Below are 57,671 nucleotides of genomic sequence, written 5' to 3' on the forward strand. Positions count from 1 at the left end.
CGCCCGGCCCATACGGGAGTGCGGAGGACGGCCCACGACCGTGCGCTCCGCACCCCTCTCTACATCATCATGCTCCTAGAGCCGACTAACGCCGACGCTACGCCTCGGGGTTCGCGGCGCCGCCGCTCCCGGGCTCCGCCGCCTCCTCCTCGGCCACATCGATCTCGGCCGCATCGACGTCCTCGTCGTCGGCTTCGGCGTTGCGGGCGATCGCCACGACGTGGTTGCCCTTGTCGAGGTTCATCAGCCGGACGCCCATGGTGGCACGCCCCGACTGCTTGATCTCCGAGCTGCGGGTGCGGATCACGCCGCCGTTGGAGGTGATCGCGAAGACCTCGTCCTCCTCCGGCGAGACCATCAGCGCGCCGACCAGCTTGCCGCGCGCCTCGACGACCTTGGCCGTGAGAACGCCCTTGCCGCCGCGGTTCTGGGTCGGGTACTGGTCGGACGGGGTCCGCTTGGCGTAGCCGCCCTGCGTGGCCACCAGAACGTCGGCGGGGCCGTCGCTCTCCCGGATGACGTCCATGCTCAGCAGGTAGTCGCCCTCCAGGAAGCGCATCCCGATGACGCCGCTGGTGGCGCGCCCCATCGGGCGCAGCGACTCGTCCGAGGCGGAGAACCGGATGGCCTGGGCGTCGCTGCTGATCAGCAGCAGGTCGTCGGTCGGGAAGACCAACCGGGCCGCGATCAGCTCGTCGTCCTCGCGCAGGTTGATCGCGATGATGCCGGCCGAGCGCGCGGAGTCGAAGTCCTCCAGGCGCGACTTCTTCACCAGGCCGTTGCGCGTCGCCAGCACCAGGTACGGGGCGGCGTCGTAGTCGCGCAACGCCATGACCTGAGCGATTTCCTCGTCGGGTTGGAACTCCATGAGGTTGGCGACGTGCTGGCCGCGGGCGTCGCGGGCCGCCTCCGGCAGCTCGTAGGCCTTCGTGCGGTACACCCGGCCCTTGTTCGTGAAGAACAGGATCCAGTTGTGCGTGGTCGTCACGAAGAAGTGCTGGACGATGTCGTCCTGCTTGAGCTGGGCGCCGCGCACGCCCTTGCCGCCGCGCTTCTGTGCCCGGTAGTTGTCCAGCCGGGTCCGCTTGGCGTACCCGCCGCGGCTGATGGTGACGACGACGTCCTCTTCGGCGATGAAGTCCTCCATACGCATGTCGCCCTCGAACGGGACGATGTGCGTACGGCGCTCGTCGCCGTACTTCTCCACGATCTCGCGCAGTTCGGAGGCGACGATGCTGCGCTGCCGCTCCGGCGAGCCGAGGATGTCGTTGTAGTCCTCGATCTGCGCCATCAGCTCGTCGTACTCGTCGGTGAGCGCCTGGGCCTCCAGCGCGGCGAGCTTGCGCAGCTGCATGTCGAGGATCGCCCGTGCTTGGACGTCGTCGATCTCCAGCAGCTCGATGAGGCCGGTCTTGGCCTCGTCGGCCGAGGCGCTGGCCCGGATGAGCGCGATGACCTCGTCGATGCGCGCGATCGCCTTGAGCAGCGCGCGCAGGATGTGCGCCCGCTCCTCGGCCTTGCGCAGCAGGTAGCGGGTGCGCCGGACGATGACCTCGATCTGGTGCTCGACCCACAGCCGGATGAGCTGGTCCAGGCGGAGCGTCCGGGGCACGCCCTCGACGAGGGCGAGCATGTTGGCGCCGAACGTGTCCTGCAGCTGAGTCTGCTTGTACAGGTTGTTCAGCACGACCTTGGCGACCGCGTCGCGCTTGAGGACGATGACGAGCCGCTGGCCGGTGCGGCCGCTGCTCTCGTCCTTCACGTCGGCGATGCCGGTGATCTTGCCGTCCTTGACGAGCTCGGCGATCTTCAGCGCCAGGTTGTCCGGGTTGACCTGGTAGGGCAGCTCGGTGACGACGAGGGTCTGGCGCCCGCGCGCGTCCTCCTCGACCTCGACCACGGCGCGCATGGTGATGGAGCCGCGTCCGGTGCGGTAGGCCTCCTCGATGCCGCGGCGGCCCACGATCAGCCCGCGGGTGGGGAAGTCGGGGCCCTTGATCCGCTCGATCAGCGCTTCGAGGAGTTCCTCGTCGGAGGCCTCCGGGTGGCTCAGGTACCAGTCGACGCCGGCGGCGACCTCGCGCAGGTTGTGCGGCGGGATGTTGGTGGCCATGCCGACCGCGATGCCCGCGGAGCCGTTGACCAACAGGTTGGGGAAGCGCGCCGGCAGCACCACGGGCTCGCTGGAGCGGCCGTCGTAGTTGGGCCGGAAGTCGACGGTCTCCTTGTCGATGTCCCGCAGCATCTCCATGGCCAGCGGCGCGAGCTTGCACTCGGTGTAGCGCATGGCCGCCGCGGGGTCGTTGCCCGGAGAGCCGAAGTTGCCGTTGGGGTCGACCAGCGGCATCCGCATGGACCACGATTGGGCGAGCCGCACCAGGGTGTCGTAGATGGCGCTGTCGCCGTGCGGGTGGTAGTTGCCCATCACGTCGCCGACGACGCGGGCGCACTTGAAGTAGCCGCGGTCCGGCCGGTAGCCGCCGTCGTACATCGCGTACAGGACGCGCTGGTGCACCGGTTTCAGGCCGTCGCGGACGTCGGGCAGCGCGCGGCCGACGATCACCGACATCGCGTAGTCGAGGTAGCTGCGCTGCATCTCGACCTGGATGTCGACGGGCTCTACCCGGTGGGCCACCACCGCGCCGGCCTCGTCTGGGGCTTCGGGAGTGTTCGCATCCGCCACGGGATCAAATGTTCCTTTACTGGTGGAGTCTGTTCTTCCGCACTACCGCACGAAACGAACGCGAGGTCAGATGTCGAGGAAGCGCACGTCACGGGCGTTGCGCTGGATGAAGGAGCGCCGGGATTCGACGTCCTCGCCCATGAGCACGCTGAACATCTCGTCGGCCTGCGCGGCGTCGTCGAGCGTCACCTGGAGCAGCACGCGCCGCGCCGGGTCCATGGTGGTGTCCCACAACTCGTTGGCGTTCATCTCGCCGAGGCCCTTGAAGCGCTGCACGAGGTCGCGCGGGCGCGGGTCCTTCTTGCCCGCCGCGACGCCCGCGGCGATGAGCTCGTCGCGCTCCCGGTCGGAGAAGGCGTAGTCGGCGTCGGCACCGCGCTGGTCCCACTTGATCTTGTAGAGCGGGGGCTGGGCGATGTACACGTAGCCGGCCTCGATGAGCGGCTTCATGAACCGGAACAGCAGGGTCAGCAGAAGCGTGCGGATGTGCTGGCCGTCGACGTCGGCGTCGGCCATCAGGATGACCTTGTGGTACCGCAGCTTCTCGATGTCGAACTCGTCGTGGACCCCGGTGCCCATGGCGGTGATGATCGCCTGGACCTCGTTGTTCTTCAGGATCCGGTCGATGCGCGACTTCTCGACGTTGAGGATCTTGCCGCGGATCGGCAGGATCGCCTGGTAGTGCGGGTCCCGGCCGCCCTTGGCGGAGCCGCCCGCGGAGTCACCCTCGACGATGTAGACCTCGGACATCTCCGGGTCGGTCGACTGGCAGTCCGACAGCTTGCCGGGCAGCGAGGTCGACTCCAGCAGCGTCTTTCGCCGGGTGAGGTCGCGCGCCTGGCGGGCGGCGACCCGGGCACGGGCGGCCTGGTTGGCCTTGGTGACGATGTCCTTGGCCTCGCCGGGGTTGCGCTCGAACCAGTCGCGCAGGTGCTCGTTGGCCACGCGCTGCACGAACGACTTGGCCTCGGTGTTGCCGAGCTTGGTCTTGGTCTGTCCCTCGAACTGGGGGTCGGCCAGCTTCACCGAGATGATCGCGGTCAGGCCCTCGCGGATGTCGTCGCCGGTGAGGTTGTCCTCCTTCTCCCGCAGCAGCTTCTGGTCGCGGGCGTACCGGTTGACGATGGAGGTGAGCGCCGAGCGGAACCCCTCCTCGTGGGTGCCGCCCTCGGCCGTGTTGATGGTGTTGGCGAAGGTGTGCACCGAAGAGGTGTAGGACTGGTTCCACTGCATGGCGATCTCGACCGAGATCCCCTCGCCCTCCTCCTCGAAGGAGATGATCGAGGCGTGGGACGGCTCCTTGCTGGCGTTGATGTGCCGGACGAAGTCGGCCAGGCCGTTCTCGTAGTGGTAGGTGTGGACGACCGGGGCGTCGCCGGTGAACTCCGGGCGCTCGTCGCGGATGGTGATGGACAGCCCCTTGTTCAGGAAGGCCGTCTCCTGCATCCGCCGCGCGAGCGTCTCGAAGTTGTAGGTGGTGGTCTCGAAGATCGAGCTGTCGGCCCAGAAGGTGATCTGGGTGCCGCTCTCCCCGGTCTCGCCGTCCTTGCGGAGGTCGCCCGTGGGGTGGGTGAGCTCATACTCCTGGCGCCAGATGTGTCCGTCCTTGCGGACCTCCACCTCCAGCCGGGTGGACAGGGCGTTGACGACCGAGACGCCGACACCGTGCAGACCACCGGAGACCGCATAGGCCTTGTCGTCGAACTTGCCGCCGGCGTGGAGGGTGGTGAGGACCACCTCGACCGCCGGACGCTTCTCCACCGGGTGCGGGTCGACCGGGATGCCGCGGCCGTTGTCGGCGACGCGGACGCCGCCGTCGGCCATCAGGGTGACCTCGATCGCGTTGGCGTGGCCGGCGAGGGCTTCGTCCACCGAGTTGTCGACCACTTCGTAGACCAAGTGGTGCAGACCCCGCTCACCGGTGGAACCGATGTACATGCCGGGGCGTTTACGTACCGCCTCAAGCCCTTCGAGAACTGTGATCGCTGAAGCGTCGTAGGCCAAGTGGAAACACCCTCCTGCTAGGGACGCGTTGGGGACGGTCGGAGCGTGGACACGGTGGCCCCGGGGAGAGGCACGCCGACAGACAGCCCCACGCCGGACACCGCTCACAAGCCCCAGATCCGGCCACCCACTCTTGGGGCGAGCTTTACCGGCGGAAGCGTCCGAAGAACTCCCCCCATGATACCCCGCACACGACAGGAAAGTGGCACCCACGGCGCTGTGCCGCTCCACAACGAACGAACGGGACGGGACCCGAGTCCCCACACGCGGGAGGCCCCGTGATCAGTTCCGCGACGCGTTCAGTGGCCGTTGCGGAGCCGACCCCGTCCGCGGCCCGGCCCCTGCACCCTGATGGTGTGGACCGTCCCGTCGCCGAGCTCCTCGTTGAGGCGGCGCAGGAGGTCGCGGGCCATGGCCCGGGCGTTCGCGGCCATCGTCGCGGAGTCCGCCGCGATCACCAGCTCGCCCCCCTCATAGGAGACCGGCCGCAGGTGCTGGGCGTTGAACTCGCCGACGATCTCCGCCCACCGGCCGAACACCCCGCCGATCGCGACCTGCTCCTGCCAGCCGTGCTCGACCAGCCACGCGCGCACGGCCTCGCCGAAGAGCTGCGGCTCGTTGCGCGACCGGACACGGGCGCGGCGGGTACGCCGCGGCCGCCCGTCGGGGGAGGCACCGCGCTCCTTGGCTGCGGCCCTCGCCGCAGCCAGCGCCTGGCGGGCGAGATCGGCACCGCTCAGCGCGCCGCCTCCCCCCGCTTCCTCCACAGGCTGTGGACGCTCCGGCTCACTCACGGGTCACCTCCCCCTCGTGCACCCGGAACCGGGCACCCTGCAGCTCGTCGGGGATGTCCGCGGCCACGGCGGCGCTGACGAGCACCTGCTCGGCGTGGCGGACGTGCTCGGCCAGGCGGCGGCGACGCTCGGAGTCGAGCTCGGCGAAGACGTCGTCGAGGATGAGGACCGGGTCGTCGCCGTCCGCGCGCAGCAGTTCGAAGGCCGACAGCCGCAGCGCCAGCGCGTACGACCACGACTCCCCCTGGCTCGCGTACCCCTTGGCCGGCAGGTCGTCGAGGTTGAGCAGCAGGTCGTCGCGGTGCGGGCCGACCAGGCTGACGCCGCGCTGCAGCTCGGAGCCGCGGGCCTCGGCCAGGGCCGCCCGCAGCAGGTCGGCCAGGCGGTCGCGGTCCGCGGGAAGGTGCGGGTCGTCGGGCGCCGCAGAGCACCGGTACTGCAGTACCGGTGGGCCGCCCGAGGTGGTCAGCTCACCGTAGGCCTTGGCGGCCAGCGGCTGCAGCTCGGCGACCAGGGCCAGCCGCGCCGCGAGCAGCTCGGCGCCGGCCTCGGCCAGGTGGTCGTTCCACACGTCGAGGGTGGACAGGTCCGGCTCGGTGCGCTGCTTGAAGTACCTGGCCGACGCCGATTTGAGCAGGGCGTTGCGCTGCTTGAGCACGCGCTCGTAGTCGGAGCGCACCCCGGCGAACCGCGGCGCGCGGGCGACCAGGAGCTCGTCGAGGAAGCGGCGGCGCTCGCCCGGGTCGCCCTTGACCAGGGCAAGGTCCTCGGGGGCGAACAGGACGGTGCGCAGCACACCCAGGACGTCGCGGGGGCGGGTGGCGGGGGAGCGGTTGAGCCGGGCCCGGTTGGCGCGGCCTGGGTTGATCTCCAGGTCGATGACGGCCTGGCGGTCGTCCTTGACCACGGCGGCCCGGACGATGGCGCGCTCGGCCCCCTTGCGGACCAGGGGCGCGTCGGTGGCCACCCGGTGGCTGCCGAGGGTGGCGACGTAGCCGATGGCCTCGACGAGGTTGGTCTTGCCCTGGCCGTTGGGGCCGACGAAGGTCGTGATACCCGGGCCGAGCTCCAGGTGGGCGGCCTCGTAGGAGCGGTAGTCGGCCAGTTGCAGGTGCGAAACGTACATCCGGCCTCTTTCTCCTCGTCCGTTCCATTCGCCCCATACCCTCGTGTTTCCCGTGGGACACGAGGGCGACCGGGAGGGAAAACCTACCGCCCGCCGACGTCCGGGCGGACGGGTGGGGCGCCGACGCACGGCGGAGCGGCGCCCCTCGGGCGGTGGTCGATGACGAGGCTAGGAGCGGGGGGTGCGCACGGGGTCGTCGGTGGTCTTGGTCACCGCGTGGCCGCCGAACTGGTTGCGGAGCGCCGCGATGACCTTCATCGCCGGGCTGTCCTCCTGGCGCGAGGCGAAGCGGGCGAACAGCGCCGCACTGATGACCGGGGCCGGCACCGCGTGGTCGACGGCGGCCTGGACGGTCCACCGGCCCTCGCCGGAGTCCTGGGCGTAGCCGCGCAGGTCGTCCAGGCCGGGGTCCTCCTCCAGCGCGCGGACCAGCAGGTCCAGCAGCCAGGATCGCACCACGGTGCCCTCGCGCCAGCTGTCGAAGGTGCCCGGGACGTCGTCCACGATGTCGGAGGCGGCCATGAGCTCGTAGCCCTCGGCGAAGGCCTGCATCATGCCGTACTCGATGCCGTTGTGCACCATCTTGACGAAGTGGCCGGCGCCCACGCCGCCCGCGTGCACGAAACCGCCGCCGGAGTCGGGGACGAGAGCGTCGAAGATCGGCTTGGCGCACTCGACGTCCTCGACGGAGCCGCCGACCATGATGCCGTAGCCGTTCTCCCGGCCCCACACACCGCCGCTCACACCGGCGTCGATGTAGGAGATGCCGGCCTGCTTGAGGGAGTCGGCACGCCTGCGGTCGTCCACATAGTGGGAGTTGCCGCCCTCGATGATGAGGTCACCGGCGGCCAGCAGGGTGGACAGCTGCTCGATGGCCTCTGCGGTCGGCTCGCCCGCCGGGACCATCAGCCAGACCGTGCGGGGCGCCTCCAGGCGCTCGACCAGCTCGGCGAGGCTGGCGACATCGCGCTGCTCGGGGTTGAAGTCGAAGCCGACGACGTCGTGCCCCTTGTCGCGGAGCCGCGCCGCCATGTTGCCGCCCATCTTGCCGAGGCCGACCATGCCGAGTTGCATTTGCGTGATCCCCCTGAACCACCTGTGGATAAGTCGCTAAGTCGCCGTATCCGCCCGCCGACAGGTCAGCTGGACAGCCGCACCGGCATGATCAGGTACCGGTAGTCGGAGGCGGCCGCGTCATCGGCCGGCTTGCCGGTGATGATCGCGGGCTTGGTCGACGTCGTGAACTGCAGCCGGGCGACGTCGGAGTCGATGGCGTTCAGGCCGTCGATGAGGTAGGCCGAGTTGAACGCGATCTGGATGTCCCCGCCCTCCAGCACGGCGTCCAGGACTTCCACAGCCTGTGCCTCGTCGCCGGTGCCGGCCTCCAGGACCAGGCGGCCCTCGGTGAAGTCCAGCCGCAGGGGGGTGTTGCGCTCGGCGACCAGCGAGACGCGCTTGACGGCTTCCAGGAACTCCGACTTCTGCACCTCGGCAACGGTGTCGAAGGAGTCCGGCAGCAGCGCGCGGTACTTGGGGAACTCCCCGTCGAGCAGGCGGGTGGTGGTGCGGCGGCCGCCGCCCTCGAAGCCGATCATGCCCTCGCCGGTGTCGGCTCCGGACAGCGCGATCGACACCTCGGCGCCGCTGGTGAGCGACTTGGCGGTGTCGTGGAGGGTCTTGGCGGGGACGAGCGCGACCGCGGACAGCTCGGGGTTCTCCGGCTTCCAGGTGAGCTCGCGGACGGCGAGGCGGTAGCGGTCGGTAGAGGCGAGCGTGATGGTCTCGCCCTCGATCTCCACCCGGATGCCGGTGAGCATCGGCAGGGTGTCGTCGCGGCCGGCGGCGACGGCGACCTGGCTGACGGCGGCGGCGAACGCGTCGCTGCCGACCGCGCCGGTGAGGCCCGGCATCTCCGGCAGCGTCGGGTAGTCCTCCACCGGCAGGGTGAGCAGGGTGAACTTGGCGCTGCCGCAGGCCACCACGACCTTGGCGCCGTCGGTGCTGATCTCCACAGTCTGTGGAGGAAGGTTGCGGGTGATCTCGGCGAGGAGGCGGCCGGAGACCAGGACGGTGCCCGGCTCCTCGATGTCGACCTCCACCGACACCTGGGCGGAGACCTCGTAGTCGAAGGAGGACAGCTTGAGCCGCTGTCCGCTCCCGCCCTCGCTCGCGTCCAGCAGCATGCCCGCGAGAACGGGCACCGACGGCCGGACCGGCAGGCTGCGGGCGGTCCAGGCGACTGCGTCGGCCAGTACGTCGCGTTCGACCCGGAACTTCACCATCCGACTCGCTTTCCTCAGATCACCTAGGGGAGCCCCCTGTGGAGAAGCACGCCAGGAGGGGACGGCTTCACACGGTACCCGTAGTCGACCGTCCTCGGTGCCCGCAACGCCTCAAGTGGGCCGACCGGTCGGGGCTGCGGCCGGAGGACGTCGGGCCGGGGCGGGCTTGTCCACAGATCTGGGGGAAACCTGATTGAGAAGCCACGTGAGTTCTCTAGGAAGGCGTCGTAGTAATAGGGGCTGTGGATACTGTGGATAAGCACTGTCTCCGCAGGTGAACGGCGATTTTTTATCCACCGCGCCTGTGGGCGGAGCCTGGGGACAACTCGGCGTTCTGTGGACGGGGATCGGCGCTCCACACGTTGTCCACGGGTTATCCACCGCTTATCCACCGGTTATCCACGGGCTGCCCACAAGGTCCGGGGATCGGTCGTCCCATGGTCGGTCGCGTTACCCACAGTCCGCCCACAGGTCGCCCACAGGACAGGGGCTGTTGTCCCCAGGGTTATCCACGGGTTATCCACAGAAAGCGGCCCAGTTCTGGGGATAATCGGCGCGGTTCACCCGCGCGAAGCCGGGGAAATCGGGGTCAGATGTTGCGCGACTGCTGCTTGATCCGGTTGGTGAGCTCGGTGACCTGGTTGTAGATGGAGCGCCGCTCGGCCATGAGCGACCGGATCTTGCGGTCGGCGTGCATGACCGTGGTGTGGTCACGGCCGCCGAACTGCTGGCCGATCTTGGGCAGGGACAGGTCGGTGAGCTCGCGGCAGAGGTACATCGCGATCTGCCGGGCGGTCACCAGGACCCGGGAGCGCGACGTGCCGCACAGGTCCTCCACGCTGGTGCCGAAGTAGTCGGCGATCTCGGCCTTGATGGCCGCCGCCGTGATCTCCGGTCCCTCGTCGTCGGGGATGAGGTCCTTGAGCACGATGCCGGTCAGGTGCAGGTCGACCGACTGCCGGTTGAGGCTGGCGAAGGCGGTCACCCGGATGAGCGCGCCCTCCAGTTCGCGGATATTGGTGGAGATCTTGCTGGCGATGAACTCCAGGACCTCCGGTGGGGCGGCCAGCCGCTCCTGGGCGGCCTTCTTGCGCAGGATGGCGATGCGCGTCTCCAGCTCCGGCGGCTGGACGTCGGTGATCAGGCCCCACTCGAACCGGTTGCGCAGCCGGTCCTCCAGCGTGACCAGCTGCTTGGGGGGCCGGTCGCTGGAGATGACGATCTGCTTGTCGGAATTGTGCAGGGTGTTGAAGGTGTGGAAGAACTCCTCCTGGGTCTGCTCCTTGTTCTCCAGGAACTGGATGTCGTCGACCAGGAGGACGTCGATGTCGCGGTAGCGGCGGCGGAAGCCGTCGGCCTTGCCGTCGCGGATCGAGTTGATGAACTCGTTGGTGAACTCCTCCGAGCTCACGTAGCGCACCCGGGCACCGTCGTACAGGCGCTGGGTGTAGTGGCCGATCGCGTGCAGCAGGTGTGTCTTGCCCAGTCCGGACCCACCGTAGATGAACAGCGGGTTGTAGGCCTTGGCCGGCGCCTCGGCCACGGCGACCGCGGCCGCGTGCGCGAAGCGGTTGCTCGACCCGATGACGAAGGTGTCGAAGGTGTACTTCGGGTTGAGCCGGGCGAGCTCGCCCGAACTCTGCGGCTGGGTGTCGCCATCGACCTCGCCCCCGGGGACCTCGTGCCCCGGGGGGCCGGGAGGAAGGGCCGGCTCCGGTGCGCTGTCGGCGGACGTGGGCGGCGCGACCGGTGTCTCCCAGCGGTTCGGCGCCAGGAGGTCCTCTCCCCGGTCGTAGTGGTGGACGGGGCCCTGCTGCCCCGAGGGCTGTGGATAACCGGCGGGGTCGTGCGGGGACGGCGGCGCGTGGTGGGCGGCGGGCGGCTCGGGGAAAGGGGGCGGCGGCGTGGAGGCGGGGCGCGCGAACGGCCCGCCGGGGAGCGGTTCCTGGGGGTGGGGAGGGAGCGGCTCCTGGACCGGCGGCGCGGCCGGGACGTCGCGGGGCACGGCCGGGGGTGTGGGCGGCGCCGGCTGCACGGCGGTCGGGTCGACGGTGACCGCGACCCGGATCTCGCGGCCCAGCGCGGCGGAGAGTGCCTGGCTGATGGCCGGGCGCAGGCGCGTCTCCAGGATCTCCTTGGCGAACTCGTTGGGTGCGGCCAGCAGCGCGGTGTCCTCGATGAGCCCGAGTGGCCGGGTCTGCGGGAGCCACGCCCGCTGCTGTGGGGGAAGCGTGCTGTTGTCGAGGCTGTCCAGCACGCTCGACCACACCATTGGGAGGTTGACCTGTGCCTCAGACACGGTGACCTGCCACGGTTCGTCCCCTTTTCGCCTGGTCTTCTGCTTGTCCTGACACACCCGGGCGCGACCGCCCCGGACGCACCATTGTCCCCGCTGCTCGGACCCGTGCGGGACGGGGACGCCGACTCCGTCGCCAAGGGTGGCCTGTGGGTAACCAGGGGGCCGACTGTGGATTGGCTGTGTACGGCCGGCGCCACGTTCACGGTGCGGATTCTCCGCCTGCCGGGCGGGCTTCCACAGCTTTCGGCAGGCATCCACAGGTTGTGCACAGCTTCGTACACAGCCTCTCAGAAGCCCGACGGTGTCGGCGACTTATCCACAAACCGCAGTTCAAGCGGAGAGCAGGTTGGGGGTAAGGGGAGTGAATCCACAGGTCGGGGCGCGGAGCGCGGTGGGTTTTCCACCTTCCACGTTATCCACAGCAGCGCGTGGTTTGGGGGAAGTCCACCGGCTGTGGAGAAGAGGTTGTCCACAGACCCGGATTTCTGTGGACAGAGCGGCCGCGTGGGGCGGGGTGCGTGCCCGTGCCCCGGGCGACCCCCGGCGGGCGCCGGGTAGGCTGGACGGGGTCCGGGGGCGCGTCGTCCCTGGTGGTGTGCTGTCGCCGATTTGACCGGTGCGGGCGCAACCCGTATCTTCTTTATGCTTGAGTCGCTATCTGTCTGTGACCCGTGCTCTCGTCTGCACAGGTACAGCCGTGGCGGCGCGAGCGGGCGATGTTCTTCAACAGCACTCGAACGTCCCCGCGACGTCGACCAAGCCTAGACATCTCGGCCCCGCCCGCGGGGTCGTAAGCCCGTAGTACTTCCTTAGACGCCCCTGGAGTCCAGCTGTGAGCAAGCGTACGTTTCAGCCGAACAACCGGCGCCGCGCGAAGGTCCATGGTTTCCGCCTGCGTATGCGCACTCGCGCCGGCCGCGCGATCATCGCCTCGCGCCGGAACAAGGGGCGCGCGCGGCTGACCGTGAGCCACTAGGCGCCACGAGTCGATCGACGACCGTCAAGGACCGGTCTGCCCGCCCGGCAGCCGGTCCTCTTCGTGTGTTCAAGGACCGAATCGATGTTGTCGCCCCGAAACCGCATGCGGCACAGCGCCGAGTTCGGCCTTGTCATGCGCAAGGGAAGGCGTGCCGGGCGCCCCGCGCTCGGGCTCGTCTACCTCGCCTCCCCGCCCGGCGCCACCGAGACGGACCGGCCCCCGCGGGTGGGGTTCGTCGTCAGTAAGGCGGTCGGCGGGGCGGTCGTCCGCAAGCGGGTGCAGCGGCGACTGCGCCACCTGATGCGGGATCGGGTCGGCCATCTGGCCGGGGGTAGCCTGCTAGTAGTGCGGGCCAAACCCTTGGCCGCGTCCCTTGGATACGACGCCCTCGCCGCACAGCTCGACAGCGCACTGAACGCGGTGACGCGTCCCCGGGAGAAGCGGGTTCATGACCGACGGTAGACCTGATTTCGCGGCGCGACTGCTGACCGTGCCCATACGGGGCTATCAGCGGTTCATCAGTCCGTTGTTCCCTCCGGTCTGTCGCTTCTATCCGTCCTGCAGCGCCTATGCGGTCGAGGCGCTGCAGGAGCACGGCGCGGCGCGAGGCCTCTGGCTGACCGTCCGCAGAATCGGCCGCTGCCACCCCTTCCACCCGGGCGGGCTCGATCCCGTTCCTCCGGGGCGGAGCGCGCGTGTCCACGAGGCGGACGACGCGGGTCGCGGGACCGGCGGTGACGTGGAACCCGGCTCAACGGGCCTGTAGCAACCGAAGGAAAAGGGAGTTGGCCGGTGCTGGACTGGCTTTACAACATCGTCGGCTGGGTGCTGATCCAGATCCACGCGGGTTTGACGTTCATCGGGCTGAACCCCGATAGCGGCTTGGCGTGGGGTCTTGCGATCGTTCTGCTCACCGTGCTGATGCGCGTGATCATGGTTCCGCTGTTCGTGAAGCAGATGCACACGCAGCGGAAGATGCAGGACATGCAGCCGCAGATGATGAAGGTGCGGGAGCGCTACAAGCACGACAAGCAGCGCCAGCAGCAAGAGATGATGAAGCTCTACCAGGAGAGCGGCACCAACCCGGTCATGGGCTGCCTCCCGTTGCTGCTGCAGATGCCGGTCTTCTTCGCCCTGTTCAACGTGCTGCGGAACGTCGCCGAAGGCAACGCGCGTTACGGCTTCACCGAGGAGCTCGTGCACAGCGCCCAGGGCGCCATGATCTTCCATGCGCCGCTGGCCGCGCAGTTCACCAGCTCCGCCGCTGACCTTCAGCAGTACGGGGCCGACCCCGTGATGGCGAAGATCGTCATCGCCATCGCGTGTGTCGTCATGGGTACCACGACCTTCCTCACCATGCGGCAGAGCATCCAGCGGAGTGCGGCGCAGATGCCGGACAACCCGATGATGCAGACGCAGAAGATCATGATGTACCTGGCGCCGGCGTTCGGCCTCTTCGGTCTCGCCATGCCGATCGGTGTGTTGATCTACTGGGTCACCTCGAACGTGTGGACCATGGGACAGCAGCACTTCCTCTACAAGAAGCACCCCGCGACCACTCCCGCGACGGCCGGGGCCGGCGGTAGCTCGAACGGTTCCGCGAAGGGCCTGTTCGGGAAGCGCACGGAGTCCGAGCCCGAGCCGGTCGAACAGCCTAAGATCGAGCGTAAGCAGCCGAAGAAGAAGTCGCGGGCGAAGCGTGGCGGCGGGAACCCGCGGAAGTAGGGTCAGCGACGGTATCGGTGGCGCGTAGGCGGAACAGGCCCTGGACACGCGCGGCCGGCCGACCGGGATGTGAAGGAGACAGCTCGCTTTGAGCAACAGCAACAGCACCACGGCCGAAGCGGAGGAGATCCGCGGCAGTGTCGCGGTAGCGGACGCCCCCGAGCAGGATGACGTCGAGCCCGAGGTCGACATCGAGGCGCTGGAGCGCGAGGGCGACATCGCGGCGGACTACATCGAGGGTCTGCTGGACATCGCGGACTTCGACGGTGACATCGACATGGACGTCGAGGGTGACCGAGCGATGGTCTCCGTCGTGGGTGCGACCCTCGACGAGCTCATCGGCGACAAGGGCGAGGTCCTTGAGGCCATGCAGGAGCTGACGCGGCTGGCGGTGCATCGCAGCACGGGAAGCCGCAGCCGTCTGATGCTGGACATCGGCGGCTACCGGGAGGGGCGCCGCAGGGCGCTCGCCCGTATCGGTGCCGAAGCCGCCGATGAGGTCAAGCGGACCGGCGAGGTCAAGCCGCTGGCGCCGATGACCCCCTTCGAGCGCAAGGTGGTGCACGACGCCGTCGCCGAGGCGGGTCTGCACAGCGAGTCGGAGGGTGAGGAGCCCAACCGGTACGTGGTCATCCACCCTGTGGATTAGTCGACTTCGGCGGCGTACGCCGAGGTTTCACGTGAAACTCCAGCGCCCTCCACGCGTAGGATCGTGGGGGGCGCTTCTCTGTGCCTGATCCCCGGACTTTCCGATGTCCGCCGTCCACGGCGGCAGGTCGACATCTCTCTATCTCGACCTGACGATCTACCGATGAAGAGACCAAGGTGATGACTCATGACCTCGGGTGCTGACACTGCGCCGCCGGAGAGGGCGAGTGCTCTGTTCGGTGGCGCCCTGCCTGTGGTCACGCGTTACGCGGAACTGCTCGCGGACGCCGGGGTAGAGCGCGGGCTGATCGGCCCGCGCGAGGTGCCCCGGCTCTGGGAGCGGCACTTGATGAACTGCGCGGTGGTCGAGGAGGTGATTCCGCAGGGGGCAGAGGTCATCGACATCGGTTCCGGTGCGGGGCTGCCCGGGGTCGTCCTCGGGATCCTCCGCCCGGATCTGCGGATCGTCCTCCTCGAACCGTTGCTGCGCCGCACGGTCTTCCTGCGCGAGTGCGTGGAGCTGCTGGGCCTGGAGAACGTGACGGTGCGGCGGGGGCGTGCGGAAGAGGCCAAGGGAGAGCTGCAGGCCGATGTGGTCACGGCCCGCGCCGTGGCTCCGCTCGCCCGGTTGGGGGGCTGGGCACTGCCCCTGCTGCGGCCGGGGGGTAGTCTGCTCGCACTCAAGGGAGAGCAGGCCGAGGCCGAACTCGAAGAGTCTCGCGCCGAATTGATGAAGCAACGCCCCTGCGTCGCCGATGTTATTCGGGTGGGGAGCGGTAAAGTCGATCCCGCTACCACGGTCGTTCGTGTCACTGTCACGTCCAAGGGCGACCAAGTCACTCCGTCCAGGCGGCAACGCGCGCCGGGCGGTAGGAATAAGCGCGGACGGAAGAGGTGAACTCATTCGTGCCCCACAACCAGTCCGACGGCACCCATGTTTCACGTGAAACACAGCACTGGGCTGACCATCCGTCGTTGACCGTGGATGTTTCACGTGAAACCGGGGTGGACATCATGGCGCCTTCGGCGCCCGTTGACGTGGAGCTCGACACGCCAATAGCGCGTGCTGCCCGCGCCGCGATGTCGGTGCGTGGCCATGTCGACGACGGTTGGCCCCGCCCGGAGCGCTGCCGCATCATGAGTGTGGCCAACCAGAAGGGCGGCGTGGGGAAGACGACGACGACCGTCAACATCGCGGCCTCGCTGGCGATGCACGGCAACCGTGTGCTCGTCGTCGACCTCGACCCCCAGGGGAACGCCTCCACCGCGTTGGGGATGGAGAGAGGGGCCGACTCGCGGTCCATCTACCACTGCCTGGTGGAGGACGAGGAGATCCGGAACCTGGCGCGCCCGGTTCCCAACATCGACAACCTCTGGTGCGTCCCGGCCACCATCGACCTGGCGGGCGCGGAGATCGAGCTGGTGTCCCTGGTCGCCCGGGAATCCCGGCTGAAGCGTGCGTTCGCGGCGTACGACACCGGCGAGCTGGACTACATCCTCATCGACTGCCCGCCGTCCCTCGGGCTCCTCACCGTGAACGCGATGGTGGCCTGCGACGAGGTGATGATCCCGATTCAGTGCGAGTACTACGCGCTGGAGGGTCTCGGGCAGCTGCTGCGCAACGTGGAACTCGTGAAGTCCCACCTCAACCCCGGGCTGGACATCTCCACGTTCGTGCTCACGATGTACGACGGCCGCACCCGCCTGGCGTCACAGGTTGCGGATGAAGTGCGCGGCCACTTCGGAGATCTGGTACTCAAGACGTTGGTGCCCCGGAGCGTCCGGGTCTCGGAAGCGCCGAGCTACGGCCAGTCCGTGATGACCTACGACCCGGGCTCCACCGGTGCTGTGGCCTACATGGAGGCGGCCAAGGAGATCGCCTACCGGGCGAGGACGAGCGCCGGAAACTGATCATGGGACGTGAAGGGAGACGTCGGTGAGCCAGCAGCGGCGCGGTCTGGGCAAGGGGCTGGGCGCCCTCATTCCACAGGGGCCTGCGGTTCCCCCCAGCACCACCTCGAACGGTTCGGGGCCCGAGCGGTCCCCCGAACTCGTCGGCGGCACCTACCTGGTGGAGATCGACGTCACGTCGGTCCGACCGAACCCGCGTCAGCCGCGGCAGCACTTCGATGAGGAGGCCCTGGAGGAGCTGAGGGCGTCCATCGCCGAGGTGGGTCTGCTGCAGCCGGTGGTGGTCCGCAAACTGGGGGCGGACCGTTACGAGCTCATCATGGGCGAGCGGCGCTGGCGAGCCAGCAAGGAGGCGGGGCTCGACCGGATCCCCGCGATCGTGCGCGAGACGGGCGACGACGACCTGCTGCGCGACGCGTTGCTGGAGAACCTGCACCGCCAGCAGCTCAACCCCCTGGAGGAGGCGGCCGCTTACCAGCAGCTGCTCGACGACTTCGGCGCCACCCACGACGAACTCGCCAAGCGCATCGGGCGGTCGCGCCCGCACATCACCAACACGCTGCGCCTGCTCAACCTCTCGCCGTCGGTCCAGCGGCGGGTGGCGGCCGGGGTGCTGAGCGCCGGGCACGCTCGGGCGCTGCTGTCGGTGGAGGAGTCCGAGACTCAGGACCGGCTGGCGCGCCGCATCGTCGAGGAGGGGTTGTCGGTCCGGGCACTGGAAGAGCTCATCGCACTGCGCGAGACCGGCGACGACCAGGCCTCCCGGCGCCGCTCCCCGGTCGGCAAGGAGCCGCAGCCGGAGATGGAGGAGTGGTCGCGCCGCCTTTCCGACGCCTTCGACACCCGGGTGAAGGTCAATATGGGCCGCAGCAAGGGCAAGATCGTCGTGGAGTTCGCGACGATGGAGGACCTTGAGCGCATCATCGGCGCGATGGCACCCGAGGCGACGGAGCGCTGAGGCGACCCGTCGCCAACTCGCCACATCGACAAATCGCTGCATCGGCCCGTATCGGCTCGCGGCGTGCAGCACCGGATCCATGGCTCCCGCCCGTCCGGCCCGCGCTGACGGACCGGACACGTGAAACGGCCCCCGAGGAACTCGGGGGCCGTTTCACGTGAAACATCGTTGGGAGGCGGGGCCGCCTCCCGGCGCCAGGAGCCTACATGACCTCCTGGAGCTCCTCGACCAGCTTGCGCTTGGCCTTGGCGCCCATGATCTGCTTGACGACCTCGCCACCCTTGAAGACGTTCATGGTCGGGATACGCATGATGCCGTAGTCGCGGGCCACGTTCGGGTTCTGGTCGACGTTGAGCTTGACGATGGTGAGCTTGTCGCCGTGCTCATCCGCGATCTCCTCCAGGATCGGGGCGATCTGCTTGCACGGCGCGCACCACTCGGCCCAGAAGTCGACGAGCACCGGCTTGTCGCTCTTCAGCACATCGGCTTCGAAGCTGGCGTCGGTGACCTCTTTGAGCTCGGCCACGATGGGATCTCCTCACAGATTGGAATCGGTGTCGGGCATCGTCGGTACGTGTACGCCGTGCCGACGGCAGTGCGCGGTCGCCGGTGGTCGGCGATCCATCCGCTGCGTGTCAGTCGCCCTGCTCGGCCAGGAAGCGCTCGGCGTCCAGAGACGCGGCGCAGCCGGTGCCGGCTGCGGTCACAGCCTGACGATAGGTGTGGTCCACCACGTCTCCCGCGGCGAACACGCCGGGGATCTTGGTCTTGGTGGTGGGGAAGTCGACCGCGAGGTAGCCCTCGGAATCGAGATCGAGCTGGCCCTCGAACAGCTCCACCCGCGGGTCGTGGCCGATGGCGATGAACAGACCCGTGACGTCGAGCGTGCTCTCCGCACCGGTCCCGGTGTCCTGCAGCCGGACCCCGACCGCCTTGCCGTCCTTGCCCAGGACCTCGGTCACCTCGCTGTTCCAGACGAAGCGGATCTTGTCGTTGTTGAACGCGCGCTCCTGCATGATCTTGCTGGCGCGCAGCTCGTCGCGGCGGTGGATGACGGTGACCGACCGGGCGAATCGGGTGAGGAAGGTGGCCTCCTCCATGGCGGTGTCGCCGCCGCCGACCACGGCGATGTCCTGGTCACGGAAGAAGAAGCCGTCGCAGGTCGCGCACCAGGAGACGCCGCGGCCGGAGTACTCCTCCTCACCGGGGACACCCAGCTTCCGGTAGCCGGAACCGGTGGCCACGATGACGGTGTGCGCACGGTAGACATCCTCGCCCACCTTGACGACCTTGGGAGTGGCCGTGAGGTCGACCTCGGTGACGTCGTCGGCGACCAACTCGGCGCCGAAGCGCTCGGCCTGCTTGCGCATGTTGTCCATGAGGTCGGGCCCCATGATGCCGTCGGGGAACCCGGGGAAGTTCTCGACCTCGGTGGTGTTCATCAGGGCGCCGCCGGCGGTGATGGCGCCCTCGAAGACCAGGGGCCGCAGCTCGGCCCGGGCCGCGTAGACGGCCGCGGTGTATCCCGCCGGACCGGATCCGATGATGATTACGTTACGGACGTCGCTCACGCTCGTGCGCCCTTCGATTGCTGGCTGGTAGCTGTCAGCTCGGTGTCGGGGAAGTCGTTCACTACCAACAGATGGTAGGTGCGCCCCATTCCCACGAGACCCGGGCGGCGCATGTGAGCTGTTCGTTTACCCACATGTCGACACGTGGGCGGAGGGTTCGTCGACAAGCCGACATACGGACCGCGGCGTGCGGTGGCGGTCTCGTCCCCGGGTGTCGTCCCCGGGAGGGGCCGAGGGCGTGCTCAGCGCTCCGTGACGGTGGCCCGGGCGAGCACCGTGTCGCCCGCCCCGCCGGCGCATCCCGGTGAGACGACCAGCACATCGTAGGCGGTGGAGCCGGCGGGGCCGTCCGCGCCACCGTCGGAGCCGCCGGCGAAGTACATGACCCAGGCGTCCAGGGGGGCGCCGTCCCCCTCGGGCCGGAAGGTGGCGAGGTCGACCATGGACAGGTCCTCCCGGCTCCTGTCGAGCCGCTGCAGGCACGCGGAGGGGTCGGGGGTCTCCTCGTCCAGGTACTCGGGTTTCGGAGCGTCTGCGGGGCTCTCAGCGCCGTGGGTGGTCTCAGGGGAGGCCGCCAGCACGTCCTCGGCCTGGGTGGCGAGAGCCGAGGCGGTGTACTCGGTGCCGCTCTCCACGACCCGGAGGCGGTAGGGCAGGGCGGCGTCGGGCGCGCCGCCGTCGTGCTCGGCGTCGAAGGTGTGCTCGACGGGGTCCGGTGCCATCATGCCGCGGATGACGGCGGCACCGCCACCGATCACGAAGACCGCGGCGGCGGCAGCGGCGAGGTAGGGCATCCAGCGCGCCGGGCCGGTGCGGGGCCGCAGCGGTGCGACGGCCCCTCCGCCGGCGGAGGGCGGTTCGGGCGTCTCGGCTCCGCTCCGCAGCCGGGCGTTCGCCTCGCGGCTCGCACGGAGCTGTTCGGCTTCGGCGCGCAGCACGGCCTCCAGGCGTGCGGCGACATCCTCGGGAAGTGGGGGTGCCGGTGCCTCCGCGAGCATCCGTGAGACGTCGGCCAGCGAGCTCAGCTCCGCGGCGCAGCTCGGGCAGCCGGCGATGTGCTCCCGGACCAAGCGCTCCTCATCGTCGTCGAGGAGTCCTTCGGCCGACAGGGCGAGGGTCTCCGCGTCCACATGAGACGTCACGGTCTCCGGTCACCTCCTCTCGGAGATGTGACGTCTCGGGAGGCTTCAGGGTTCCTCAGATGAACGAGATATGGGAGAAGTCGCGCCCTTCCTCGCGCGCACCGGCTCTTCACCGTTCCGGCGGCGACGTCGAGGATGTCGGCCGCCTCGTCGACCCGGTAGCCCAGCATGTCCACCAGGACCAGGGCGAGCCGCTGCTCGGGGGGCAGGCGGTCGAGCGCGGAGTGCACGTCCATGGCGGAGTCGCTGCGCCCCGTGGGGTCGGGGGCGGTGGCGCGGGCGCGCTCGTTGGACAGGACGTCGAGGGTGGCGTCGTCGGTGGGCACCGAGGGCCGCACCATCTTGCGGCGCATGCGGTCATGGCAGGCGTTGATGACGATCCGGTGCAGCCAGGTGCTCACCCGAGCCTCGCCGCGGAACCGGTGTGCGCCGCGGAACGCGGACAGGAGGGCGTCCTGGAGAGCGTCGGAGGCCTCTTCGGGATCGCCGAGAACGCGGATGGCGACCGCCCACATGCGTTCACGGTGCCGCCGGACGAGTTCGTCGAAGGCCCGGTCATCGCCTTGGGCGTGCCTGGACATCAACTCCTTGTCCGGGAGCTCCTGGACCGCGTTCATCACCTTGTGTCACGTATTCCCGAGCAGCTTGACCTCGTTGATCGTCCCCCGGTACTGGCCGTCTTGGGGAAGTTCAGTGAACCATACGACGATGTAGCGCCCCTTGGCAGGTTCGGCAAGCTTAACGGTTTCCTCCCCGCTGGCCCCATTCGCGCCTCCGGCCGACGTCAGCGACTCCAGCTCGGGGGCGTTCCCGACCAGGATCTCCAGGTTCGCCGGTCCGGCCGTGCCGAGGACCAGGTCGACCTGGTGCAGCTCGACCTCCTCGCCCATGTCGATCAGGAGACCGACGCCGCTCTTGAGGTTGCCGAAGGTGGGGCTGTTGTAGCCCTCGGTCTTCCACTCGGTGGAGGGGTCGCCGTCGAGTGCGTTCTTCGCGTTGCCGTCGTGCTCGCTGCCGTCGCCGGGCGGAGGGTCGAAGCCCGTGGCGCTCGCCGGGGAGAGCTCGGTCAGATCGGGCTCGTCCTCGTCCTTCTTCCCGTCGTCCGGCTTGTCGTCGGTGGTGTCGGAGGTCCCGCCGTCGGCCGAGGGAGCGTCGGATCCGCCGATGCTGCTGCCGATGGTCCACGCGCCCGCGACCACGGCGACGAACACCAGCAGGGCGACGACGCCCAGCACCGCCTTGGTCACCCGCGACGGTCCCGGGGAGTCCTCCGGACCGCCCGGCTCGGGGGAAGTGCGGCGACGGCTCGGCGGCGGGGGTGGCGCGGGAGCGGCGGCGAACTCGCCGCTGTGCCGGGAGGTGCCCTGTTCGGTCGGGGGAGTCGCCGGACCGGCGGTCATCGCCGCGGGGAGCGGCACCATGCGCGGCACGTCGGCCAGCGCGTCGGCGACCGCGCGCGGGGTGGCCAGCGGGCCGCCGCCCATCGGCGCCTGGAACGCCGCCCGGCAGACGATCTCGTCGAGCCGGGCCGGGATCTCGGGCCTGAGCCGCGCGGGCGGGCAGGGGGCGCCGTTGGCCATCGGTGCCGGTCGCAGGCCGACCTGGGCGGCGGCGTCGGGCCAGTGGGCGGTGAGCGCGGCGTACAGGAGCCGGCCCAGGCCCTGGGCGTCGAGGGTGCCGGGGGCGGCCGGGGCAAGTCCGCGCAGTGCGGCGTCGGTGCCGATACCGGTGACCTTGATGGCGCCGCCGACGCTCCACATGAGCTTGCCGGGGGTCAGGTTGAGGTGGTAGAGGCCGGTGGCGTGTGCGGTGGCGAGTGTTTCGGCGGCCTCGGCGACCAGGCCGGCGGCGCGCTCGGGCGCCATCGGGCCTTGGGCGAGCAGGTCGGCCAGGGACTGGCCGACCACCCACTCCTCGACAACGTAGGGCAGGGCGGCGGTGTCGTCGGCGTCGAACACCTGGGTGACGCGGGAGTCGGCGATGCGGCTGGTGGCGCGGGCCGCGCGGACCACGTCGCCGGTACGCGGGAACCCCTCCGCGAAGGTCCAGACCGCGACGGGGCGGGCGAGGGTTTCGTCGGTGGCCTTCCAGACGGAGGCGCCACCGGTCTCACTGACGAGTTCGTCGAGCCGGTAACGGCCTGCGAGCCATGCGCCTGGCTCAATCATGAAGGTGCTCATGCCGGGAGTAACGGACACGACGGCCGGACGGCCCGGTGGACGGAACGGTTCCCGTGCCCGGGTTCTCGCGGAGGCATCCGGCCATGTCGGCTGTCCCAGGCCTCCCTTCGGGCAGCTCGGAGAAGGACGGGTGGGGCGGCGGATAACCGCTGCTCCATGCTAGGACGCGCGACCGGCGCCCCCGGAGGACAAGTACACCGGACTTCAGACGCATAGGGTCCCTTCAGGTGATCACGCACGGTCATCCACCGCTGTTGATCAGCGACGCAGCAGTCGGCTCCGCACCATTCCCAGCAGCGTTGTGACTTCCGTCACTCCGATTCGGCGCGCCACCAGGACGAACAGGACCGCTCCGACCAGCCCGCCCGCGGTGACGGCGGTGACGGCGGGCAGGACCGTGCCCGGCAGGGCACCGGAGACGGCGATCGCCGCCACCCCGAAGACCGCGCTGGGCACGGTGGCGACGTGCAGCAGCACCAGGGTGCGCAGGGTCCGCTTCCCGTCCAGTCCGTTCATCCGGTCCCGCAGCTTCCACCACGCCAGCACCGACCCGACGATGTAGTACAGGCCGTAGGCCACCGGCAGCAGCACCACGATCATCCGCGGCGGCACCAGGAAGAGCAGCGAGATCGCGACCGTGGCGTGCACGATCTCCGCCGGGATCGCGATCAGCGACGGCGTGCGGGTGTCGCCCAGCGCGTAGAACACCCGCTGCAGCAGCTGGAACAGGGTGAACGGGATGAGCATCAGCGCGAACACGGCCAGGATCACGCCGATGCTCTGCGCGTCCTCCACCGACGTGCTGCCGCGGGCGTAGATCAGCACGCAGAACGGGACGGCGAACACCGCCATCGCCACCGAGATCGGCACGATCAGCACCGACGACAGCCGGAACCCGCGGGAGAAGTCCGACCGGACCAGGTCCTTGCGGCCGTCGGCGACGTGCTCGCTCATCCGCGGCAGCAGCGCCGTGATCACCGACACCGCGATGATCGCGTACGGCATCTGGAACAGCATGAACGCGAACTTGTAGGCGGTGATCCCGGCGCCGGCCGCCGACTCCCCCAGTTCGGCCGCGCGCACACCCGCGCGGGTGGCGACGTTGGTGGTGATCAGCAGCCCGAACTGGGCGACGGCGATGTAGAGCATCATCCACGAGGCCGTGCGCACCGCCTCGCCCAGGCCCGACCCGCGCAGGTCGAAGCGGGGCCGCCAGCTGAACCCGGCGCGCCACAGCGCCCACACCAGCACCAGGCACTGCAGTACCTGCCCGGCCGTCGTGCCCAGGCCCAGCAGCGCGATCTGGCCCGACGTGATCGTCTCCGGCGTGCTGCCCGGACCGGCGATGACCAGGAACAGCCCGCCGACCGCGATGATCACCAGGTTGTTCAGCACCGGGGCCCACATCGGCGCACCGAAATGGTTGCGGCTGTTGAGCATCGCGCTGACGATGCCGCTCGCCCCGATGAAGAAGATCTGCGCGAGCAGGAATCGCGCGAGCTGAACCGCCACCTCGTGCTGGGCCGTGGTGAACTCACCCGCGTACAGCCGGATCAGCCACTCCGAGGCGATCAGCCCCACGACCGTGATCACCGCCAGCACCGCCAGCATGGCGGTGAGCAGCCGCTGCTCGGTGGCCTGCCCGCCGTCGGCGTCCAGCCTCTTGCGCTTCACCAGGAACGGCACGAACACACTGGCCAGCAGCCCGCCGATGAGCAGATCGTAGACGGCGAACGGCACCATGTTCGCCGTCTGGTAGGCGTCGCCGAGCAACTGGGTGCCCAGCGCCGCCGCCAGCACGATCGTCCGTATGAAGCCGGTGGCCCGGGAGAACACCGTGCCCAGCGCCATGATGGCGCTGGACCGCATGAGGTTCGGCGGTGCGGCGTGCGCGGCACCGCCGATCTCGTCCCCGTCCTCACCCGGACGGTCGGCCGTGCCGGCGTCGCCGACGTCGCGGGGGTCGCGGGTGGTGGCGAGCCCGGGCTCCGGCGCGCTCGCCGGTTCGGTCCGCTCGACCTCGTCGAGGACCTCCTCAGGGGTCAGGAGCCGGCCGTGCGGACGCTCGGGGGTCTGCTGGTGATCGTTCGACACCGTTCTCGACAATCTGTTTTCGGGGGGTGGGGCGAGCGCCGGGGCGTCGGGGGCAGGGGCCGCGACGGCGTGGCCGAGCGGGGTCAGCGGCCCAGGCGCGCACGCACCAGGTCCGTGGCGGCCTTCAGCTCCGCGATCCGCAGCAGCCGTGCGAAGAGCACGAACAGCAGCGCACCCACCGCGCAGCCGGTGAGGGGGGCACCGATGTTGGTGACCAGGCCCGCGCCGAACCGCTCGGTGAAGAACCAGAGGATGCCCAAACCGGCGGCGACGCTCGGCACCGACGCCAGGTGCAGCCGCAACAATGTGCCGAAGACGCGCCGCCCGTCAACCCCGCCCAACCGGCGGCTGAGGATGGTGCCCGCGATGAGCAGGCCGGACACGAACGACAGCATGAACCCGGCGGCGACGCCCACCACCACCAGGTGCGGCGGCAGCAGGAAGTAGGACGCCCAGCCGATCGCGGCGTGCACCGACACGTTGGCGATACTGATCAGGGCCGGGGTACGGGTGTCACCCATGGCGTAGAAGACCCGCAGCATCAGCTGGAAGACCGTGAACGGGACCAGGCCCAGCGACATGACCGCGAGCACCACGCCGATGTTCTGCGCGTCGGCCACCGACGTGCTGCCGCGCGCGAACACCAGCACCGACAGCTGCACGGAGTACATCGCCATCGCCAGCGCCAGCGGGACCAGGACCATCGCCGAGACGCGCAGCGTGCGCGAGAACCCGGCGCGCACCTCGTCCCACCGCTCGTCGTCGGCGTGCGCGCTCATCTTCGGCAGCAGCACGGTGATGAGCGAGACCGCGATGATCGCGTACGGCAGCTGGAACAGCTGGTAGGCGTAGTTGTAGGCGGTGAGGCCCGCACCGGCGGCGTGCTCCGTGGCCTGGTTGGCGACGTTCGCCGCGTTGGCGATGTTGGCGGTGATGACGAAGCCCAGCTGCATCATCAGCGTGTAGACGAGCATCCATCCGGCGGTGCCCAGCGCCTCGCCCAGACCCGAACCGCGCAGGTCCAGGCGGGGATGCCAGCGGAATCCGGCCCGCCACAGCGACACCAGGAGCACGACCGCCTGCAGCACCATGCCCATGGCGGTTCCGGCGCCCAGCAGGATGAGCTGGCCTTGCGTGACGGTCTCCGGGGTGTGCCCGGGACCGGCGATGACCAGGAACAGCCCGCCGACCGCGATGATCACCAGGTTGTTCAGCACCGGGGCCCACACCGGGGCCCCGAACTTGTCGCGCGTGTTGAGCATGGCGCTGATCAGCCCGCTCAATCCGACGAAGAAGATCTGGGCGAGCAGGAACCGCGCCAGGTAGACCGAGACCTCCGTCTGCACGGGGGTGAACTTGCTCGCGTACAGCCGGATCAGCAGCTCGGCGGCGACGATCGCGACCGTGGTGACGACGGTCAGCAGCAGCACGGCCGTGGTGAACAGCCGGTTCTCCGTGGCCTCGCCCCCGTCGGCGTCGCGCTTGCGCCGCTTGACCAGGAACGGGATGATCACGCTCGCCATCAGACCGCCGATGAGCAGGTCGTTGATGATGAACGGGATGGTGTTGGCCGTGTTGTAGGCGTCGGCCAGCAGGTGGGTGCCGAGTGCGGCGGCGAGCACGATCGTGCGCAGGAAGCCCGTCACCCGCGACACCATCGTGCCGATGGCCATGACCATGCTGGAACGCATCGCGCCTCCGGAGGACCCCGATCCGCCGCCGGAGGCGGAAGAGGTCTCGTCACTGCCGTTCGCGGTGTCGGTTGCCACCGGCCTCGGCTCCTTTCGCGAGCTGCGGGCCGCCGCGCGCGGCGGCCCGGGTCGGGTGGTGGTGGGGAGAGTGAGCGCGACACGGGCGCGGCGGTCGGTCAGCGGGCGCCCGCGCACTCATGACTATGCGGACGACGTGTCGTCCGTGGGTTCACCGGTCGACGCGGTGCCCGGACCGGCGCCTTCACCGGGCCGATCCGCAGGACCGGACGAGCCCCTGCCATTGTGCTGCATGGCACCCGGTGCGTCGTCACCGTCGCCGTCGCGGCCGCCGTCGGCAGGGTCCGTGCCGGGCCCCCCGTCGTCACCGCTGCCACCGCCGTCCGGGCCGCCGGGTCCCCCACCCGCGCCCTGATCGCGCCCATCACCCTGGACGCGCTCGGCACGCTTGCGCGACCAGCGGCGCAGCGCCCGCGGCGCCAGCGCCACCACCAGGATCAGCGCGCCGACGCCGCTGATGAGCAGCGCCTGGGTCCCCAGACCGGTGGCGTTCACCGGCAGCGGCACCTCCTCGGAGATCGGCTCGCCGTCGGCGTTCTGCAGACTCAGGTTGAGCACCGTGCGGCCGTTGATCCGGGCGGACAGCGGGACATAGACCGTGGTCTTGCGACCGGGGCGGAGCGTCATCTCCTTCTGGTACTTGCCGACGCTCAGCCGCTCGCTGTTCTCCGAGTAGATCGACAGGTTGACCGTGACCGTCTCGTTCTCCAGGTCGTTGGCGACCAGGACACCGATCTTGCCGGTCTTGCTCGCGAGGGTGACCGTCTCACCGGGGATGATGTGTACGTCCTCGCGGCTGGCCGTGACCGCCCGCGCCACCAGCGCGCGGGCCTGGGCGGCGGCGGTCTTGTCATCCCGCCAGGCCGCGGACTCCAGCCGCAGCACCGCCGGGCGGAACGGGTCGACGTCGTCGGTCAGGATCGTGTTGAACAGCCGGATGTCCTTGCGGACCTCCTCGACCTGGTCCAGGTAGGTACCGGTGAGCTCGGACCGCGCGCCCTCATCGGGGTAGGTGAGCTCGCCGCGCTGCGCTTCGGCCTTGCCGTTGACCTCGACGTCCTCCAGCGCGACCGGGTCGAGCCAGGGCAGCTCCTCGCTCGCCTTGAGCACGTCGGACGCGAACTGCGCCCCCGGGTTCCAGTCGCGGGGCGGAGCGGCGACGACCGTCCGGTCCTCCCCGCCCTCGGCGGCGATCATCGCCGTCTCGGCGGCGAACCGCTGCGACGCCAGGGCGGCATCGCCGGGGGTGCCGCTGGGCTGGGCGAGCGCCCGGGTCAGGCCGGCGTCGGTGACGATGCCGGTCGCGTCGTCGTCGGAGTTCTCGACGGGGAGCACGGCCTGCGCCGTCGGGGTGGTGCCCGCCGTGCGCGCGGGGAGGGCGGTCTCGCTCAGCAGGAACGTCGTGGCGCCGTGCTCACCGAGGAAGTCGCGGGTCTCGGAGTTCATCAGCCCGCCCGCCGGCCAGGCCACCGACGCGTCGACGTCGGTGCCCAGGACGTTCTTGACCGACTCCCGGCCGAGCGTCACCGCCGCCTCGGCGTCGCCGCGCAGATCGTGGCGGAGGAGCGCGGAGATGTCGGCGTCGGCATACGGGGTGGCGACGACCGGTCGGCCGTCGAGACCCGTCCGGGCCTGCTCCAGCCACAGCACGGCGGCGGTGCTGGCCTCGCGGGACACGGTCGCGGGTGCGGCGGCCGCGTCGCCCGCGTTCGCGGGGGTCTGCCCGGGGTTCTCCAGCACGTGGAAGTCGCCGGCGCCCAACCGCTCGATGTCGTCCAGAGTGGCCGGATCGACCGCCCAGGTGATCGGGACCCCGTCGGTGCCCGCGGCGCTCTTCTCCCCGTCGTCCGCGCCCGTGTCGCCGTTCTCGGGCTTCTCCTCGGTCGTGTCCTTGGCGGTGGCCTCGGGACCGGGCGTGGGCGCGGGGCTGTCGCCGGGCGAGGCGGACGGGTCGGCCGACGGGTCCAGCGTGATGTCGGAACTCTGCGCACCGGCGACCAGGATCCGGCCCAACCGCCCGTTGCGCGTCAGGCTCTTGTCCAGGGCGTCACCGAGGAAGGTGTCGTCGTCGGCGCGCTGCGGGGTGCCCATGAGCGGCCAGAGCCAGGCGATGTCGACCTCGCCGGGTGCGGAGCCGCCCTCGTAGGGGAGAAAGGTGTAGCGGGTCTCCAGGGAGCGCCCGGACGCGTCCAGCAGGTCGACGGCCAGCGGGTAGACACCGAAGTCGCCCAGGCGCATGTCCTCGGCCTTGATCTTCAGCGAGTAGGTGGCCGACTCTCCGGGGCGCAGCGGCTCATCGAGCTCGGTCTTGGGTCCGGTGACCTGCGGCTGCGCACCGTCGCCGGAGGCATAGGAGCCGAGTTGGGAGCGGTCGCTGAAGGGGTAGCGGGAGTAGCGCAGGCGGACCGTGGCATCCGACAGGTCGTCGTCGGTGGTGTTGGTGACCTGGCCGGTGACGGTGACGGTGCTCTTCTCGCCGACCGCCTGCGGGGAGATCCGCTCGACGGTGAGGGCGTCGCCGCCCTCGGCGGAGTCGGACACGGGGCGGGTGGAGGGCACCGGTGCGGCGGCGCTCAGCTGAGCAGGAGCAGGAGCAGCCGCGGCCAGTGCCGGAACCAGAACGGCGGCCGTGGCCACGACCGCACCGAAATGAGCAAGTCGACGCACGCGAGAAGATTTCCGAGTCGGTTTGATATTGGCCGCGGGAGATCGCTGACGCAGGGGCCACCGTGGGCTCTCAGCACGCGACGGCCCCGGGGGGAGCGGGCCGAGCACGGTGGATCAACCCGACGATACCTCCTCGCCGGGATACCCCCGCAGCATTCGCTTGGCCGATTCGCACAAGGGGGTGAGGGCACCTACCCTCTGGTGGTGTGCCGAACACTGCGCTTCCTGGTGAAACCCCGCGTCCCGAGTCCCCTCGCGAAGGCGCGTCCGCGTCGACCGCTCCAGCGGAGCTGACGGACGAGCAGAGGGACGCGATCGGCAGGCTGTTCAGCTCGATCGACGGCATCGCCACGGAGCTCGGTGACCTTTTCACCGCCGCCGGCCACGAGCTGGCCCTGGTGGGCGGGCCGGTACGCGACGCCCTGCTCGGGCGCGAGGTGCACGACCTGGACCTGACCACCGACGCGGTGCCGCAGACCATCCTCAAGCTGATCGACGGATGGGCCGACGCCGTGTGGACGGTCGGCATCGACTTCGGCACGGTGGGGCTGCGCAAGAACGGCTACCAGCTGGAGATCACCACCTACCGCAGCGAGTCCTACCAGCCCAAGTCGCGCAAGCCCGAGGTCGACTATGGCGAGTCGCTGTACGAAGACCTCATCCGCCGCGACTTCACGGTCAACGCGATGGCGGTCCACCTGCCCGGACGCGAGTTCATCGACCCCTTCGGCGGCCTGGCCGACCTGAAGGAGCGCCGTCTGCGCACGCCCGCGCGCCCCGAGGACTCCTTCAGCGATGACCCGCTGCGCATCATGCGCGCGATCCGGTTCGCCGCCCAGCTCTCCTTCGAGCTCGCACCGGAGGTCAAGGCCGCGGCCACGGACATGGCCGACCGCCTCACGATCGTTTCGGCGGAGCGCATCCGTGACGAGCTCACCAAGCTGATGGTCAGCCCCGACCCGCGGGTGGGCATCGAGCACATGGTGGACCTGGAGATCGCGCGCTACGTGCTGCCGGAGATCCCCAAACTGCGCCTGGAGATCGACGAGCACCACCGGCACAAGGACGTCTACGAGCACTCGCTGACCGTGCTCGACCAGGCGATGGACCTGGAGAAGCAGCGGGGCATGCAGCCGGACCTGGTGCTGCGCCTGGCCGCCCTGCTGCACGACATCGGCAAGCCCAAGACCCGCGCTTTCGAGCCGGGCGGGCGGGTCAGCTTCCACCACCATGAGGTGGTGGGCGCGTCCATGAGCAAGAGCCGGCTGAGCGCGCTGCGCTTCCCCAAGGACGTCGTCGCCGACGTCAGCAAGCTCGTGGCGCTGCACCTGCGCTTCCACGGTTACGGCAAGGGCGAGTGGACCGACTCGGCGGTGCGCCGCTACGCCCGCGACGCCGGCCACCTGCTGGAGCGCCTGCACGTCCTGACGAGAGCCGACTGCACCACGCGCAACCGCCGCAAGGCCGCGGCCCTGGCGCGCTCCTACGACGACATCGAGCACCGTATCTCCCGCCTAGCCGAGGAGGAGGAGCTCAACAAGATCCGCCCCGACCTGGACGGCAACGAGATCCAGGAGATCCTCGGCATAGGCCCGGGCCCGCTGGTCGGCAAGGCCTACCGCTACATGCTGGAACTGCGCCTGGAGAACGGCCCCATGGACAAGGCGGACGCCGTGGCCGAACTGCGCAAGTGGGCGGAACAGCAGGAGGAGCTGTAGACAGGGGGTAGCGCGTCACCGCTTTCCCCTCATCCGCTTCCCCCTGTCCCCTCTCCCCGTTTCCTCTTCTTACCTTTCATCGATGGGCCGACCGACCGTCAGATCGACGGGTCGACGGGTCGACGGGTCGGCCCATCGCTGTGTCGGTAGGACACTTGGGCGATGTGTCGACAAACAGGCGGGGTGGAGGAGAGGGCGGTCCAGGTCCGCTGGGCGGCCTTCTTGCCGGCCGCCCGCGAGATATTCCGTGGGAAAAAGCAGCAGCGACGGCGGGAGGGGGCTGGGGGCGCCGGTCGTCGTGCGGGTGGGCGTCGGCTCAGGTCGGAGCACCGAGGTGGTGCGCCCTCCTGGCCGCCTTCACCCCCGCATCTCCGATGACCATGGGATTTAATCCGACGAAACGGACACCATCGGATTCCACCCCATGGTCATCTCAGGAAAGGCCCCCACGGCAGCCATTTCTCCCGAATCGCGGAATGCCCTTCACGCGAAGCGGAATTCCGGACTTCCGGGCGGTCCGGAGCCGCCCAACCACGTGCTCGCAACTACCCACAGGGCCCGAAATCCCTCGGAAAAGCGCTTCCCGCCCCTGCCTCCGTTGATCTCGGAGATATCGGGGTATCGTGGCCGGTTTTCACCCCGATATCTCCGAGATCAACGGAGGCAGGGGTCCCGACGGCTCGGTGCGGCCGCTGACCGCGAGGTGGCAGGGGCGCCCCACCCCCTCCCGCCGTCGCTGCTGCTTTTCCCCACGGAATATCTCGCGGGCGGCCGGCAAGAAGGCCGCCCAGCGGACCTGGCCCGCCCTCGGCCACCGTCAGTGGGGAGGTCAGGCAGAGTCCGGGTGCTCTGCGACGTAGGTGCCCCGCTGAGGGACCACGAAAAGGACGCCCTCATCCACCAGGACCCTGATGGCACGTCGAACGGTCGGGCGGGACAGTCCGAACTCGTCGACCAGTCGAGCCTCGGACGCGATCGGCCGGTTCGGCTTCCAGTCCCCGCGCCGGATCCGAGCCTTCAGGATGCCCGCAAGCTGCTTGTACGGCGGTGTCGGGGCGTCGGGCTCGATGTCGTCGTCAGGTCCAAACTCCATGTTCACGACGCTAGACGTGCTCTATCTAGCTATTCATTTCGCTCACGTCTGTTTACGTAAAGACACGTAAAAGGTAGGCTCGATCCCTACAACCTCAAAAGACCCCGGCGAGTCGGCCAGGACTCCCGGGGCGTGGCCTCAGTCTCAGGAGGACTGATGACGAAAGCGATTCTGCCATCCGCCACGCGTCGGCGGCGTCCGCGTGCCGCTGGCCGGACGCGGCCCTACACGCCTCTGCTCCACCCTTCCCCGCCCATCACTCGCCCGGCCCGCTCTGTGCGGTCGGTGCGTCCCTATGCGGTTCGTGCCTTCAACCGGCAGCGCATGGGGGTGGAGCCCATTACGGCGCACTGCGCAGACGGACGCCTTCTGGTGGGAGCGGGGGTGGAACGATGATGCGCGACCAGGGGGCGGACGACCCGATGCTGTGGATTCTGCGGCGGCACTATGCCGCCGACTGGTCGATCCGCCGTACCGCCCACCTGTGGATCGCCGTAGCCACCGATCCGGAGACCGACCGTGCGCCCACGGTCATGCACGATGACGTCGAGAAGTTCGTGCGCGAACTGGAGGACCCGCCCGCTCGTGTGGGGCGCCGTGTCTCGCTGCTGTCCACGTCCTGGTCGGCCGAGCGGTTGGACCGCCTCGGGGACGGCGCCTACCGGGAGGACAGGCCGCCGATCACCTGAGAGGGAAGCTTGAAGGGAAAAGGGCAGGTCAGGACGTGTCGGTGTAGCGATGTGTCGACACGGTGACCTGTCGATCGGCCCCGGGCCGTGCGGAGAGACGGCGGTTGACCCTCACGCGACGTGAGGACGTAGCTTCGCGGTCATCGGAAGGAGGAACCCGTGAGTCACCCGGTAGGTGAGGTCGCGCGGATCGTGAAGGTGACCGTGCGGACGCTGCACCACTACGACGAGATCGGCCTGCTGTCGCCCGGCGCGCGCTCCGCCGCAGGGTACCGGCTGTACGACGACGCCGACCTCGACCGGCTGCACCGCATCCTCGGCTACCGGGAACTCGGGTTCTCCCTGGAGGACATCGCGGCGCTCCTCGACGCGCCCGGCACCGACACCTATGACCACCTGCGCCGCCAGCGGCGGCTGCTGGTGGAGCGTCGGCACCGGCTCGACGGGATGGTCGCCGCGCTCGACAAGGAGATGGAGGCCTACGACATGGGGATCTCACTCACGCCGGAGGAGCGGCTGGAGCTGTTCGGCGACGCCTTCGACGCCGAGGGGTACGCACAGGAGGCCCGGGAGCGCTGGGGTGACAGCGAGCAGTGGGCGCAGTCGGCGCGGCGGACGGCCGCGTACACGAAGGAGGACTGGCAGCGCATCGGTGAGGAGGGTGCCGCCGCTGAGCAGCGGCTGGTCGACGCGTTCACCTCGGGTGTGGCGGCCGACTCGGAGACGGCCATGGACGCCGTCGAGGAACACCGGAGGCAGGTCGACCGCTGGTTCTACGACTGTCCGCATGAGTTCCACGTGAAACTGACGCGCATGTACGCGGAGGACCCCCGGTTCACCGACTACTACGAGGGCAAGGCCGAAGGACTCGTCGGCTTCGTTCGTGCGGCGGCCGAGGCCAACGCTCGGCGTAACGGCTACGCGGAGGACTGACCTCGCCGTCTCCCCCTGGCTCCGAGCGGGGGATGCGTTAGGTTACTTTCTGTGGTGTTCCGGTCCCGATTCGAACGGGACCGGAACCTTTTGTCGATTTGTCGACATATCGATCTGGTCACTCTGTAGAGCTATCTGCTCGCGTACCGGGGCAAGCCCCTGACGCAAGGACAGGCGTGAAACACCTTCTCCCGAAATCCAGCAGACCAGTCCGCACAGGGACGGACAGCGCATCCGGCTCAGCTGCGAATCCGGTGGCGCGCTTCGGCTGGACGGCGGTCCACTAGTAGCGCCGCAGCGGCTAACATGCCGACGCCGATAACGTGTCCGGCAGAGTTCATGATGACATCGGCGGTCTCGCTCACGCGTCCAGCGGCCATATACCACTGGCCGAACTCGATGATAACCGATAGCGCTGGGCCCACGCACACGCGCGCCCACCAAGAGAAGAAAGACGCAAATGCGATAATTCCAATGGGTATGAAGATAAGCGCGTTGAGAACCTTCTCCGCAACTACAAGCCCTTCTGTTGCGTCGTTTCCGCCCAAGTACTCCTCGGGTGGGTAGGAAGATTCCAGTTCGGCGCGCATCTGAGGGTCGAGATCATGGCCTTCCGAATCGAACCAGACAGATGTACCGTTGGTCAAGGGATAACGATAGTAGGCGGCATCGTCAGAACTGGCTTGTTCTCGGGCGCGTTCTACTTCCTCTTCAGACAGCTCCTGCTCTCCGTAGTAGATGTAAGTGTCGTCGCTGCCCACTAAAGGAATATATGACCCCTCGACTATTTCGTCATCCTCTTTGAAGGAGACCAGAGGATCCCAAATCACCTCCCGGTCGGTTTGGCCGATCTCAGATATGTCGGAGAGTGGGGGGATGAGGATCAGCATGTACCCCACGCAAGCGACACCAAGCAGAACTCTAGCCCCTCGGCAGAATTCCTTGGGCGAACCGCGGCGCAGAAGCGCAATGACCACTGCTGCCGCGGTAAGGGCTACTATTGAAATGCCTACGGTCACGGGGGTTGTGTATAACACCACTTGCCACATCAAGAACCCCATTCGACTAAAGGGCCGACCAGGCGGGGCAGGTCGGCCCGGGCAGAAGTCAACCGCTAGAAATCGGCTGCGCTGATCTGTAAACTACTTGCAGGGGACAATCTTGGTCTTGAATGTGTCGCTGCCGACCCTCATCAACCCTTGCACGCTTCCGGATCCGGGGCCTTTGGATGAGATCTTGAATGTCCCACCACCTCGACCCCCTGCGGAGATACGCTGGGAGTTCGACCATTGGTTCTTATTGTACTGGCGAGCTCCGAATTTCGCGCTGATGGTTGATCCGCTGTGCTTGAAGTAGTCTACCGATGCCCATTGGCACTTAAGTGTATCGATGCGAAGCGTTCCGTTCGTAAGAAACGCTTCGTATCTTGCCTTGGAGCCGAGGTTATTCTTGCGTTGTTGCCGAACGAATTCCTCGACACTTTCTACGTCCTTGTCCTTGCCTACCTCAAGGATCTCGTGCTCATTGGTAATGATGATCTCTTGCTCGTAGACGGTCTTCGGGGACTCCTGTGCGATTGCTGGAACTGTGGATGAGATGGGCAGGGCCATGCTGACTGCGGCGACGATCAAGGCTTTCTTGAAGCGCGAATTGACCGAGAATTTTCTGTTCATTAAATATTTTCCTTCGGGGGTTTTCATGTGGAGTTATTCTTGTTTTCTGTAAATTCCTTGGCAACCTCGGGCGTCGAAGCTTCCGGTCGGCATCTCTCCACGGCCAACTCCGATCCAGGGTGGTGAATAACTGGGGGTTACACGTTGCGTGCCCTCTGTTGCCATGAAGGATCATCCCACGACCCCAGTGGGGAATGTTACGTTTGGCCACTTTTGGTCACTTGTGTCCCTGGTGTGCCGGTTGCGTAGTCAGAGGCTCGGGTTCATGAGCAGCTGATATCTGGCTGCGACAGTGATGTCGCTCGGGAAGTTTCGGCAGGGGGCCCGACGCTTGGGGCGCGCAAGGTGATCGCAGATGGTAATAGGGCATGTACACACGCCTTGGATCAGGCAGTACTTTGTGTGCGTCTTCCCGGTTCTCAGTGAACGGGCAGCGATCGAAGGTCCGAAGGTGACGGCTCTGCCTTCTGTGCGCGGGCACGCAGTGCCCAACCTGCGGACATCGCTGCGAAGGCCAGGGCCATCGCGACCACGACCGTGTGGCTGACGCCCGATGGCGGGACCGTCAGGGCGGCGACGCCCGCCGCTAGGGCGAAGGTGGCGTTGAAGAGCATGTCGTAGACGGAGAAGACGCGGCCCCGGTAGGCGTCGTCGACATGTCGCTGGACCAGCGTGTCGACAGAGACCTTTACCGCTTGGGACGCCACACCCAGTGCGAATCCGGCCGCCGGAAAGAGGGCGGCGGAGAACGGCAGGCCGAAGGCCAGCAGCGCGGCGCAGGCCAGGGCGAGCATCAGGGCGATCCACGCGTCGGTCGACATGCGCGCGGTGGCCCATGGGGTGAGGATCGCGCCGAGGAAGAAGCCGATGCCCGACAGGGCCAGCGCCACCGAGAAGCCCGCGAGCCCGGCGACGCCGCCCTCGGTGAAGGTGTTGTTGTACAGCAGCAGCGTCATCAGCGACGCGATGCCGAAAAGGAATCGGTGGCCGCCGATCGTCAGTAGTGCGTAGCGGGCCGGGTGGCGCACCCAGATGTGCCGGGTGCCGTCGGCCAGCCCGGACACGACGTTGCGCAGGGCGTCGCGCACCTCCGGCGGCTCGGAGTCCAGATCGGGGCCGAGTTCGTCGCGCCGCAGGGTGAGGGAGGCCAGTCCGGCGGCCGCGAACGCCATCCCCGCGCCGAGCAGGATGAGCGCCGTGCCCAGCGATCCGTCGCCGCCGAGCAGCCGCAGCCCCGTCCCGGCCCCCGCGCCGACGAATGCGGCGAAGGTCCCGCAGGTCGGCGTCACGGCGTTGGCCATCATCAGCTGGTCGCGCGGGATGACGTAGGGCAGGCCGGCCGACAGCCCGGACAGGAAGAACCGGTTGATGCTGAGCAGCACCAGCGCGGCCGCGAAGAACAGCGCCCCGTCCGACCCGGCCGCGACGAGGGCCGCGGTGAGCGCGGCCAGTACCGCCTTGATGAGCGAGGAGACCAGAAGGACTTGTCGACGTGACCATCTGTCGATGAAGACACCCGCGAACGGCCCGACGATGGAGAAGGGCAGGAGGAGAACCGCGAACGCGATCGCGACCTCGCCCGCCGTGGTGTGCTGCTCGGGGTTGAAGAAGACGTAGCCGGCCAGTCCCGCCTGGTAGACCCCGTCGCCGAACTGCGAGACCAGCCGGGTGCCGAACAGCCTGCGGAAGCGGGGTCCCCGGATGACCACACGCAGATCGCCGAAGAAGCTCACCGGCCAAGGGTATGGGGCGGGAGGAACCGGACCGCGTGAGGCGTGGGGTCGTGGGGTCGGGCCGGTGCCCCACCACTGCGGACACGAGCCGGGGCCGGAAGGTGGCACACCTTCCGGCCCCGGCTCGCTGATGCGTTGACTCCGCTGTCGCGGGTGGGCTGCTAGCGCTCGATCTCGCCCGCGATGAACTGCTCGACGCGGTCGTGGGCCTCGCTGTCGCTGTACTGCTCCGGCGGGGACTTCATGAAGTAGGAGGAGGCGGAGAGGATCGGGCCGCCGATGCCGCGGTCCTTGGCGATCTTGGCCGCCCGCACCGCGTCGATGATGACGCCGGCCGAGTTGGGCGAGTCCCAGACCTCCAGCTTGTACTCCAGGTTCAGCGGCACGTCACCGAACGCGCGGCCCTCCAGGCGCACGTAGGCCATCTTGCGGTCGTCGAGCCACGGCACGTGGTCCGACGGGCCGATGTGCACCGACCCCGCCTTGAGCTCGTGCGGGATCTGCGAGGTGACCGACTGCGTCTTGGAGATCTTCTTCGACGTGAGCCGCTTGCGCTCCAGCATGTTCAGGAAGTCCATGTTCCCGCCGAAGTTCAGCTGGTACGTGCGGTCCACGACCACGCCGCGGTCCTCGAACAGCTTCGACAGCACGCGGTGCGTGATGGTCGCCCCGACCTGGGACTTGATGTCGTCGCCGACGATCGGAACGCCCGCGTCGGTGAACTTCCGCGCCCACTGTGGGTCGGAGGCGACGAACACCGGCAGCGCGTTGACGAAGGCCACGCCCGCGTCGATGGCGCACTGGGCGTAGAACTTGTCGGCCTCCTCCGAGCCCACCGGCAGGTAGGAGACGAGCACGTCGGCCTTGGCGGCCTTCAGCGCCGCGACCACGTCCACCGCGTCCGCGCTGGACTCCTCGATGGTGTCGCGGTAGTACTCGCCCAGGCCGTCGTAGGTCGGGCCGCGCTGCACCGTGACGCCGGTCGGCGGCACGTCGCAGATCTTGATGGTGTTGTTCTCGCTGGCGGTGATGGCGTCCGCCAGGTCGTGGCCGACCTTCTTGGCGTCGACGTCGAACGCGGCGACGAATTCGATGTCGCGTACGTGGTAGTCACCGAACTGGACGTGCATGAGTCCGGGGACCCGGCTGTCGCGGTCGGCGTCCTTGTAGTACTCGACACCCTGGACGAGCGACGCCGCACAGTTGCCGACGCCCACGATGGCTACTCGTACCGAACCCATTGGTCCTAGCTCCTTCTGATCCGCTCTGTTGTGGACTGCGCCGCCGGTGACCGATCACCGCCGTGCCGATGGCGGTGGCGCCGACACCGGCACACGCTGTCTCGTGTGCCCGTGTCACATGCGATCTTTCGCGCACCACCGCCGGTTCATTGGTCGAGGTCGATGGGGGGTGGTGGGGCACCCGGGCGGGGAGCGACGGGCTCGCCGGTGCCCGGGAGGTCGGTGTGCCGACCGGTCTCGCCGACCGGCCCGGCTTCAAGGCGGGTGCGCTCCTTGCGGATGAGGCCGTCGAGCCAGGCGACCTCCCGCTCCAACGCCTCGGCCCGGTACCTGTTCAGCTCGAAGACGTAGGAGTCGGCCCCCCGCGCGCTCTGCTCCATCCGTTCCCGCAGGCAGTCGAGCCGTTCCAGGAGCCGGTTGCGCCGACCCGCGAGGATGCGCAGCCGCACCTCGGCCCGGGTCCGGCCGAACAGGGTGAAGTGCACGCCGAAGCACTCGTCGTCGTCGGTCGCCGGTCCGCACTCGGCGAGCAGCCGCAGCAGGTGCTCGCGCCCGGCGGGGGTGAGCCGGTAGACGATGCGGGATCGGCGGCCCCGGGCGGGGGCGGCGTCGTCCGTGTCCGACGTCACCAGCCCGGACCGCAGCATCCCCTTCAGACAGGGGTAGAGAGAGCCATACGAGAAGGCGCGGAACGCCCCCAACTCGCAATTGAGGCGTTTACGCAGTTCGTAGCCGTGCATGGGAGCCTCGGCGAGGTGGCCGAGGACGGCGAGTTCGAGGACGCGCGCCCTGCACCCGCTCACGGGCTCACCCCTCTCCCACTGTCCCTGTGTCGACCGCTTCTCTTTGCCACAGCCGTCTGACCGCCGGATCTGTTCCCGCGCGGTCGACCTCTGTATAGAAGATGGCGAGTCAGGCGTTTTGTCGGCAATGCTGCATTCTGACTATATCGCGTCGATATATATCGCTGGGGTGTTGTGTATCTAACACCCGGTCAACGACCTACAAGGGCGCATTGCCTGCGGTGACGCCCCCCTCGCCCATCCGTCGCGGTCCGGATTCGAGAAACGGGCCGCGAACCCGTGGCCGGATGCGGTACAGAGGCCATACCCTGACTCCGACGCGAGCGAGATTCGAACGTGATCGATGAAGCGGCCGCACGGGCGACCCCCGGCCGCCGGGCCGGCGGGCAGCAGAACACCGCCGCTCCCCGACACATCCTTCGGCCCGATGCCGAAGCGCCCGCCCCCATCCCCCGCATCCCCCCGCCGAAGGGGACGTATGCCCGCGGGAGACGCACGCCCCCCTCTCCCGGTCCACCTGTACAGGCCGACCGGCCGCAAGAGCCGCAAGCGAGGACGCGTGAGTACGGATAAACGACGGAGCGCCGACAGGCGCCGCCGGGCCAGCCGCGACGGGAGCGACGGCCGCGGCGGGGTCAAGCGATTCCTGTCCAGGGCCGCCAAGACGCTGCTGGTGACCGGTGCCCTCGGCTTCGTGGCGGGCGTCGCGGGACTCGCGATCGCCTACGCCTACACACCCGACCTCGACGATCTCGACCCGCAGGGCGACGCGGCGTTCGCGGCCACCAGCATCACCTACGCCGACGGCTCCGAGGCCGCCACGACCGGTGAGGTCAACCGCTTCCGAGTGAGCCGCGACGAGATCCCCGACACCGTCGTCAACGGCGTGCTCGGCGCCGAGCAGCGCGACTTCTACGAGCAGCCCGGCATCTCCATCAGCGGCACCATGCGCGCCGTCCTGTCCGGCGGGCAGGCCGGCGGCGGGTCGGGCATCACCCAGCAGATGGCCCGCAACTACTACGACGGGCTCTCCCAGGAACGCTCCTACGTGCGCAAGGTCAAGGAGATCCTGATCTCGCTGAAGGTGAGTCGGCAGATGTCCGCCGACGACATCCTCACCCAGTACCTCAACACCATCTACTTCGGCCGGAACGCCTACGGCGTGCAGGCCGCGGCCCAGGCCTACTTCGGTAAGAACGTCGAGGACCTCGACGCCGCCGAGGGCGCGTTCATCGGCGCGCTCATCCAGCAGCCCGGCAACTTCTCCAACCCGCCCGCCGGATCGGAGATGGAGAAGATCCTCCGCGAGCGCTGGGGCTACGCCGTCAAGGGCGAGGTCGAGATGCACAAGGAGCACCCCGACCGCGGGCTGTCGCAGTCGGAAGCCGACGCGCTGGAGTTCCCCGAGACCGTGCCCTGGGACGAGACCGGGCAGGCCGGAAACGCCGACCCGGAGAAGGGCTACATCCGCACCGCGGTCGTCAAGGAGCTCAAGGAGCGCTACGACCTGACCGACCAGCAGATCGCGACCAAGGGCTACGAGGTCACCACCTCGCTCGACAAGGACCTGATGAAGGCCGCCGATTCGGCCTTCGACGAGACCCTGCCCGACATGCCCGAAACCACCAACATGGGGCTGGCCGCCGTCGAGCCGGAGAGTGGCGAGATCAAGGCGTTCCACGGTGGCGACGACCCCGCGAACGACCCCGACAACTCGCTCTACCAGCGGGCCCAGGCCGGATCGGCGTTCAAGCCCTACGTGCTCGCCACCGCCCTGGACCAGGGAATCGGCCTGAAGAGCACCTTCGACGGCAACTCGCCGCAGAACTTCCCCGGGCTCACCGCGCCCGTCCGCAACGACAGCAACCGCTCGTGGGGCACCGTCGACCTGGTGAAGGCCACGGCCAAGTCGGTCAACACCGCCTACGTGCAGCTGGCCATCGACACGACCCCGCAGGCCGTCGTCGACACCGCCGAGGCGTCCGGCATCGCCAAGGAGCAGTTCGAAACCGCCGACCTGGGTCCGAACATCGCCCTGGGCACCTACCAGGTGACCGCGCTCGACCAGGCCGCCGGGTACGCGACCTTCGCCAACGGCGGCGTGCACATCCCGCAGCACATGGTCACCGAGGTCAAGGACCCCGCCACCGGGCAGCGACTGCACCCCGACGACCAGGGGCGGTTGGACAGCGGCAAGCGCGCGTTCTCCGAAGCCGCGGCCGCGGACGCCACCTACGCCATGACCCAGGTGGTGGAGAACGGCGGCGGCGACAAGGCCGCACTGCCCGACGGCCGCCCCGTGGCGGGCAAGACCGGTACCTCCAACGACGCGAAGTCGGCCTGGTTCGTCGGCTACACCCCGCAGCTGTCGGTCGCGGTCGGCCTGAGCCGCACCGACGGCCAGCGGCTGGTCATCCCCGGCGTCTCCGACGTCTACGGCGGCACCACCTCCGCCCGGATCTGGCGCAACTTCATGGCCAAGGCGATGGAGGGCCAGCCGGTGAAGGACTTCCCCGCGCCCGCGTGGACCGGGAGTACGAGGAACGATGCGCCCGTGACCTCGCCCTCGCCGGAACCGGAGTCGAGCCCGAGCGACAAGCCGGAGCCGACGCCGACCCCGTCGACCGAGCCCGACCCCACCCCGGACCCCGACCTGGACCCGACCCCGGACCCCGAGCCGACCTGCCTTCCGTTCGACCCGCGCTGCCACACCGGCGGCGGGGGCGGCGGATCGGGAGGCGGTGACACCGGCGGCGGAGGGTCGGGCGGATCCGGCGATGGCGGCTCCGGTGGCGGCGGCTCCGGCGGATCCGGTGGTGAGGGCGGCGGCAACGGCGGTGGCGGCGGCCTCCTGGACGGCCTGGCGATACGCTGAGGGGTTCGAAAGGAGCCCTGATCACCATGAAGTCCAACCCGTTCGGCGGCTACGCCGGGGCACTCACCGCCGGAATCGTCGGGGGGATGGTGATCGGGGTCGCCATGGACAACATCCCCGTCGGCGTCGCGATCGGTGCGGGCGTCGGCGGCGTCCTGATCGCCGTTTTCTCCGAAGGCGGCAAGAATCGCGAGGACGGCGGTGGCGGTGTCGACGGGACGGGTGGCCCCGGGGGCAGCCGTCCCGACTAGTCGACATGCCGTGAAGCCGACTCGTCGAGGTCTCGCGTCGTCGACGAGTTGACTCTGCCCCTGGGGAAGCACCCACAGTCGTCACCATGATGAGCATCGGAGAGTTCACCCGGCTGACCACCCTCAGCGCCAAGGCACTGCGCCTCTACGACGAGCGCGGCCTGCTGCGCCCCGCGTCCGTGGACGCCTGGTCGGGGTACCGCCGCTACACCGCGGCCCAGCTCCCCGCGGCCCTCCGGCTCAGGGCGCTGCGCGACGCCGGGATTCCGCTGGCCCATGCGGACCACGTCCTCGGCGACGCGGAGACGGCGCGGGAGGCGCTGGCCGGGCACCGCGCCCGGCTCGCCGCGGAACGCGCACGCCAGGACGCCGCCCTGGCCCTTCTGGAGGACATGGTCCGCGGCGAGGGGCACTCGTCGCGCGATGTCGAGGTGCGCCGGGCACCGGCCCAGCCCTGGGCGGGCGTCGTGCTGGAGCTTCCCGACGAGGACGACGGTGTCGGCCGAGACGCGGGCGGAGGCGGAGGCGAGGACGCCGAGATCGCGTGGTGCAACGACGCCTTCGCCGCGCTGTGGACGGGCCTGGCGGATGAGGGCATCGCGCCCACGGGCGCCTACTGGACGTCGTACCGCGTGGTTCCGGGCACCGATCGCGTCGAGATGCTGTGCTGCTGGCCGCTGGCCCGTCCGCTTCCTGAAGGATGGTCGCCGCCGGGCCGGACCGTGGCCGCGGGCGTGCTCGCGGAGCGGAGCGAGTATGTCGCCCGCTGGCGGCCGGATGCCGCGGCCCCCGAGATCCAAGGTGCCGTGCACCCGGCCGTGCTCGCACTTGTCATGGCGGCGGAGCAGCGCGGAGAAGAGCTCGACTGGTCACGCCTGCGGCAACTCGGCCTGCTCGATGAACACGGTCGGCCGATCGGGACGGAGATCGCGGTACCCACTGCCTGATCGTCCCGCTGCGGGGGCGGCGGCGTTCGCGCCGTCGGCTCCGTCGTCGTGTAGGCCCGGAAGGCCGCGATGATCGGCGGTGTGGTGTGCACTACATCGAAGGTCAACCGCGAGTTGACCGTCCATTGCCTGCCCTTTGCCTATGTGACCTGCGCGAACCCGAGCAGGGTGGAACTTCTGGCCGGTGCGCTCCCCGTCGCGGCGTCGGAAGCCGTACCCTGTCTGCCACACGCGGGCGGTAGCCAAGGGCGACCAACGAAGTCGCATCGCCGGGTACGCTCACGCCGGGGTTGTGCTATATGGCGCCATCGCCTTAACGTGACGGGTGCTTTACGTGTGAGCGCTCCCCATGGTGTCCCCGTGACCGGGGCCGGGGGGCGGTGTGAGGCGCCGGTCCGACCGGTCCTCTTGGTCTGCGTGGTCCGCCTTTCGGAAGCAGGAGCGACCGAACCAGGAGTGCCGACGGCCACCCCTCGCCCGGGGCGTCGGCTCCGATTCACATCCCGACAGGTCAGCGACAGGAGGAAGACGAGGACGACAGCCGGACACCGTGGACGGAAAACCTCGCACCCCCGTGAGGCGTCCAATGGGCGTGGCGGATGAACCCCAGCAGTACCCCCGCAGTCCGCTCCAGCCCGCCCAACCGGGCATCCGAGACCCGTATCCGCTGAGGAAGCGGACACTTTCCTCGCAACTACCCCGAGTCGTCAGGCCATCGGCCGATCAGAAGCAATCGAGGACGCGTGAGTACCGAAAGACGACGGAGCGCCGGCGGGCGCCGCCGGGCAGGTGGCCCGGAGGACGCCCCGCCCGGCAACGGCGGCAGGCGCAGGGCCCCCGGCCCTGCCGGGGACGAACGCGCCGCCGGTAGCCGCAGGGCACGTGAAGACGATGGCGGTGGTTTCTGGGACGACGAGCGCCCCCGGAGGCGCCGACCGGCCGAGTCCCGGTCGGGTGGTGCCCCGCGCGAGGGCGCGCGGCGTCGTGCCGAATCGGAGCGCGGCGGGCGCCGCAGCACGACCCACGGAGCGCGTTCGGAGGGCGGACGCCGAGCTGCCGCCGGGGGTGGCGGGCGACGCCGCCCGCCGACCCGGGACGACTATGACGAGTACGACGAGCGCGGCCCGGTCAAGCGCTTCTTCGCCAAGGCGTGGAAGCCCGCGCTGGCCAGCCTCGCGCTGATCTTCATCGCCGGTGTCGTCGCGTTCGGCGTCGCGTACTGGCGGACGCCGGATCCGAACACCATGAACGCGCAGCAGGAAGCGAACATGGTGTCCACGCGTATCGCCTACGAGGACGGATCGGAGGCGGTCACCAGCGGCGAGCTCAACCGCCAGCCGGTGACCATCGAGCAGATCCCGCCTCAGGTGAAGCACGGCGTGCTCGCCGCGGAGCAGCGCAACTTCTACGACGAGCCCGGCATCTCCCTGCAGGGCACCCTGCGCGCCATCCTGGGCGGGGGCAAGAAGGGCGGTGGCTCGACCATCACCCAGCAGATGGCCCGGAACTACTACGAGGGCCTGACCCAGGAGCAGACCTACTCCCGCAAGTTCAAAGAGATCCTGATCTCGATGAAGGCCGGCAACACCATGGAGCCGGACACCATCCTGACGCAGTACCTCAACACGATCTACTTCGGCCGCGGCGCCTATGGCATCCAGGCCGCCTCGCAGGCCTACCTCGGCAAGGACGTCGAGGATCTCGACGAGGCCGAGGGTGCGCTCATGGGCGCGCTCATCCAGCAGCCCGGTAACTTCCAGAACGCGAAGTCCGACCCGAAGATGTTGGAACTGCTGGAAGAGCGCTGGGGCTACGCGGTCAAGGGCCTTGTGGAGATGCACGAGGACGACCCCGAACTCGGACTGTCCCGTGAAGAGGCCGACAAGCTGGAGTTCCCCGAGATCATCGAGTGGGACACCGGCGACGCCTTCGCCGGGGAGAAGGGCTACATCAAGAACGCGGTCGAGAACGAGGCCGAGCGGCGCTACGGCCTCACGGCGCAGGACATCGCCACCGGCGGCTACCAGATCACGACCTCGCTCGACCCGGACCTGATGGAGGCCGCCTCGGAGGCGTTCGAGAAGGCCGTGCCCAACCTGCCGGAGGAGACCGTCGAGGGCCTGGCCGCGGTCGACCCGTCGACCGGTGAGATCAAGGCGTTCCATGGTGGCGACGACTTCACAAAGGAGGCCGACAACTCGCTCTACCTGCAGTCGCAGGCGGGTTCGGCGTTCAAGCCCTATGTGCTGGCCGCCGCACTGGAGAACGGCTACAGCCTGAAGAGCAAGTTCGACGGGAACTCCCCGCAGACCTTCCCGGGACTCTCCGACCCGGTCCAGAACGACAGCAACAAGTCGTACGGCACGGTCGACCTGGTCGAGTCGACCGCGGATTCGGTCAACACCAGCTACGTGCAGCTCGCCATCAAGGTCGGCCCGGCCAACGTGGTCGAGACCGCGAAGAAGGCGGGGATCAGGGAAGAACGGTTCGCCACCGCGGACCTCGGCCCGAACATCGCGCTGGGCACCTACCAGGTGACCGCCCTGGACCAGGCCTCCGGCTACGGCATCTTCGCCAACGAGGGCAAGTACGTCGAACGCCACATGATCACCGAGGTCAAGGACCGGAACGGCAAGGTCCGTCCGCCGCTCGACGACGACCCCGTAGCCGAGGGGGATCAGCCCGCGATCGACGCCGACAGCGCCGCCGACGCCACCTACGCCATGACCCAGGTGGTCGAGGACGGCGGTGGTAAGAACGCCGCGCTGCCCGACGGCCGCCCCGTGGCGGGCAAGACCGGTACCTCCAGTGACGCCAAGTCGGCGTGGTTCGTGGGCTACACGCCGCAGCTGTCGGTGGCGGTCGGCTTGAGCCGTACCGACGGCAAGCAGCTGGAGATCCCCGGCGTCCAGGACGTCTACGGTGGTACCACCTCCGCCAAGATCTGGCGCGAGTTCATGACCGTGGCCATGAAGGATGTCCCGAAGCAGAACTTCCCGCCCCCCGCGTGGAAGGGTGAGGAGCGGGACTTCCTTCCCGAACCCGACCCGAACGCCTCGGAGTCGCCCGACCCCGACGCCGCGGAGTCGCCCGAGCCGGAGACCTCCGAGTCCCCGGATCTGGAGCCGACGGAGTCGCCCGACCCGGACCCGACGGAGTCGCCCGACCCCTGCGGTCCGCTCGGAGGGCCCGACTGCGACTCGAACCGCCCCGGCGGTGGCGGCGGTAACGAGGGAAACTCCGGGGGCGGTAACGAGGGCAACCCCGGAGGCGGGGGCAATCCCGGCGGTGGAGGAGACGGCGGAGACCGCGAGGACGGCGGAATCGGTATCGCCAACGCGCGGGACTGACGGATGAGAACCGCACCGAGCCAGTGAGGTAAGGAAGAGCAGTGACCTCCACGTCCGGTGGCTCCGGACAGCTGCGTGCCGGCGACGATGACACCATCGCCGCCGGCACGCGGCGTATCACGGGCCAGTCGACACCGCCATGGGCGGCCCTCGCCGCGATCGGGGTGGCCGGGGCGCTCCTCGGCTACCTGGCCAAGATCCCCTGCCGGTTCGGCGGCGCGTGGGTGGACGGCGGCCAGTACGCCTACGCCTGCTACAGCGACATCTTCCCGCTGTACTACCGCGACGGCCTGGACGACGGCACCATCCCCTACCTCGATCAGCCGGTCGAGTACCCGGTCCTCACCGGCGGACTGATGCACCTCATGGCGCGGGCCGCCGCCTGGCTGCCGGACACCGCCGCGCGGGCGGCGGGCTACTTCGACCTGACGGCCGCGGTCCTGGCGGCGTGCCTGGTGGCGGTGGTCCTCGGCACCGGGTACCTGGTCGGGCGGGGCGGGGTCGCGGCCGATGGTGGCTCTCGCCCCTTCGACCGGCGGGCGGCGCTGCTCGCCGGGGGGTTCGTCGCGCTGGTCCCGGCGGCGTTCCTGACCACCTACATCAACTGGGACCTGCTGGCGGTCGCCCTGCTGACCGGTGGGCTCGTCGGCTATGCGCGGGGGTGGCGGTGGCGCGCCGGGGCGCTCGTCGGGCTGGCCGTCGCCGCGAAGTTCTACCCGTTCCTCTTCTTCGGCCCCCTGCTGGTGCTGACGCTGCGCGACCTGTGGCGGGGCCGCGGCCAAGGCGTCGGCGGTGGGGTGGCGGTCGGCGACTTCCTGCGCACCCTCGGCGGGGCCGTGCTCGCCTGGGCGGCGGTGAACGTTCCCGTCCTCGTCGCGGCCCCGGCCGGGTGGGCGGAGTTCTTCGAGTTCAGTAGCGAGCGCGGCACCGACTGGGGGTCCGTCTTCTACGTGCTGGGCGGCTTCGGCCTGTTCGACAGCGGCGATCGCGACCTGGTCAACCTCACCGGGACGCTGAGCCTGGCCGCCGCGTGCCTGGGCATCGCCGTGCTCGGCCTCCTCGCGCCTCGGCCGCCCCGGCTGGAGCAGCTGCTCTTCCTCACCGTGGCGGCGTTCCTCATGACGAACAAGGTGTGGTCGCCGCAGTTCGTGCTGTGGCTGCTCCCCCTCGCGGTGCTCGCCTGGCCGCGGACGGTGCGGCCGTGGCCGGCCGTCGCGGTGTTCGTCCTGTGGCAGCTCGCGGAGGTCGGCTACATCCTCGGTATCTGGCAGCACCTGCTCTTCATGACCACCCGGGGGGAGGACGGAACGGCGTCGGCCGGGCTCGACTTCGCCGCCTACGCCGTGCTGTCGTTGGGGCGGCTGTCAGCCCTGGCCGTGGTGTGTGCGCTGGTGGTCGTGGACTGTCTGCGAAGGGGCGATTCCGCCTCTTGACGGCTGGTAGCCTTGGCTTTTGTCTGGCTAAAAGCCCTCCTGCCATGGAGAGACCATGGCCGCGATAGTCCAGAGGAGGTTACGAACGCCTATGCGTCGTTACGAAGTCATGGTCATCCTCGACCCCAACCTCGACGAGCGTACGGTCTCGCCGTCGCTGGAGCAGTTCCTGGGCGTCGTCCGCAACGACGGCGGTTCGGTCGAGAAGGTCGACGTCTGGGGGAAGCGCCGCCTCTCCTACGACATCGCCAAGAACGCCGACGGCATCTACGCGGTGATCGACCTCACGGCCGAGCCCGCCACCGTCAAGGAGCTGGACCGCCAGCTCAACCTCACCGAGGCCGTTCTGCGCACCAAGGTTCTCCGCCCCGAGGCGCACTGACGCGATCCGCGTCACCGCGTCGACCGTACGCCTGATCCGACTACTTCCAACCGGAGCCAATCCCATGGCAGGCGAAACCCAGATCACGCTCATCGGCAACCTCGTCGATGACCCTGAACTGCGCTTCACCCCCAGCGGGGCCGCGGTCGCGAACTTCCGCGTCGCGTCCACCCCGCGTGTCTTCGACCGCCAGAGCGGTGAGTGGAAAGATGGCGAAGCCATGTTCCTCACCTGCGCCGTCTGGCGGCAGTACGCGGAGAACGTCGCTGAGAGTCTGCAGCGCGGCATGCGCGTCATCGTGCAGGGCCGCCTCAAGCAGCGCTCGTTCGAGGACAAGGAAGGGCAGAAGCGCAGCGTCTTCGAGATCGACGTCGAAGAGGTCGGTCCCGCACTGCGCTACGCCACCGCCAAGGTGACGAAGTCGCAGCGCCAGGGCGGCGGTTTCGGTGGTGGCGGCGGCGGATTCGGCGGCGGTCCCCAGCAGGGCGGCGGAGGCTACGGCAACCAGGGGGGCGGCTTCGGCGGCCCGCAGGGTGGCCGTTCCGGTCCTCCCGCCGACGACCCGTGGGCGACCAACGGCGGCGGCGGTGGCTTCGGCGGCGGCGGAGGGTTCTCCGACGAGCCGCCGTTCTAACACCGTTCCCAGCGGTATTTCTGTCCGAATGACCATCCCCGGAGAGATCCGGGGCTCTTGAACAAGGAGCACCACGATGGCGAAGCCGGCAGTGCGCAAGCCCAAGAAGAAGGTTTGCCTTTTCTGCCAGGAGAAGCTGTCCTACATCGACTACAAGGACACGACTCTGCTGCGCAAGTTCATCTCCGACCGCGGCAAGATCCGCGCCCGTCGGGTGACCGGCAACTGCACCCAGCACCAGCGCGACGTCGCCACGGCGATCAAGAACGCCCGCGAGATGGCGCTGCTGCCCTACACCAGCACCGCTCGCTAACCGGGGAATTCCGAGGGAGGTATTAGTCGTGAAGCTGATTCTGACCCACGAGGTCAATGGTCTCGGTGCCCCGGGCGACGTCGTCGAGGTGAAGGACGGCTACGGCCGCAACTACCTGCTGCCCCGCGGGTTCGCCATCCGGTGGACGCGCGGCGGGCAGAAGCAGATCGACTCGATCCGCCGCGCCCGTGCCGCCCGCGACATCCGCAACCTGGACGACGCCAAGCAGGCCGCCGGCCAGCTGGGCGCGCTGACCGTGAAGCTGACGCAGCGCGCCGGCGAGGGCGGCCGCCTGTTCGGCTCGGTGACCGCGGCGGACGTCGCCGAGGCCGTCAAGGCCGCCGGCGGCCCGCAGGTCGACAAGCGCCGTATCGAGATCCGCAACCCGATCAAGTCCGTCGGGGACCACAAGGTGGAGGTCCGCCTCCACCCCGAGGTCACCGCGACGATCGCACTGGAGGTCGTCGGCGCCTGACGCCGAACCGGCCTCCGGGCACCGGTGCCCATGAGTACAGCGGTCCCGCCCCCGTTCCGGGGGCGGGACCGCTGGCGTTGTGGGAGGTTGAGGACACACCGAAAAGCAAGGGGTGATCGCTTGATCACGCTTTGCGACTTATCTTTCTGTTGGGGAGCTGCTTCCACACAGGAAGGACGGGGCTTGGATATGTCCGATCAACGGCGACACCACGACGACCGCAGTCAGGGCATGACCCGCAGGAGGGCGCTGCACACGGCCGCCCTGGCAGCGGGAGGGGCGTTGCTCGGGGGAGCGGCCGTCCTGGGGGACGCCGACTCCGCTGTGGCCGAAGCACGACCCTACATCTACACGCGCTCCCAGTGGCGCGCCCGCTCGGCGCGCCGTCCCGCCCAGGTGCTCAACCGGCGACCGGACCGGATCGTGGTGCACCACACCGCGACGCCCAACAGCACGAACTACAGCACGAGCCATGCGGCCTCGCTCTCGCGCGCCATCCAGCGCCACCACATGGACAGGAACGGGTGGGACGACATCGGCCAGCAGCTCACCATCAGCCGGGGCGGCTACATCATGGAGGGGCGCAACAGCGTGATCTCCGCGCTCGGCCAGGGCAGGCACGTGGTCGGGGCGCACACCGCCAATCACAACGCGCACACGATCGGCATCGAGAACGAGGGCACCTACACGTCGACGACGCCGCCCGGCGTGCTGATGAACTCCCTCATCGAGCTATGCGCCTACCTCTGCGCGGTCTACCGGCTCGACCCGCGCCGCGCCATCGTCGGGCACCGCGACTACAACGCGACCAACTGCCCCGGGGACCGGCTGTACGCGATGCTGCCGATGCTGCGCACCAACGTGGCGCAGCGCATGAGCACCCTGGGGCTGCCCCTGGTGATCCGAGCCGACGAGCTGCTGGAGGCGCCGGAGGAGCTGCTGCCGACCTTCCCCGAGGTGCCGACGAACGAACGCGGCGACCTCTTCTACCACGGACCCGCCCTCGGGAGCGGAGAGGCGGCCTGAACAGGGCGGCGTGTGGTCAGGGGCGCGTGGCGCCGGTGACGAGCCACGCGTCACCCCTGGCCCGCAGCCCCAGGGTCACGCCACGGGCGCAGATCCACACGCCGAAGGCCAGCCACAACCGGAACAGCCCGTTCGGGTCGCCCTCCGGGGTCGTCCACAGCACCAGGGCGGCCAGCGGTAGGAAGACGAGCATCGTCCACAGGCTGGCCCAGGCGAGGTAGCGCTGGTCGCCGGCGCCCATCAGGATGCCGTCGAGCACCATCACCACGCCGCTGGCGGGCTGCAGGGCGGCGACCAGGACGAGCGTTCCCAGGATGAGGGCGTGTACCCGCGGGTCGGAGGTGAAGGGGAGGGGCGCCCACGGCCGGACGAGCAGGACCAGCGCGGCGAACAGAACGCCGATGAGCACACCCCACTCCACCATGCGGCGGGTGGCGGCCCGGGCTCCGGCGCGGTCGCCCGCGCCCAGGTAGCGTCCGATGATCGCCTGCCCGGCGATCGCGATGGCGTCCATGGCGAACACCAGTAGGGCCCAGATCTGGAACGCCACCTGGTGGGCGGCGATCTCGGGGTCGCCGAGGCGGGCCGCGACCGCGGTCATGACCACCAGCACCACGCGCAGCGAGACGGTGCGGGTGAACAGCGCGGCACCGGTCGCGGCGGCGGCCTTGAGCCCGTCGAGGTCCGGGGTCAGGCCGACGCCGTGGCGGCGGGCGGCGCGGACGACCATGGCGATGTAGACCGCCGCACCGGCCGTCTGCGCGAACACGGTGGCCCACGCCGACCCGGCGATACCCCAGCCCAGGCCGAGCACGAAGGTGACGGTGAGCGCGATGTTGGCCAGGTTGGAGCCCACGGCGACGAGCAGCGGGGTCTTCGCGTCGTGCAGGCCCCTCAGGACCCCGGTTCCCGCCATGATGACGAGTAGTGCGGGCGCGCTCAGCAGGCTGATCCGCAGATAGGTCAGGGCGTAGGGGGCCACTTCGGGCGATGCGCCCAGCGCCTGCACCAGCCAGGTGGCCGACACCTGGCCGACGGCCACCACCGCGATACCGATGACCAGTGCCAGCCACAGGCCGTCGATCCCGGTGCGTATCCCGGCGGGCACGTCCCCGGCACCGAACCGGCGGGCCACCGCCGCGGTGGTGCCGTAGGCGAGGAAGATGCACAGGTTGGCCAGCGTCAGGAGGACCTGGCTGGCCACCCCGAGCCCGCCCAGTGCCTGCGTGCCGAGCGTGCCCACGACGGCGGAGTCGGTCAGCAGGAACAGCGGTTCCGAGATGAGGGCGAAGAACGTGGGGACGGCGAGGAGGAAGATCTGCCGGTCGTGGACGTGCCGGAACGGCAGGGCGGAGAGCAGTCTGGGCATGGCTCTGCCACGTTAGCGGACAGGCGTTCGAGGGGGTGCGGTGAGATCCACAACTGAGGGCTGCGCCTGTGGATAACTTGTGGACAGTCGGGTGTGAACTTTCTTTCATGCACACCCTGGGCATAGCGTTTCTGCAGGTCACATAGCATGTGCGCTGGTGTCGGGGAAGTTATCCACAACCGTTGTGCACAAGCTATCCGCAGAAACGCGCGGTTCGTCCACAGGATCTCCCCAGCTGTATCCACAGGCCGCTTTGCATCCGCTGTCCCCAGTCGCGACAATCCAAGTCCCGGCATGGGCATCGTGCCGGTCGGGTCCCAGGGGGAGAGTTCGTGAGCGTCGCTGATCATACGCCGGAGGAAGGCAGCGGATTCGACCGCACCCCTCCGCATGACATCAAGGCGGAGCAGAGCGTGCTCGGCGGCATGATGCTCTCCAAGGAGGCCATCACCCAGGTCGTGGAGATCGTCCGCTCGCACGACTTCTACCGCCCGGCGCACCAGACCATCTTCGACGCCATCGTCGACCTCTTCGCCCGCGGTGAGCCGGTGGACGCCATCACCGTCAACGCCGAACTCACCAAGCGCGGCGAGGCGGCCCGCGTCGGCGGCGCCGTCTACCTCCACACCCTCACCGAGTCCATCCCCACGGCGGCCAACGCCGGCTACTACGCCAACATCGTCTCCGACCGCGCGATCCTCCGCCGCCTGGTCGAGGTGGGCACCCGCATCGCCCAGATCGGCTACGCGGGCGACGGCGAGGTCGACGACCTCGTCGACCACGCCCAGGCCGAGATCTACAAGGTCGCCGAGAAGCGCACCGGCGACGACTACCTCCCGCTGAGCGACATCATGCCGGGCGCCCTCGACGAGATCGAGGCCATCTCGGCCCACGACGGCTCCATGACCGGCGTCCCTACCGGCTTCACCGACTTCGACCAGCTCACCAACGGCCTCCATGCCGGACAAATGGTGATCATCGCGGCCAGGCCGGCCGTTGGCAAATCGACACTAGCCCTGGATTTCGCCCGGGCAGCGTCCATCAAGAACCAGCTGACGTCGGTGTTCTTCAGTCTGGAGATGGGGCGCAACGAGATCGTCATGCGGCTGCTGTCGGCCGAGGCGCGGGTGCCGCTGCACACCATGCGCTCGGGGCTGATGACCGACGACGACTGGGCGCGGCTCGCGCGCCGCATGGGCGAGGTCGCCAGTGCGCCGCTGTTCATCGACGACTCCCCGAACATGTCGATGATGGAGATCCGCGCCAAGTGCCGCCGCCTCAAGCAGCAGCACGACCTCAAGCTGGTCGTCGTCGACTACCTGCAGCTGATGAGCTCACCCGGCCGGGTGGAGAGCCGCCAGCAGGAGGTCTCCGAGATGTCCCGGTCCCTGAAGCTCCTGGCCAAGGAGCTTGAGGTCCCGGTCATCGCGCTGTCGCAGCTCAACCGTGGTCCGGAGCAGCGTACCGACAAGAAACCCCAGGTCAGCGACCTTCGTGAGTCCGGGTGTCTGACGGCCGACACGCGTGTCCTGCGCGCGGACACCGGCGCCGAGGTCACCATGGGGGAGCTGTACCGCAGTGGTGAGCGCGACATCCCGGTGTGGTCGCTGGACGAGCGCCTGCGCCTGGTCCCCCGCACGATGACCCACGTCTTCTCCAGCGGGGTCAAGGAGACCTTCCGGTTGCGTCTGACCTCGGGCCGCGAGGTGACGGCGTCCGGCAACCACCCGTTCTTGACCTATGACGGGTGGAAGCAGCTGAGTGATCTCTCCTCGGGCACTCGGATCGCGGTCCCGCGCCACGTTCCGGCTCCTTCGGAGACCAGGGAGTGGGCCGAAGCGGAGGTCGTCCTTCTCGCCCACCTCATCGGCGATGGCTCGTTCGTCAGGCGGCAGCCACTGCGCTACGCGAGCGTGGACGAGGCGAACCTCGCGGCCGTGTCCAAGGCCGCCGAGCACTTCAGGGTCACCGCCGTTCGCGACGACTTCGCGCAGGCGCGGGTGACCACGCTGCGCCTGCCAGCACCGTTCCGGTTGGCCCGAGGCAAGCGCAACCCGATCGCCGCCTGGCTGGACGACCTGGGGCTCTTCGGGCTGCGCAGTCATGAGAAGTTCGTACCGGAACCGGTCTTCGGGCTGTCCCAGCGGCAGGTGGCGCTGTTCCTCCACCATCTCTGGGCGACCGACGGGTGTGTCCACTGGGACGCGAAGGCCGGACAGGCCCGGATCTACTACGCCTCGACGAGCCATCGCCTGATCTCCGACGTGGCGGCGCTCTTGGCCCGGTTCAACATCATGACCAGGATCAAGCCGACGCGTAAGGGGAACTACCGGACCTGCTATCAGCTCCTCATCCATGGCACCGAGAACCAGCAGCGTTTTCTGGAGAGGATCGGCTGCAACGGGGGCCGTGATGCTCAGGTTCGCCGCTGTCTCGCGGAGCTGGCCGACAAGCAGCGGAACACGAATCTCGCTACCGTGCCGGTGCAGGTCTGGGATCGCGTGGGGGAGACGCTCAAGGAGCGGAAGATGCCGCACCGCGAGTTCGCCTCGGCGATGGGGACCCGGTTCTGCGGCAGCGCCATGTGGAAGCGTGCGCCGAGCCGGGAGCGGCTGGGTCGTGTCGCGGCGGTCCTGGACGACGCCGACCTGGAGCTGCTCGCTACCAATGACGTCTTCTGGGACGAGATCGCTGAGATCGAACCGCTCGGTGAGCAGGAGGTCTTCGACGCGACCGTCCTTGGTACGCACAACTTCGTGGCGAACGGTATCAACGTCCACAACTCGATCGAGCAGGATGCCGACATGGTCATCCTGCTCTACCGCGAGGACGTGCACGACAAGGAGTCCCCGCGGGCCGGGGAGGCCGACCTGATCGTGGCCAAGCACCGAAACGGCCCCACGGCCACGGTCACCGTGGCCTTCCAGGGGCACTACAGCCGATTCGTCGACATGGCGCCCGGGTGATGAGTCGACCTGGGTGACCCCGCGGGAGTACGCCGGTCGCCGACAAGAGCATGGGCGCATGCGCGAGGGGGCCGACCACCCTAGGTGGTCGGCCCCCTCGTCGGGCGTCTCCGGCCCGGTCAGGCCCAGCGGGCCTCGGGGCGCGTACGTCCGTTTTCGTCGGTGACCAGAACCCAGTTCAGTTGCGGTCGGCCGGTGGACAGTGTCTCCGTCGTCTCACGGGGTTCGGGCATCGTGATGCCCTGCTGCTGGACGCGGCTGCGTCCGGCGGTCGTGCGGAGCGCGGAGGGACGGGTCCGGCGGCGTGCCGGAGTGGGGCGGCTGGTCTGCGGCGCTCGGTTGACCTGGCGAGTCATGGCGACACCCCCCTCGTTCGTCTATCAGAGGACCCCAGTTAACCGTTTGTTCACTTTGAAGTCAATCGGGATTCGTCGTCATGTGTCCCGAATGTGGCTGTTGCGACCTTCCGGAAGTGGTGCTGTACAGGGAAAACGGACCGACCGGAGGTGGCGGGGGGTGTGGGCGGTATCACCGGCAGAAGGTGAACGAGAAGGTGAACGGCAGGGTGAACACCGGGGTGGCACCCGCCCGGCCGGAGGGTGCGGACACGAAAGAAGCGCCCGCCGAGGGGCGGGCGCGTCGGTGTGTAGCGGTGCCGGGAGCTAGCCGTTGTCCGGGAAGATGAGCCCGACGACCTCCAGGTAGAGCTGTTCCGGGTAGGGAACGAAGTTGATCCGGCTCAGTGCCTGGTCCTGACCGGCCGACTCCATGACGAAGGTGCCGTAGCCGAGGAACCGGCCGATGATCGAGCGCTCGAAGCGCATGTCGGTGACCTTGCCCAGCGGCATCATGTTGACCTGCCGGGTGATCAGGCCGGTGGTCAGCAGCAGGCGAGCCGAGGTGATGACGAAGTAGTCCACCGACCACTCCGCGACGCGCCACACGAACCAGACGAGCACGAGCAGCCACAGCCACCAGATGACCGCCAGCGCCGCAGCGCTGGCCGCCAGGACGGTGTTGCTCAGGATGCCCGCGACGATCAGTGCGCCGAGGACGATGGCGACGGGTGTCATCAGGACTGCGGGATGACGCCGGATGGTGACGACATCCTGTTCGTGGGGTAGCAGGTAGCGGTTGACCGATGCGGGGGCCCGGTTGGTCGGAGCTACGAGCTTCATGGCCGATCGACCCTCTTTACGCGCTCAAGGCGTTGACGAAGCGTGACAGGGATTCGGCCGCGGACATGAGACCGCCGAGGCCGGTCTCGATCACTCCCGCGGCGCTTTCAGGCTGGGTAAGCAGATAAAACGCAACGAAGGCGATGAGGGCGTACCCCAGCCATTTTTTCAACTTCGCCATGACCGAACTCCCCAAGAATGCAGCCGACCCACTGACCCAAGCTGATTGTTACACCGACAATCAAGCCCGTAAAGCCAGATGCCCGGCATCGGCGTGGCGTTCTTCGAGCGCGTGTGTGGTGTTGATCACTCTGCGTCCGGAGTCAGCGGCGCTCCGCGAACGCCAGGGCGAGCACCTGGAGGTGCTGGCGCGCGATCCGCTCCACCAGATCCGGAGTGGCCTTCCCGGTGACCTCCAGTGCCCCGTGCCGTGCGGCGTCGACACATCTGGCCACGGTCGCCTGCTGGTGCACGTCGGCGAACTCGGCGTGCAGGCGGTCGATGACCGCGGTGAAGTCGCGGGGCGGGGTCTGGGTCTTCTCGGGCATCTCACTCCTTGAGGGGAAGGGTGATCGCTGTCGTTCCGTGCTCACCGGACTGCGTTCGGTGAGCTTCCAGGAGGTCGAACGGCGGCTCGCGTTTGGTCGTCGGAGGCCTGTCAGTGCAGGTCAGGGTAGGTGATGCGGACCGTGGTGGCCCGGTGGGCCGCCTCGTCGGGCGGTGTTCGGGGAATCGGCGGTGCCGGAGGTGCGCCTTCCATGATCACTCTAATGTGTCACGTCTCCGTCTCAGAATGAATTCGGCTAAGGCAGATCGTCCTGTCCTGCGAGCCTGTATCCGGGCTTTCACGAGCCAGGATGTCGGGGTGTGTGGTGTGCTTCCCCGTTTTCGGACGTTCATTCATGGAGATCCGGAAAGATACAGAAAGCGCCCGACCGGTGAGGTCGGGCGCTTCGCCCGCTCATGGCGATCCGCGGCGCCGCGGAACGGGTGCGGGAGACCGGCACGGGATCGGAGGTTCAGGAGCAGCCGTACAGCCGATCCCCGGCGTCACCCAGCCCGGGGACGATGAACCCGTTCTCGTCCAGACGCTCGTCGACGGCGGCCGTGACCACGCGCAGCGTCGCGCCGTGGTCCGCCTGCAGGGTTTCGGTCAGCTTCTTCTCCACGGCGTTCAGCCCCTCGGGAGCGGCGAGCAGGCAGATCGCGGTGATGTGGTCCGCCCCGCGGTCCACCAGGAGCTTCAGGGCGGCGGCGAGCGTCCCGCCGGTCGCCAGCATGGGGTCGAGCACGTAGCACTGCCGTCCGGACAGGTCCTGCGGGAGGCGGTCGGCGTAGGTCGCCGGCTGGAGCGTCTGCTCGTCGCGCGCCATCCCCAGGAAGCCGATCTCGGCGGTCGGGAGCAGGCGGGTCATCCCGTCGAGCATGCCGAGCCCGGCGCGCAGGATCGGCACCACCAGCGGGGTCGGCCGGGTCAGCTGCACACCGGTCATGGGGGTCAGCGGAGTGTCCACGGTCACGTCGGCGACACGCACGTCCCGGGTCGCCTCGTAGGCGAGCAGCGTGACCAGTTCGTCGGTCAGGCGGCGGAACGTGGGCGAGTCGGTGTGCACGTTGCGCAAGGTCGTGAGCTTGTGCGCGACGAGCGGATGGTCGACGACCAGGGTTTCCATTGAACACTCCGGATGAGCTGGGCAAACGAGCGGGGAGTCGGCGTCCGAGTCTAGTGCGGTCCGGAGGGGCACCGGATCCGTGAG

General features: G+C 68.9%; 49 protein-coding genes. 22 read left to right on the forward strand and 27 right to left on the reverse strand.

The features are described from left to right. Nucleotides 1–97 precede the first annotated feature (97 nt). From gyrA to dnaA, 7 genes are all read right to left on the reverse strand, one after another. Complete coding sequence (gene gyrA / locus HNR23_RS22375) at nucleotides 98–2,683, reverse strand: DNA gyrase subunit A (RefSeq protein WP_184078442.1); 2,586 nt, start codon at nucleotides 2,681–2,683, stop codon at nucleotides 98–100. A 66-nt stretch (nucleotides 2,684–2,749) separates the two neighbouring features. Then, nucleotides 2,750–4,687: a DNA topoisomerase (ATP-hydrolyzing) subunit B gene (gene gyrB, locus HNR23_RS22380; protein WP_184078444.1), complete on the reverse strand. Its 1,938-nt coding sequence runs from the start codon at nucleotides 4,685–4,687 to the stop codon at nucleotides 2,750–2,752. A gap of 299 nt (nucleotides 4,688–4,986) precedes the next feature. Beyond that, the gene (locus HNR23_RS22385) at nucleotides 4,987–5,481 is read right to left on the reverse strand and encodes a DUF721 domain-containing protein (RefSeq protein WP_343070666.1); all 495 of its coding nucleotides are present in this window, start codon (nucleotides 5,479–5,481) and stop codon (nucleotides 4,987–4,989) included. Further along, complete coding sequence (gene recF, locus HNR23_RS22390) at nucleotides 5,474–6,607, reverse strand: DNA replication/repair protein RecF (protein ID WP_184078446.1); 1,134 nt, start codon at nucleotides 6,605–6,607, stop codon at nucleotides 5,474–5,476. The genes HNR23_RS22385 and recF overlap by 8 nt, the downstream gene beginning before the upstream one ends. 168 nt (nucleotides 6,608–6,775) lie before the next feature. Continuing rightward, a complete protein-coding gene (gene gnd / locus HNR23_RS22395) occupies nucleotides 6,776–7,681 on the reverse strand; it encodes a phosphogluconate dehydrogenase (NAD(+)-dependent, decarboxylating) (RefSeq protein WP_184078449.1) in 906 nt (301 codons plus the stop codon). 65 nt (nucleotides 7,682–7,746) lie between these two features. Next, nucleotides 7,747–8,886: a DNA polymerase III subunit beta gene (gene dnaN, locus HNR23_RS22400; RefSeq protein WP_184080724.1), complete on the reverse strand. Its 1,140-nt coding sequence runs from the start codon at nucleotides 8,884–8,886 to the stop codon at nucleotides 7,747–7,749. Nucleotides 8,887–9,478: 592 nt separating this feature from the next. Further along, on the reverse strand, nucleotides 9,479–11,188 hold the full coding sequence (gene dnaA, locus HNR23_RS22405) for a chromosomal replication initiator protein DnaA (RefSeq protein WP_184078451.1): 1,710 nt from the start codon (nucleotides 11,186–11,188) through the stop codon (nucleotides 9,479–9,481). An 832-nt stretch (nucleotides 11,189–12,020) separates the two neighbouring features. On the opposite strand from dnaA, the gene rpmH reads away from it, so the two are divergent. The 8 genes from rpmH to HNR23_RS22445 all read left to right on the forward strand — a co-directional run bounded on the left by rpmH (nucleotide 12,021) and on the right by HNR23_RS22445 (nucleotide 17,409). Then, on the forward strand, nucleotides 12,021–12,164 hold the full coding sequence (gene rpmH, locus HNR23_RS22410) for a 50S ribosomal protein L34 (protein WP_184078453.1): 144 nt from the start codon (nucleotides 12,021–12,023) through the stop codon (nucleotides 12,162–12,164). 84 nt (nucleotides 12,165–12,248) lie between these two features. Further along, complete coding sequence (gene rnpA / locus HNR23_RS22415; protein ID WP_184078455.1) at nucleotides 12,249–12,629, forward strand: ribonuclease P protein component; 381 nt, start codon at nucleotides 12,249–12,251, stop codon at nucleotides 12,627–12,629. Further along, entirely contained in the window at nucleotides 12,616–12,933 is a 318-nt protein-coding gene (yidD, locus tag HNR23_RS22420) for a membrane protein insertion efficiency factor YidD (protein WP_184078457.1), read from the forward strand. Before rnpA ends, yidD begins: the two co-directional genes overlap by 14 nt. A gap of 26 nt (nucleotides 12,934–12,959) precedes the next feature. Further along, nucleotides 12,960–13,892, forward strand: a complete 933-nt coding sequence (gene yidC, locus HNR23_RS22425) for a membrane protein insertase YidC (protein ID WP_184078459.1) — start codon at nucleotides 12,960–12,962, stop codon at nucleotides 13,890–13,892. Nucleotides 13,893–14,019: 127 nt separating this feature from the next. Beyond that, nucleotides 14,020–14,541 (forward strand): Jag family protein, encoded by a 522-nt coding sequence (locus HNR23_RS22430; protein WP_343070777.1) that lies wholly within the window; start codon nucleotides 14,020–14,022, stop codon nucleotides 14,539–14,541. A gap of 186 nt (nucleotides 14,542–14,727) precedes the next feature. Beyond that, nucleotides 14,728–15,438, forward strand: coding sequence for a 16S rRNA (guanine(527)-N(7))-methyltransferase RsmG (gene rsmG / locus HNR23_RS22435; protein ID WP_184078463.1), 711 nt, complete (start codon nucleotides 14,728–14,730; stop codon nucleotides 15,436–15,438). Nucleotides 15,439–15,620: 182 nt separating this feature from the next. Next, a complete protein-coding gene (locus HNR23_RS22440) occupies nucleotides 15,621–16,451 on the forward strand; it encodes a ParA family protein (RefSeq protein ID WP_184080726.1) in 831 nt (276 codons plus the stop codon). A gap of 25 nt (nucleotides 16,452–16,476) precedes the next feature. Further along, nucleotides 16,477–17,409, forward strand: a complete 933-nt coding sequence (locus HNR23_RS22445; RefSeq protein ID WP_184078465.1) for a ParB/RepB/Spo0J family partition protein — start codon at nucleotides 16,477–16,479, stop codon at nucleotides 17,407–17,409. Between the two features lie 202 nt (nucleotides 17,410–17,611). Here the strand turns inward: HNR23_RS22445 and trxA are convergent, their stop codons facing one another. From trxA to HNR23_RS22485, 8 genes are all read right to left on the reverse strand, one after another. After that, nucleotides 17,612–17,935: a thioredoxin gene (gene trxA / locus HNR23_RS22450; protein WP_184078467.1), complete on the reverse strand. Its 324-nt coding sequence runs from the start codon at nucleotides 17,933–17,935 to the stop codon at nucleotides 17,612–17,614. Nucleotides 17,936–18,044: 109 nt separating this feature from the next. Beyond that, nucleotides 18,045–18,980: a thioredoxin-disulfide reductase gene (gene trxB, locus HNR23_RS22455; RefSeq protein WP_184078469.1), complete on the reverse strand. Its 936-nt coding sequence runs from the start codon at nucleotides 18,978–18,980 to the stop codon at nucleotides 18,045–18,047. A 242-nt stretch (nucleotides 18,981–19,222) separates the two neighbouring features. Then, entirely contained in the window at nucleotides 19,223–20,122 is a 900-nt protein-coding gene (locus HNR23_RS22460; protein ID WP_184078471.1) for a zf-HC2 domain-containing protein, read from the reverse strand. Further along, nucleotides 20,119–20,739, reverse strand: coding sequence for an RNA polymerase sigma factor SigM (sigM, locus tag HNR23_RS22465; protein WP_184078473.1), 621 nt, complete (start codon nucleotides 20,737–20,739; stop codon nucleotides 20,119–20,121). Before sigM ends, HNR23_RS22460 begins: the two co-directional genes overlap by 4 nt. 9 nt (nucleotides 20,740–20,748) lie before the next feature. Further along, on the reverse strand, nucleotides 20,749–22,302 hold the full coding sequence (locus HNR23_RS22470; protein WP_184078475.1) for a protein kinase family protein: 1,554 nt from the start codon (nucleotides 22,300–22,302) through the stop codon (nucleotides 20,749–20,751). 258 nt (nucleotides 22,303–22,560) lie between these two features. Next, on the reverse strand, nucleotides 22,561–24,396 hold the full coding sequence (gene murJ, locus HNR23_RS22475) for a murein biosynthesis integral membrane protein MurJ (protein WP_184078477.1): 1,836 nt from the start codon (nucleotides 24,394–24,396) through the stop codon (nucleotides 22,561–22,563). A gap of 83 nt (nucleotides 24,397–24,479) precedes the next feature. Next, nucleotides 24,480–26,165, reverse strand: a complete 1,686-nt coding sequence (murJ, locus tag HNR23_RS22480) for a murein biosynthesis integral membrane protein MurJ (RefSeq protein WP_184078479.1) — start codon at nucleotides 26,163–26,165, stop codon at nucleotides 24,480–24,482. Nucleotides 26,166–26,288: 123 nt separating this feature from the next. Then, nucleotides 26,289–28,832 (reverse strand): DUF6049 family protein, encoded by a 2,544-nt coding sequence (locus HNR23_RS22485; protein ID WP_184078481.1) that lies wholly within the window; start codon nucleotides 28,830–28,832, stop codon nucleotides 26,289–26,291. 206 nt (nucleotides 28,833–29,038) lie between these two features. On the opposite strand from HNR23_RS22485, the gene HNR23_RS22490 reads away from it, so the two are divergent. Next, complete coding sequence (locus HNR23_RS22490) at nucleotides 29,039–30,550, forward strand: CCA tRNA nucleotidyltransferase (RefSeq protein WP_184078483.1); 1,512 nt, start codon at nucleotides 29,039–29,041, stop codon at nucleotides 30,548–30,550. Between the two features lie 829 nt (nucleotides 30,551–31,379). Here HNR23_RS22490 and HNR23_RS22495 read toward each other — a convergent pair. Beyond that, nucleotides 31,380–31,643: a GntR family transcriptional regulator gene (locus tag HNR23_RS22495; protein WP_184078485.1), complete on the reverse strand. Its 264-nt coding sequence runs from the start codon at nucleotides 31,641–31,643 to the stop codon at nucleotides 31,380–31,382. Between the two features lie 392 nt (nucleotides 31,644–32,035). Between HNR23_RS22495 and HNR23_RS22500 the strand changes: the two genes are divergently transcribed. Together HNR23_RS22500 and HNR23_RS22505 are read left to right on the forward strand one after the other, a co-directional pair. After that, a complete protein-coding gene (locus tag HNR23_RS22500) occupies nucleotides 32,036–32,332 on the forward strand; it encodes a hypothetical protein (RefSeq protein WP_246421831.1) in 297 nt (98 codons plus the stop codon). Between the two features lie 159 nt (nucleotides 32,333–32,491). Then, nucleotides 32,492–33,265: a TipAS antibiotic-recognition domain-containing protein gene (locus HNR23_RS22505; RefSeq protein WP_184078487.1), complete on the forward strand. Its 774-nt coding sequence runs from the start codon at nucleotides 32,492–32,494 to the stop codon at nucleotides 33,263–33,265. A gap of 239 nt (nucleotides 33,266–33,504) precedes the next feature. On the opposite strand, the gene HNR23_RS22510 is transcribed toward HNR23_RS22505, so the two are convergent. The 5 genes from HNR23_RS22510 to HNR23_RS22530 form a co-directional block, all read right to left on the reverse strand. Further along, on the reverse strand, nucleotides 33,505–34,155 hold the full coding sequence (locus HNR23_RS22510; protein ID WP_184078489.1) for a VanZ family protein: 651 nt from the start codon (nucleotides 34,153–34,155) through the stop codon (nucleotides 33,505–33,507). A 252-nt stretch (nucleotides 34,156–34,407) separates the two neighbouring features. After that, entirely contained in the window at nucleotides 34,408–34,965 is a 558-nt protein-coding gene (locus HNR23_RS22515) for a hypothetical protein (RefSeq protein WP_246421832.1), read from the reverse strand. A gap of 392 nt (nucleotides 34,966–35,357) precedes the next feature. Then, nucleotides 35,358–36,671, reverse strand: a complete 1,314-nt coding sequence (locus tag HNR23_RS22520; protein WP_184078491.1) for an MFS transporter — start codon at nucleotides 36,669–36,671, stop codon at nucleotides 35,358–35,360. Nucleotides 36,672–36,832: 161 nt separating this feature from the next. Beyond that, nucleotides 36,833–37,912: an inositol-3-phosphate synthase gene (locus HNR23_RS22525; protein WP_184078492.1), complete on the reverse strand. Its 1,080-nt coding sequence runs from the start codon at nucleotides 37,910–37,912 to the stop codon at nucleotides 36,833–36,835. Nucleotides 37,913–38,058: 146 nt separating this feature from the next. Next, nucleotides 38,059–38,715 (reverse strand): helix-turn-helix transcriptional regulator, encoded by a 657-nt coding sequence (locus tag HNR23_RS22530; RefSeq protein WP_184078494.1) that lies wholly within the window; start codon nucleotides 38,713–38,715, stop codon nucleotides 38,059–38,061. Nucleotides 38,716–39,274: 559 nt separating this feature from the next. Here HNR23_RS22530 and HNR23_RS22535 point away from each other — a divergent pair. The 10 genes from HNR23_RS22535 (at nucleotide 39,275) to HNR23_RS22580 (ending at nucleotide 50,401) form a co-directional block, all read left to right on the forward strand. After that, entirely contained in the window at nucleotides 39,275–41,590 is a 2,316-nt protein-coding gene (locus HNR23_RS22535) for a transglycosylase domain-containing protein (RefSeq protein ID WP_343070667.1), read from the forward strand. Between the two features lie 26 nt (nucleotides 41,591–41,616). Continuing rightward, entirely contained in the window at nucleotides 41,617–41,841 is a 225-nt protein-coding gene (locus HNR23_RS22540; protein ID WP_184078498.1) for a hypothetical protein, read from the forward strand. 86 nt (nucleotides 41,842–41,927) lie between these two features. Further along, complete coding sequence (locus HNR23_RS22545; RefSeq protein ID WP_221308219.1) at nucleotides 41,928–42,788, forward strand: MerR family transcriptional regulator; 861 nt, start codon at nucleotides 41,928–41,930, stop codon at nucleotides 42,786–42,788. A 743-nt stretch (nucleotides 42,789–43,531) separates the two neighbouring features. Then, nucleotides 43,532–46,138: a transglycosylase domain-containing protein gene (locus tag HNR23_RS22550; protein ID WP_184078500.1), complete on the forward strand. Its 2,607-nt coding sequence runs from the start codon at nucleotides 43,532–43,534 to the stop codon at nucleotides 46,136–46,138. A 41-nt stretch (nucleotides 46,139–46,179) separates the two neighbouring features. Further along, a complete protein-coding gene (locus HNR23_RS22555; protein WP_184078502.1) occupies nucleotides 46,180–47,571 on the forward strand; it encodes a glycosyltransferase 87 family protein in 1,392 nt (463 codons plus the stop codon). Between the two features lie 91 nt (nucleotides 47,572–47,662). Beyond that, entirely contained in the window at nucleotides 47,663–47,953 is a 291-nt protein-coding gene (gene rpsF, locus HNR23_RS22560; protein WP_184078504.1) for a 30S ribosomal protein S6, read from the forward strand. A 64-nt stretch (nucleotides 47,954–48,017) separates the two neighbouring features. Further along, nucleotides 48,018–48,587: a single-stranded DNA-binding protein gene (locus HNR23_RS22565; protein ID WP_184078506.1), complete on the forward strand. Its 570-nt coding sequence runs from the start codon at nucleotides 48,018–48,020 to the stop codon at nucleotides 48,585–48,587. Nucleotides 48,588–48,663: 76 nt separating this feature from the next. Next, nucleotides 48,664–48,900 (forward strand): 30S ribosomal protein S18, encoded by a 237-nt coding sequence (gene rpsR, locus HNR23_RS22570; RefSeq protein ID WP_017620575.1) that lies wholly within the window; start codon nucleotides 48,664–48,666, stop codon nucleotides 48,898–48,900. A 28-nt stretch (nucleotides 48,901–48,928) separates the two neighbouring features. Beyond that, the gene (gene rplI / locus HNR23_RS22575) at nucleotides 48,929–49,375 is read left to right on the forward strand and encodes a 50S ribosomal protein L9 (RefSeq protein ID WP_184078508.1); all 447 of its coding nucleotides are present in this window, start codon (nucleotides 48,929–48,931) and stop codon (nucleotides 49,373–49,375) included. A gap of 189 nt (nucleotides 49,376–49,564) precedes the next feature. Then, on the forward strand, nucleotides 49,565–50,401 hold the full coding sequence (locus HNR23_RS22580; protein ID WP_184078510.1) for a peptidoglycan recognition protein family protein: 837 nt from the start codon (nucleotides 49,565–49,567) through the stop codon (nucleotides 50,399–50,401). 16 nt (nucleotides 50,402–50,417) lie between these two features. On the opposite strand, the gene HNR23_RS22585 is transcribed toward HNR23_RS22580, so the two are convergent. Further along, nucleotides 50,418–51,770: an MATE family efflux transporter gene (locus HNR23_RS22585; protein WP_184078512.1), complete on the reverse strand. Its 1,353-nt coding sequence runs from the start codon at nucleotides 51,768–51,770 to the stop codon at nucleotides 50,418–50,420. 332 nt (nucleotides 51,771–52,102) lie between these two features. Between HNR23_RS22585 and HNR23_RS22590 the strand changes: the two genes are divergently transcribed. Next, complete coding sequence (locus HNR23_RS22590) at nucleotides 52,103–54,736, forward strand: replicative DNA helicase (RefSeq protein ID WP_184078514.1); 2,634 nt, start codon at nucleotides 52,103–52,105, stop codon at nucleotides 54,734–54,736. 119 nt (nucleotides 54,737–54,855) lie between these two features. Here HNR23_RS22590 and HNR23_RS22595 read toward each other — a convergent pair whose 3' ends face one another. From HNR23_RS22595 to upp, 5 genes are all read right to left on the reverse strand, one after another. Then, nucleotides 54,856–55,092 (reverse strand): hypothetical protein, encoded by a 237-nt coding sequence (locus HNR23_RS22595; RefSeq protein ID WP_184078516.1) that lies wholly within the window; start codon nucleotides 55,090–55,092, stop codon nucleotides 54,856–54,858. 306 nt (nucleotides 55,093–55,398) lie between these two features. After that, the gene (locus tag HNR23_RS22600; protein ID WP_184078518.1) at nucleotides 55,399–55,914 is read right to left on the reverse strand and encodes a PH domain-containing protein; all 516 of its coding nucleotides are present in this window, start codon (nucleotides 55,912–55,914) and stop codon (nucleotides 55,399–55,401) included. 16 nt (nucleotides 55,915–55,930) lie between these two features. Beyond that, nucleotides 55,931–56,095: a hypothetical protein gene (locus tag HNR23_RS22605; protein ID WP_017620566.1), complete on the reverse strand. Its 165-nt coding sequence runs from the start codon at nucleotides 56,093–56,095 to the stop codon at nucleotides 55,931–55,933. 142 nt (nucleotides 56,096–56,237) lie between these two features. Beyond that, nucleotides 56,238–56,462: a three-helix bundle dimerization domain-containing protein gene (locus tag HNR23_RS22610; RefSeq protein ID WP_184078520.1), complete on the reverse strand. Its 225-nt coding sequence runs from the start codon at nucleotides 56,460–56,462 to the stop codon at nucleotides 56,238–56,240. Between the two features lie 471 nt (nucleotides 56,463–56,933). Next, a complete protein-coding gene (gene upp, locus HNR23_RS22615; protein WP_184078522.1) occupies nucleotides 56,934–57,587 on the reverse strand; it encodes a uracil phosphoribosyltransferase in 654 nt (217 codons plus the stop codon). Nucleotides 57,588–57,671 lie beyond the last annotated feature (84 nt).

The organism is Nocardiopsis mwathae, from assembly GCF_014201195.1.
Taxonomy (GTDB): domain Bacteria; phylum Actinomycetota; class Actinomycetes; order Streptosporangiales; family Streptosporangiaceae; genus Nocardiopsis_C; species Nocardiopsis_C mwathae.

What these genes read in the sequence shown, in the direction of transcription:
- HNR23_RS22580 (WP_184078510.1), top strand. Translation starts at nt 49,565, where the DNA reads ATGTCCGATCAACGGCGACACCACGACGACCGCAGTCAGGGCATGACC.
- sigM (WP_184078473.1), bottom strand. Translation starts at nt 20,739, where the DNA reads ATGAACGCGGTCCAGGAGCTCCCGGACAAGGAGTTGATGTCCAGGCAC.
- HNR23_RS22585 (WP_184078512.1), bottom strand. Translation starts at nt 51,770, where the DNA reads ATGCCCAGACTGCTCTCCGCCCTGCCGTTCCGGCACGTCCACGACCGG.
- rpsF (WP_184078504.1), top strand. Translation starts at nt 47,663, where the DNA reads ATGCGTCGTTACGAAGTCATGGTCATCCTCGACCCCAACCTCGACGAG.
- HNR23_RS22440 (WP_184080726.1), top strand. Translation starts at nt 15,621, where the DNA reads ATGTCGGTGCGTGGCCATGTCGACGACGGTTGGCCCCGCCCGGAGCGC.
- HNR23_RS22605 (WP_017620566.1), bottom strand. Translation starts at nt 56,095, where the DNA reads ATGGCGAAGTTGAAAAAATGGCTGGGGTACGCCCTCATCGCCTTCGTT.
- rsmG (WP_184078463.1), top strand. Translation starts at nt 14,728, where the DNA reads ATGACCTCGGGTGCTGACACTGCGCCGCCGGAGAGGGCGAGTGCTCTG.
- yidD (WP_184078457.1), top strand. Translation starts at nt 12,616, where the DNA reads ATGACCGACGGTAGACCTGATTTCGCGGCGCGACTGCTGACCGTGCCC.
- HNR23_RS22600 (WP_184078518.1), bottom strand. Translation starts at nt 55,914, where the DNA reads ATGAAGCTCGTAGCTCCGACCAACCGGGCCCCCGCATCGGTCAACCGC.
- HNR23_RS22545 (WP_221308219.1), top strand. Translation starts at nt 41,928, where the DNA reads ATGATGAGCATCGGAGAGTTCACCCGGCTGACCACCCTCAGCGCCAAG.
- HNR23_RS22500 (WP_246421831.1), top strand. Translation starts at nt 32,036, where the DNA reads ATGATGCGCGACCAGGGGGCGGACGACCCGATGCTGTGGATTCTGCGG.
- HNR23_RS22495 (WP_184078485.1), bottom strand. Translation starts at nt 31,643, where the DNA reads ATGGAGTTTGGACCTGACGACGACATCGAGCCCGACGCCCCGACACCG.
- HNR23_RS22515 (WP_246421832.1), bottom strand. Translation starts at nt 34,965, where the DNA reads ATGAAAACCCCCGAAGGAAAATATTTAATGAACAGAAAATTCTCGGTC.
- HNR23_RS22510 (WP_184078489.1), bottom strand. Translation starts at nt 34,155, where the DNA reads ATGCTGATCCTCATCCCCCCACTCTCCGACATATCTGAGATCGGCCAA.
- HNR23_RS22610 (WP_184078520.1), bottom strand. Translation starts at nt 56,462, where the DNA reads ATGCCCGAGAAGACCCAGACCCCGCCCCGCGACTTCACCGCGGTCATC.
- HNR23_RS22470 (WP_184078475.1), bottom strand. Translation starts at nt 22,302, where the DNA reads ATGAGCACCTTCATGATTGAGCCAGGCGCATGGCTCGCAGGCCGTTAC.
- recF (WP_184078446.1), bottom strand. Translation starts at nt 6,607, where the DNA reads ATGTACGTTTCGCACCTGCAACTGGCCGACTACCGCTCCTACGAGGCC.
- HNR23_RS22595 (WP_184078516.1), bottom strand. Translation starts at nt 55,092, where the DNA reads ATGACTCGCCAGGTCAACCGAGCGCCGCAGACCAGCCGCCCCACTCCG.
- gnd (WP_184078449.1), bottom strand. Translation starts at nt 7,681, where the DNA reads ATGCAACTCGGCATGGTCGGCCTCGGCAAGATGGGCGGCAACATGGCG.
- HNR23_RS22565 (WP_184078506.1), top strand. Translation starts at nt 48,018, where the DNA reads ATGGCAGGCGAAACCCAGATCACGCTCATCGGCAACCTCGTCGATGAC.
- rpsR (WP_017620575.1), top strand. Translation starts at nt 48,664, where the DNA reads ATGGCGAAGCCGGCAGTGCGCAAGCCCAAGAAGAAGGTTTGCCTTTTC.
- rnpA (WP_184078455.1), top strand. Translation starts at nt 12,249, where the DNA reads ATGTTGTCGCCCCGAAACCGCATGCGGCACAGCGCCGAGTTCGGCCTT.
- HNR23_RS22540 (WP_184078498.1), top strand. Translation starts at nt 41,617, where the DNA reads ATGAAGTCCAACCCGTTCGGCGGCTACGCCGGGGCACTCACCGCCGGA.
- upp (WP_184078522.1), bottom strand. Translation starts at nt 57,587, where the DNA reads ATGGAAACCCTGGTCGTCGACCATCCGCTCGTCGCGCACAAGCTCACG.
- HNR23_RS22525 (WP_184078492.1), bottom strand. Translation starts at nt 37,912, where the DNA reads ATGGGTTCGGTACGAGTAGCCATCGTGGGCGTCGGCAACTGTGCGGCG.